This is a genomic window from Serratia sp. 506_PEND, from assembly GCF_001076875.1.
Taxonomy (GTDB): domain Bacteria; phylum Pseudomonadota; class Gammaproteobacteria; order Enterobacterales; family Enterobacteriaceae; genus Serratia; species Serratia marcescens.
This window is the reverse complement of record NZ_JVEL01000587.1, coordinates 1-55,515: the sequence shown is the minus strand read 5'-3', so window position 1 is coordinate 55,515 and position 55,515 is coordinate 1. Positions and strand designations below refer to the sequence as shown.

General features: G+C 61.2%; 60 protein-coding genes (1 of these 60 only partly in view). 8 read left to right on the top strand and 52 right to left on the bottom strand.

Annotated elements, in window-relative coordinates:
* From ADK28_RS26510 to ADK28_RS30710, 42 genes are all read right to left on the bottom strand, one after another.
* On the bottom strand, window positions 1–231 hold the 5' portion of the coding sequence (locus ADK28_RS26510) for a baseplate J/gp47 family protein (protein WP_048797119.1). The gene continues 852 nt to the left of window position 1, outside the view; 231 of the gene's 1,083 nt are visible here — the first part of the coding sequence; its start codon is at window positions 229–231; its stop codon lies beyond the left edge, outside the window.
* Entirely contained in the window at window positions 232–669 is a 438-nt protein-coding gene (locus ADK28_RS26505) for a phage GP46 family protein (RefSeq protein ID WP_048797118.1), read from the bottom strand.
* Window positions 662–1,297 carry a phage baseplate assembly protein V gene (locus tag ADK28_RS26500; RefSeq protein ID WP_239686283.1) on the bottom strand — a complete coding sequence of 212 codons (636 nt, stop codon included), beginning with the start codon at window positions 1,295–1,297 and terminating at the stop codon, window positions 662–664. The genes ADK28_RS26505 and ADK28_RS26500 overlap by 8 nt, the downstream gene beginning before the upstream one ends.
* Window positions 1,284–2,417, bottom strand: a complete 1,134-nt coding sequence (locus ADK28_RS26495) for a phage baseplate assembly protein (protein WP_048797117.1) — start codon at window positions 2,415–2,417, stop codon at window positions 1,284–1,286. The genes ADK28_RS26500 and ADK28_RS26495 overlap by 14 nt, the downstream gene beginning before the upstream one ends.
* On the bottom strand, window positions 2,401–3,834 hold the full coding sequence (locus tag ADK28_RS26490) for a DNA circularization protein (protein ID WP_048797116.1): 1,434 nt from the start codon (window positions 3,832–3,834) through the stop codon (window positions 2,401–2,403). Before ADK28_RS26490 ends, ADK28_RS26495 begins: the two co-directional genes overlap by 17 nt.
* A gap of 11 nt (window positions 3,835–3,845) precedes the next feature.
* Window positions 3,846–5,996 (bottom strand): tape measure protein, encoded by a 2,151-nt coding sequence (locus ADK28_RS26485; protein WP_048797115.1) that lies wholly within the window; start codon window positions 5,994–5,996, stop codon window positions 3,846–3,848.
* A 132-nt stretch (window positions 5,997–6,128) separates the two neighbouring features.
* Window positions 6,129–6,617: a hypothetical protein gene (locus tag ADK28_RS26480; protein WP_048797114.1), complete on the bottom strand. Its 489-nt coding sequence runs from the start codon at window positions 6,615–6,617 to the stop codon at window positions 6,129–6,131.
* A gap of 15 nt (window positions 6,618–6,632) precedes the next feature.
* Window positions 6,633–6,989, bottom strand: coding sequence for a phage tail tube protein (locus ADK28_RS26475; protein ID WP_048797113.1), 357 nt, complete (start codon window positions 6,987–6,989; stop codon window positions 6,633–6,635).
* 9 nt (window positions 6,990–6,998) lie between these two features.
* Complete coding sequence (locus ADK28_RS26470) at window positions 6,999–8,477, bottom strand: phage tail sheath subtilisin-like domain-containing protein (RefSeq protein WP_048797112.1); 1,479 nt, start codon at window positions 8,475–8,477, stop codon at window positions 6,999–7,001.
* Window positions 8,474–8,704 (bottom strand): DUF2635 domain-containing protein, encoded by a 231-nt coding sequence (locus ADK28_RS26465; RefSeq protein ID WP_048797111.1) that lies wholly within the window; start codon window positions 8,702–8,704, stop codon window positions 8,474–8,476. Before ADK28_RS26465 ends, ADK28_RS26470 begins: the two co-directional genes overlap by 4 nt.
* 84 nt (window positions 8,705–8,788) lie before the next feature.
* Window positions 8,789–9,334, bottom strand: a complete 546-nt coding sequence (locus ADK28_RS26460) for a phage protein Gp37 (protein ID WP_048797110.1) — start codon at window positions 9,332–9,334, stop codon at window positions 8,789–8,791.
* Window positions 9,334–9,756, bottom strand: coding sequence for a gp436 family protein (locus ADK28_RS26455; RefSeq protein ID WP_048797109.1), 423 nt, complete (start codon window positions 9,754–9,756; stop codon window positions 9,334–9,336). The genes ADK28_RS26460 and ADK28_RS26455 overlap by 1 nt, the downstream gene beginning before the upstream one ends.
* Complete coding sequence (locus tag ADK28_RS26450) at window positions 9,753–10,232, bottom strand: HI1506-related protein (RefSeq protein ID WP_053091622.1); 480 nt, start codon at window positions 10,230–10,232, stop codon at window positions 9,753–9,755. Before ADK28_RS26450 ends, ADK28_RS26455 begins: the two co-directional genes overlap by 4 nt.
* 60 nt (window positions 10,233–10,292) lie before the next feature.
* Window positions 10,293–11,234: a Mu-like prophage major head subunit gpT family protein gene (locus ADK28_RS26445; protein ID WP_048797108.1), complete on the bottom strand. Its 942-nt coding sequence runs from the start codon at window positions 11,232–11,234 to the stop codon at window positions 10,293–10,295.
* Complete coding sequence (locus tag ADK28_RS26440) at window positions 11,234–12,370, bottom strand: phage protease (RefSeq protein WP_048797107.1); 1,137 nt, start codon at window positions 12,368–12,370, stop codon at window positions 11,234–11,236. Before ADK28_RS26440 ends, ADK28_RS26445 begins: the two co-directional genes overlap by 1 nt.
* 169 nt (window positions 12,371–12,539) lie before the next feature.
* Window positions 12,540–13,031, bottom strand: coding sequence for a phage virion morphogenesis protein (locus ADK28_RS26435; protein ID WP_048797106.1), 492 nt, complete (start codon window positions 13,029–13,031; stop codon window positions 12,540–12,542).
* A gap of 9 nt (window positions 13,032–13,040) precedes the next feature.
* The gene (locus tag ADK28_RS26430; protein ID WP_048797105.1) at window positions 13,041–14,363 is read right to left on the bottom strand and encodes a phage head morphogenesis protein; all 1,323 of its coding nucleotides are present in this window, start codon (window positions 14,361–14,363) and stop codon (window positions 13,041–13,043) included.
* Entirely contained in the window at window positions 14,347–15,921 is a 1,575-nt protein-coding gene (locus ADK28_RS26425) for a DUF935 domain-containing protein (RefSeq protein WP_048797104.1), read from the bottom strand. The genes ADK28_RS26430 and ADK28_RS26425 overlap by 17 nt, the downstream gene beginning before the upstream one ends.
* Window positions 15,921–17,582, bottom strand: a complete 1,662-nt coding sequence (locus ADK28_RS26420) for a terminase large subunit domain-containing protein (protein ID WP_048797103.1) — start codon at window positions 17,580–17,582, stop codon at window positions 15,921–15,923. The genes ADK28_RS26425 and ADK28_RS26420 overlap by 1 nt, the downstream gene beginning before the upstream one ends.
* Entirely contained in the window at window positions 17,582–18,163 is a 582-nt protein-coding gene (locus tag ADK28_RS26415; RefSeq protein ID WP_048797102.1) for a phage protein Gp27 family protein, read from the bottom strand. The genes ADK28_RS26420 and ADK28_RS26415 overlap by 1 nt, the downstream gene beginning before the upstream one ends.
* 9 nt (window positions 18,164–18,172) lie before the next feature.
* Entirely contained in the window at window positions 18,173–18,460 is a 288-nt protein-coding gene (locus tag ADK28_RS26410; protein WP_152929751.1) for an ArsR family transcriptional regulator, read from the bottom strand.
* Window positions 18,460–18,768: a DUF2730 family protein gene (locus ADK28_RS26405; protein WP_048797100.1), complete on the bottom strand. Its 309-nt coding sequence runs from the start codon at window positions 18,766–18,768 to the stop codon at window positions 18,460–18,462. Before ADK28_RS26405 ends, ADK28_RS26410 begins: the two co-directional genes overlap by 1 nt.
* The gene (locus ADK28_RS26400; RefSeq protein ID WP_048797099.1) at window positions 18,759–18,974 is read right to left on the bottom strand and encodes a TraR/DksA C4-type zinc finger protein; all 216 of its coding nucleotides are present in this window, start codon (window positions 18,972–18,974) and stop codon (window positions 18,759–18,761) included. Before ADK28_RS26400 ends, ADK28_RS26405 begins: the two co-directional genes overlap by 10 nt.
* Window positions 18,975–18,981: 7 nt before the next feature.
* Window positions 18,982–19,218, bottom strand: a complete 237-nt coding sequence (gene lysC, locus ADK28_RS26395; RefSeq protein ID WP_422663528.1) for an Rz1-like lysis system protein LysC — start codon at window positions 19,216–19,218, stop codon at window positions 18,982–18,984.
* Entirely contained in the window at window positions 19,187–19,567 is a 381-nt protein-coding gene (locus ADK28_RS26390) for a hypothetical protein (RefSeq protein WP_048797097.1), read from the bottom strand. The genes lysC and ADK28_RS26390 overlap by 32 nt, the downstream gene beginning before the upstream one ends.
* Window positions 19,568–19,631: 64 nt before the next feature.
* Complete coding sequence (locus ADK28_RS26385) at window positions 19,632–20,132, bottom strand: lysozyme (protein ID WP_048797134.1); 501 nt, start codon at window positions 20,130–20,132, stop codon at window positions 19,632–19,634.
* Between the two features lie 126 nt (window positions 20,133–20,258).
* The gene (locus ADK28_RS26380; RefSeq protein WP_048797096.1) at window positions 20,259–20,690 is read right to left on the bottom strand and encodes a Mor transcription activator family protein; all 432 of its coding nucleotides are present in this window, start codon (window positions 20,688–20,690) and stop codon (window positions 20,259–20,261) included.
* Between the two features lie 70 nt (window positions 20,691–20,760).
* Window positions 20,761–21,282, bottom strand: a complete 522-nt coding sequence (locus ADK28_RS26375; protein WP_048797095.1) for a gp16 family protein — start codon at window positions 21,280–21,282, stop codon at window positions 20,761–20,763.
* A 107-nt stretch (window positions 21,283–21,389) separates the two neighbouring features.
* Window positions 21,390–21,725 carry a hypothetical protein gene (locus tag ADK28_RS26370; protein WP_048797094.1) on the bottom strand — a complete coding sequence of 112 codons (336 nt, stop codon included), beginning with the start codon at window positions 21,723–21,725 and terminating at the stop codon, window positions 21,390–21,392.
* Window positions 21,722–21,922 (bottom strand): hypothetical protein, encoded by a 201-nt coding sequence (locus ADK28_RS26365; RefSeq protein WP_048797133.1) that lies wholly within the window; start codon window positions 21,920–21,922, stop codon window positions 21,722–21,724. The genes ADK28_RS26370 and ADK28_RS26365 overlap by 4 nt, the downstream gene beginning before the upstream one ends.
* The gene (locus ADK28_RS26360; protein ID WP_048797093.1) at window positions 21,922–22,248 is read right to left on the bottom strand and encodes a hypothetical protein; all 327 of its coding nucleotides are present in this window, start codon (window positions 22,246–22,248) and stop codon (window positions 21,922–21,924) included. The genes ADK28_RS26365 and ADK28_RS26360 overlap by 1 nt, the downstream gene beginning before the upstream one ends.
* Entirely contained in the window at window positions 22,245–22,760 is a 516-nt protein-coding gene (locus ADK28_RS26355; protein WP_048797092.1) for a hypothetical protein, read from the bottom strand. Before ADK28_RS26355 ends, ADK28_RS26360 begins: the two co-directional genes overlap by 4 nt.
* Window positions 22,760–23,182, bottom strand: coding sequence for a hypothetical protein (locus ADK28_RS26350; protein WP_053091623.1), 423 nt, complete (start codon window positions 23,180–23,182; stop codon window positions 22,760–22,762). The genes ADK28_RS26355 and ADK28_RS26350 overlap by 1 nt, the downstream gene beginning before the upstream one ends.
* On the bottom strand, window positions 23,179–23,334 hold the full coding sequence (locus ADK28_RS32310) for a hypothetical protein (RefSeq protein ID WP_161802735.1): 156 nt from the start codon (window positions 23,332–23,334) through the stop codon (window positions 23,179–23,181). Before ADK28_RS32310 ends, ADK28_RS26350 begins: the two co-directional genes overlap by 4 nt.
* Before the next feature lie 4 nt (window positions 23,335–23,338).
* Window positions 23,339–23,875: a hypothetical protein gene (locus ADK28_RS33180; RefSeq protein ID WP_065426241.1), complete on the bottom strand. Its 537-nt coding sequence runs from the start codon at window positions 23,873–23,875 to the stop codon at window positions 23,339–23,341.
* Window positions 23,876–23,957: 82 nt separating this feature from the next.
* The gene (locus ADK28_RS26340) at window positions 23,958–24,479 is read right to left on the bottom strand and encodes a host-nuclease inhibitor Gam family protein (protein ID WP_048797091.1); all 522 of its coding nucleotides are present in this window, start codon (window positions 24,477–24,479) and stop codon (window positions 23,958–23,960) included.
* A 9-nt stretch (window positions 24,480–24,488) separates the two neighbouring features.
* Window positions 24,489–24,770 (bottom strand): hypothetical protein, encoded by a 282-nt coding sequence (locus ADK28_RS26335; protein ID WP_048797090.1) that lies wholly within the window; start codon window positions 24,768–24,770, stop codon window positions 24,489–24,491.
* A 177-nt stretch (window positions 24,771–24,947) separates the two neighbouring features.
* Complete coding sequence (locus ADK28_RS26330; RefSeq protein ID WP_048797089.1) at window positions 24,948–25,190, bottom strand: hypothetical protein; 243 nt, start codon at window positions 25,188–25,190, stop codon at window positions 24,948–24,950.
* Window positions 25,187–25,399, bottom strand: a complete 213-nt coding sequence (locus tag ADK28_RS26325) for a hypothetical protein (protein WP_048797088.1) — start codon at window positions 25,397–25,399, stop codon at window positions 25,187–25,189. The genes ADK28_RS26330 and ADK28_RS26325 overlap by 4 nt, the downstream gene beginning before the upstream one ends.
* Window positions 25,400–25,401: 2 nt before the next feature.
* Window positions 25,402–26,346 (bottom strand): AAA family ATPase, encoded by a 945-nt coding sequence (locus ADK28_RS26320; RefSeq protein ID WP_048797087.1) that lies wholly within the window; start codon window positions 26,344–26,346, stop codon window positions 25,402–25,404.
* Window positions 26,347–26,408: 62 nt separating this feature from the next.
* Window positions 26,409–28,391 carry a transposase domain-containing protein gene (locus ADK28_RS26315; protein ID WP_048797086.1) on the bottom strand — a complete coding sequence of 661 codons (1,983 nt, stop codon included), beginning with the start codon at window positions 28,389–28,391 and terminating at the stop codon, window positions 26,409–26,411.
* Window positions 28,392–28,404: 13 nt separating this feature from the next.
* Window positions 28,405–28,620, bottom strand: a complete 216-nt coding sequence (locus tag ADK28_RS30710) for a helix-turn-helix domain-containing protein (RefSeq protein WP_075202155.1) — start codon at window positions 28,618–28,620, stop codon at window positions 28,405–28,407.
* Window positions 28,621–28,793: 173 nt separating this feature from the next.
* On the opposite strand from ADK28_RS30710, the gene ADK28_RS29340 reads away from it, so the two are divergent.
* Window positions 28,794–29,324 carry a DNA-binding protein gene (locus tag ADK28_RS29340; RefSeq protein WP_161802734.1) on the top strand — a complete coding sequence of 177 codons (531 nt, stop codon included), beginning with the start codon at window positions 28,794–28,796 and terminating at the stop codon, window positions 29,322–29,324.
* Between the two features lie 288 nt (window positions 29,325–29,612).
* Here the strand turns inward: ADK28_RS29340 and ADK28_RS32590 are convergent, their stop codons facing one another.
* The gene (locus ADK28_RS32590; protein ID WP_193392149.1) at window positions 29,613–29,753 is read right to left on the bottom strand and encodes a hypothetical protein; all 141 of its coding nucleotides are present in this window, start codon (window positions 29,751–29,753) and stop codon (window positions 29,613–29,615) included.
* Between the two features lie 270 nt (window positions 29,754–30,023).
* Window positions 30,024–30,794, bottom strand: coding sequence for a pimeloyl-ACP methyl ester esterase BioH (gene bioH, locus ADK28_RS26305; RefSeq protein WP_048797085.1), 771 nt, complete (start codon window positions 30,792–30,794; stop codon window positions 30,024–30,026).
* Window positions 30,795–30,834: 40 nt separating this feature from the next.
* On the opposite strand from bioH, the gene gntX reads away from it, so the two are divergent.
* Window positions 30,835–31,518 (top strand): DNA utilization protein GntX, encoded by a 684-nt coding sequence (gntX, locus tag ADK28_RS26300; RefSeq protein WP_048797084.1) that lies wholly within the window; start codon window positions 30,835–30,837, stop codon window positions 31,516–31,518.
* Window positions 31,519–31,576: 58 nt separating this feature from the next.
* Window positions 31,577–32,152, top strand: a complete 576-nt coding sequence (gene nfuA / locus ADK28_RS26295) for a Fe-S biogenesis protein NfuA (RefSeq protein WP_004930777.1) — start codon at window positions 31,577–31,579, stop codon at window positions 32,150–32,152.
* A 184-nt stretch (window positions 32,153–32,336) separates the two neighbouring features.
* On the opposite strand, the gene malQ is transcribed toward nfuA, so the two are convergent.
* Entirely contained in the window at window positions 32,337–34,427 is a 2,091-nt protein-coding gene (malQ, locus tag ADK28_RS26290; RefSeq protein ID WP_048797083.1) for a 4-alpha-glucanotransferase, read from the bottom strand.
* Between the two features lie 9 nt (window positions 34,428–34,436).
* Complete coding sequence (malP, locus tag ADK28_RS26285; RefSeq protein ID WP_033639203.1) at window positions 34,437–36,842, bottom strand: maltodextrin phosphorylase; 2,406 nt, start codon at window positions 36,840–36,842, stop codon at window positions 34,437–34,439.
* Window positions 36,843–37,302: 460 nt separating this feature from the next.
* Between malP and malT the strand changes: the two genes are divergently transcribed.
* From malT to glpD, 5 genes are all read left to right on the top strand, one after another.
* Window positions 37,303–40,017: an HTH-type transcriptional regulator MalT gene (gene malT / locus ADK28_RS26280; RefSeq protein WP_033639202.1), complete on the top strand. Its 2,715-nt coding sequence runs from the start codon at window positions 37,303–37,305 to the stop codon at window positions 40,015–40,017.
* An 82-nt stretch (window positions 40,018–40,099) separates the two neighbouring features.
* Window positions 40,100–40,426: a thiosulfate sulfurtransferase GlpE gene (gene glpE / locus ADK28_RS26275; RefSeq protein WP_004930790.1), complete on the top strand. Its 327-nt coding sequence runs from the start codon at window positions 40,100–40,102 to the stop codon at window positions 40,424–40,426.
* 171 nt (window positions 40,427–40,597) lie between these two features.
* Window positions 40,598–41,434 (top strand): rhomboid family intramembrane serine protease GlpG, encoded by an 837-nt coding sequence (gene glpG, locus ADK28_RS26270; RefSeq protein WP_016930391.1) that lies wholly within the window; start codon window positions 40,598–40,600, stop codon window positions 41,432–41,434.
* A gap of 50 nt (window positions 41,435–41,484) precedes the next feature.
* Window positions 41,485–42,243, top strand: coding sequence for a DeoR/GlpR family transcriptional regulator (locus ADK28_RS26265; RefSeq protein ID WP_004930797.1), 759 nt, complete (start codon window positions 41,485–41,487; stop codon window positions 42,241–42,243).
* Between the two features lie 247 nt (window positions 42,244–42,490).
* Window positions 42,491–43,999: a glycerol-3-phosphate dehydrogenase gene (gene glpD, locus ADK28_RS26260; RefSeq protein WP_004930801.1), complete on the top strand. Its 1,509-nt coding sequence runs from the start codon at window positions 42,491–42,493 to the stop codon at window positions 43,997–43,999.
* 59 nt (window positions 44,000–44,058) lie between these two features.
* On the opposite strand, the gene glgP is transcribed toward glpD, so the two are convergent.
* The 6 genes from glgP to asd all read right to left on the bottom strand — a co-directional run bounded on the left by glgP (window position 44,059) and on the right by asd (window position 55,218).
* Complete coding sequence (gene glgP / locus ADK28_RS26255) at window positions 44,059–46,506, bottom strand: glycogen phosphorylase (RefSeq protein WP_004930804.1); 2,448 nt, start codon at window positions 46,504–46,506, stop codon at window positions 44,059–44,061.
* 141 nt (window positions 46,507–46,647) lie between these two features.
* A complete protein-coding gene (gene glgA / locus ADK28_RS26250) occupies window positions 46,648–48,078 on the bottom strand; it encodes a glycogen synthase GlgA (RefSeq protein WP_004930807.1) in 1,431 nt (476 codons plus the stop codon).
* Between the two features lie 134 nt (window positions 48,079–48,212).
* Entirely contained in the window at window positions 48,213–49,490 is a 1,278-nt protein-coding gene (gene glgC / locus ADK28_RS26245) for a glucose-1-phosphate adenylyltransferase (RefSeq protein WP_016930394.1), read from the bottom strand.
* Between the two features lie 15 nt (window positions 49,491–49,505).
* Window positions 49,506–51,488 (bottom strand): glycogen debranching protein GlgX, encoded by a 1,983-nt coding sequence (glgX, locus tag ADK28_RS26240; RefSeq protein WP_048797082.1) that lies wholly within the window; start codon window positions 51,486–51,488, stop codon window positions 49,506–49,508.
* Window positions 51,485–53,671, bottom strand: a complete 2,187-nt coding sequence (glgB, locus tag ADK28_RS26235; protein WP_033639198.1) for a 1,4-alpha-glucan branching enzyme — start codon at window positions 53,669–53,671, stop codon at window positions 51,485–51,487. The genes glgX and glgB overlap by 4 nt, the downstream gene beginning before the upstream one ends.
* Window positions 53,672–54,114: 443 nt before the next feature.
* Window positions 54,115–55,218, bottom strand: a complete 1,104-nt coding sequence (gene asd, locus ADK28_RS26230) for an aspartate-semialdehyde dehydrogenase (protein WP_016930397.1) — start codon at window positions 55,216–55,218, stop codon at window positions 54,115–54,117.
* Window positions 55,219–55,515: the final 297 nt, after the last annotated feature.

Sequence of the window (55,515 nt, the reverse complement as noted above, 5' to 3'; positions counted from 1 at the left end):
ATAGAACGCGCACCACTTGAGCAATTCACCCTCGTCGGCATCGGACGGGATGATTTGCCGACTGATCCAGCTCAGGTGTTCATGTTCCTGCGCCGACAAGCCCGCCTGAGCATAAGCCAGTGCGTGCAATGTGGTTTCGTCCTGCCCCGGCAGTGAACCCGGCAGCTGCTGGGCAATATCCTGCTCAGTCTGGCTAATCAGTTGCGGCAGGGTAGAAGGTTGATACGGCATTTAAACCCCTTGTAATGACGCTTCAAAAGCCTGTGGCACCACGCTGCCATCGGGCAGCGTCAGACGAATGGCGAGCAGCAGCGCGCCTCTGGTCGGCTGGGTGGCCTCACAACGGATAGCGGAGACCAAACCGGCGCTTTTCATCCAGGCCAGCGCTTCCTCGGCGTAGGCCTGGGCGCGCGTCAGCACGCTGTCCAGCGTTTTCTCGCGCGAGAGCAACCACAGCCGGGAGCCGATGGGGCGCGTGCGAAAGCTGTCTCCCCACCATCCGCGCTGGTCGCCGGTGCCATCAGGGAGTACGTCGGACGGCGCAGCGCGCCGATCGGTAAACAGCGAGATGATCACGGCCGTTTCAATGCTGTCGTCGGTCAGCAAATCCGGCCCGTTCAGCACCAGATTGCCGCCGCCGTGCTGCCAGACAATCGCGATATCAGCCATTTTGCGGCCCTCCGGTATTGTTACCCGGGCCGTTCTCGTGGTGAGTGTGGCCGCTGTAATGCACGCCGTTGATCACCGCTTCCGGCGCACTGAAGGTGCCTTTTGAGGTGCTGGTACCGTTGACCGTCTGGCCGCCCTCGACCAACGTATCGCCCTTCACAATGAGGTTTTTCTGCACCTCGACGTCCTCGGTACATATCACTTTCGGGGTGTCGATCAGCACATGGTCATCGGCGTAAATTTCAAGGGTTTTGCAGGTCAAAATGGCGCGACCGTCTTTGGTCAGGCGCAGGCGGTGCCCCTCAAAGTGGTAAACCCCACTATCACCGGCGACCAGTGCCGTCGGACGATAGCGCCGGTCTTCGATAATCAGGGCCGTGGCCTGGTCACGCTGCCCCGCCAGACAGGCAAACACCACCTCTGCCCCTGGCAGCGGCACGCTGATTTGTCCGTACTGCTGCGGGCGCTCCACATCGTCAAACACTTCACTGTCCAGGCCGGTCAGCTGGATATTCTGCGCCTGGTAACTGTCATTGACGCCGGACACCACACCGCGACTGAACAGCAGGCGGATCCCCCGCATCACCGGTGCCAGCAGGCGCTGCATCACGTCTTCATTTTGGATCATTGAAGGTAATCCCCTGTTTTTTCATCTGCGCGTGGATAAAGCCATCCACGCCACCGTCTTCACCACTGCCGTTACCGTTCTTGTCAGGCTCGGCCGGGACAACAAATCCGTCGCGCGGGGCCAGCACCAGGTTGGTCACCGCACCGTCCTTTTTGCTCAGGGTGAACTCCACCTGACACACCAGCAGATCTTCCGCGTTCACATTGATACGCGGGGCCACCACGCGGGTGAGCAGGTTGGTGTCCCACAGCAGGCCGTTAGCCCGAAACCAGCCGCGTACTGTCGCGCTGAACCGCTCGGAGCGGGCGATAGCGCGTCGCTCCTCCCGAATGGCACGCTGACGGGCGGAGTTGGCATCAATCTTGTGATCGGCCAGAATGATCTTTGGCCGGTAACGGGTGACGCCGGTATCGTCCGCTTCGCCTTTGGGAGCGGCCAGCAGGGCGGCGGTCTTGGCATTGCTGTTGTGACCGCCCCCGCCCGAATGCCCCTTGATCAGGTACTGGCTGTAGCGATTGCGCCAGTCGTCGGTGTAGTCCGCCGACAACAGGTTGTCGCCCAGGGTGAGCGTATCGGTGCGGCTGCTGCTGGCCTGGGTAAACACCAGGTCACCCACCGCATTGCTGGTCACCAGCACCCCGCGATGGCGCGCCGCCTTGGTCAATGCATCACTGACGGTTTCCGACAGCTCCAGCGTATAGGTGGCGAACGGTTTGGCGGCAGTATCGTCATCAACCTGCCAGCGCACGGCAATGCCGAACGGCTGGCACAGTTCGTCGGCGATTTGCGCCAGCGTCCGACCGCGCCACTGACCGCCCTTATGGATGGCCGAGCAGTCCACCAGATCGCCGGTCTTGTCTCGTCCGGACAGCGTGACCTGCACGGCCGTCGCGGTGATCTTGTGCTTTACCGTGTCGAGGTAGCCGGTGATCACCCGCTGACCGTCGATGCTCAGCGCCAGCGGCAGCCCGGCGCGCAAGCTATCCGGCACCGGCTGCCCCGGCAGCATCATCTCCAGTTCAAAGCTGCCGGCCAGGTGCTCCAGAGAACGGCGCACGCTGACCGACACCCAACCGCTGAAAATGGCGTTATTGATATACAGCTCAACCTGGCTGGTCATCGATCACCTCCACGGTGTCACCGCCAGGCACAAACAGCGGGTCAGTGATGGCGTTACGGCGCACAAATCGCTGCCATGCCAGGCTGCTACCCGTGGCGCGATACAGGGTCACCAGCGCCGGCTCAGTGGTGCGAACGGACACGCGCGCAAGACCCGGCAGAGCCACGCCGCGCGTGGTTAAATCGTCAACCAGCGCAAGACGCAGGTCGCGCACCTGCATGGACGCCGGGAAATACCCGGCAGTGGACAGCGCAAACACCTGGCTGTCGAGTTCCGCCGCTAAATCGTCGGCCACGCTCGTCACGTCGTCCGCGCTTTCCATCAGGGGCACGCCGGCATTGAGCAGCAGCGCATCGGGGGCGGCCGCATTGGCGGCACTCAGTGCGGTACTGCCCGCCACGCTCGGCTGGGCGCGCTGCGCCAGGCTCACGCGCGCCACCGCTGCTGTCAGCAGTTGCGAGGCCATTTGCGTGCGGGTGACAACCACCGCAGTGGCGACGGTGTCCTGCAACAACCGGATATTGCTTTGGGTGGTGGCGGTCAGGCCCGTCATATCGCGCTGGGCATTCTGCTGTTGCAACGTATCGCGCAGGTCTTCCATCGTGGCATAGACCAGGCCGGCGCTTTGTGCGGCGATCGCCTGGTTCTGTTGCGCCTCCACGCTGTTCAGCTGGGAAGACGGTGTCGGCGACGGTGCATTTTTTTTCAGCAGCGACAAGGAGGGGGTTTGTGGCAGGGCCACCATGCCGGCAAACAGTCCCGCCATCTGCTGCGCCATGCGCCCCGGCTGGGTGATAAGGGAGCCAATATTGCCCTTGAGCTCGGCCAGCGTGCCGGCAAACACGGAGATGTCCTGCATGATCCCCAGATCGTCGATGGCATCTTCAATGGCATCAATCTGATCGCTCACGGCCTGCATCATGGCTTCGGCATCATGCAAGGCATCGCGCACCACGGCCCACTTTTGGCTCAGGGTGTCAAACACACCGCCCAGTGCGCCGTTGCCCGCGCGAGCCAGCAAGCCCGCCGTGTCCTTCTTCTCGGCGGGCGCGGTATCGTCAGCCTGCGGCACCACGGTCAGGGTAAACTCCACCGCGCGCTGTTCGGCCACGTCATAACGGCTTTCAAACTGGGCAATCAACACGTTCAACGTGCCGTAATCCGGGTGCACCAGTTCGCCCGCGCCCGGTTGACGCAGTGCATCACGCAGGGTCTGACGCTGCTTCTGGCAATCATTGCCCATCACCAGCACAGTGAAGGTAAACTCCGGCAGCTGCGGCCCCACATCGTCCGCACCGCCGCTTTCCCGCAGCGGGTACTCCCGCTTGACCACGTTACGACCGCCACGCTCGTGCTGCTCCTTAAACACCAGGAACGGCACCCCGCGAAAGCTGCCCTTGCCGTCAGGCTGTTTCATGTGTGTACCTCTTAATAGGGAACATAGTTGCTGCCGTTAAACACGTTAAGGTCAAGACCGAAGGGGTCGGAATCGTTGATATCGACGCTGCGCACCCCGAACCCGTCGGGCACGGTCAGCTCAATCTGCGCCGTGGATTTTTGCGCCTGCGGGGTGGCCTTCTTGTCATCGTCCGTGGTCCATTTGTGGTAAACGTCGCCCAGCCAGCCGCCGAGCGAGCCACCGAGATAACTGCCCAGCGTGGAGCCTATGGCCGTGCCCAGCGGGCCGGCGAGAGACCCCAATGCGCCGCCCAACGCGGTGCCCGCCACCGCGCCGATAGCATCGCCCTTGTCGTGTGCCGTGGCCTGACCGTCGAGCAATACCGGGGCTGCGGTGACCGCCGACAGCAGCGGGCCACCCAGCCGACCGAACAGCCGGCCGGCCATTCCGCCCGCCTTGCCCAGCCAGCCGAATTTGCTGCCCATTGCCGACAAACCGCGCCCCAGCGCGCCGCCCTGACCAAAGACGCGCGCGGCCATGCCCGCGCCGGGAATTTTCCCCAGCCCCCGCTTGGTCGCCCCCCAGAGTCGGCCGAACAGGCCGGGTTTGGCGGCGCTCTCGGCCAGTTCCTCGCCGGCGCTGACAAGCCCACCTAGCCGGCTCTTGGGGGTGCGACCACGACCGGGGCCGCGCTTTTTACGGCGCTTGCCGCCGCGACCGCCATCGCCGCCGTCGATAAATGGCTCACCGCCGCCGGCACCGGCAAAGCCGCCCGCCGGCCAGTTGGTGACGAACACCGGCTGTACAGCCGCCGGGTTAACGCCGGACAGGAAGTTGTAGAACCGCTGCGAACGCGAAAGCGGCGCGCCTGGCTCGCCTGGTGTCTTGCGCCGGAATGGCGAGGTCACCGCACGTCCAGCTCCCCAGGCGTAGCGGAACGGGGTAGCGGCCAGGCGAAAGGCCCCCTTGCCAACAGCCGCGCTTACCTGGATCGCCTTCTGTGCCAGGTAGACGTACAGCAGGTATTTGGCGGCGGTTTTCGCCCCCTCGGCAAATTCGTCCATCGCCTTACCGTACCCGGCATCACGCAGCTGTTTTAGCGTGTCCTGCACTTTTTTGAGCGCATCCAGGAAAGTCGTCACGCCTTGCTGCGCCTGAGTGAAGGCCCACAAGATGCCGTTACCCACGTCGGTGGCCAGACCGTCCAGCTGCCCGCTGGCCTGCGCCTGGGCAATGGTGTCCAGCACGCCGCCCAGTTGCTTTTCCATCAGCTTGAACGGCCCGGCATCCATCACCTTGAGGGCGAACTGATCCCAGTCCGCCTTCATGCGCGAAGTCATGCCGCTCCAGGTACTCATCGCCCGTTTGGCCGCCCCTTGTCCCTGTTCGGTCAGAGTCTGGTACAGCAGGCGGATGGCGTCCGGCCCGAGCTTGCCTTTCTCGCCCAACTTGCGCAGCTGTGCCACCGGCACCTTTAGCTTGCCGGCCAGCACCTGATAGGCGTTGATGCCGTAGGTGGAGAGGATGTTGGCATCCTGCCCCTGTAACTTGCCGCGTGCGAACATCTCGCGCAGCTGCAATGACGCACCTTCGATTTGCTGATGGTTCCAGCCGTGACGGCCGGCCTGATCTTCCAGCATCTGGATATAGGCCCGCGACTGGGCGTCGCTCATGCCGTAGCCTCGGGTCACGGCGTACTCTTCCAGGATCTGGTTCAGGCTCCAGGGGGCTTCCTGGGTATTTTTCTGCGCCCACTTCATTGTCTGGTCGGTGGCCGCCGCGTTGCCGTGGTTCAGCGAGGTGATGCGTACCCGGTAGCCTTCCATCTTGGCGGCCGGATCGAGAAACATGTGCTTGAAGCCGTAGGCCGCCGCGCCGCCGGTCAGCAGGCCGTACAGGCCGGATATTTTGCCCACCGCCTCACCGGCGGAGTGTTTCAGCCGGTCCAGATCGCCGGAGACCTGACGGAGCCCGCCCCGCAACGACGACAGCGCCTGGCGGGATTGCCCCCCCATCCGGACAAAACTGTTGCCGACCCCGCGCGCCGCGCCGCTCACGCCACCCAGCGCGGTTTTGCTGCTGCGGCCAAACGCGCCCATATCGCGCGACCATTCACGCGACTTGGCCGAGACATTGCCCAGCAAATCCACAATCAGCGAGGTTTTCAGGTTCTTTGGCATTATGAGGCGTTCCGCTTAATGATCTTTTCCGCTTGCTTGCAGTGCCGGTAAAGCTGTGACACGGGGAGGTTTAAGGCCCATTCCGGCCCGGATTTCGCCACCATCCCCAATATCATCGCCGCTTCTTCTAATTCATTCCGACACTGCGCCCAGTCGCCCCTTGTCACCGGCAAGCTTGCCCGCCAGCGCCGAATCCCGCAGGTTGACCGCCACCATCAGGCGCGAGAAGTCCCGCTCCGTCAGCTGGTTGACCTGGTTCATCGACAGCGGCCCCGGAATACAGCCCACGGTGGCAATCTGGCGGCGCAGCAGCGCAACCCCACGCCGGGAGGGCGACGGGATCAGTTGCGGGCCATTCGGCGTTTCCACATAGCGCTCGGCTTCTGCCTCGGCCTCAATGGAGTCTTTGGCCGTGAGCTCGCGGAAGGTGACGCGGTACTGCATCTCGCAATCGCCCTCCATGCCATACGGCAGGCCGTCCAGCAGCTGCACAAAGCCCTGTGAAAGCTGCTCGGCCAGCCCCTGCGTGCGCGGATCATCGCCATCCAGCGCGGCCCGAATCGCCTGCACAATCTCAGTGTCGTCGGCGGGGACCGCCGGTGTTTTTTTCTTGGTCGCCATCACGGATATCCTCTTTTATGCAACGCGTTTACTGGCGGCGGCGGCAAACTTGGCCGAGATCTCGCCGCTGTCGGTCAGCGAACCCGGCTCACTGCTCCAGGCCCCCATCATCATGTGGATCTCGCCCACGTCGGTGACCACCTCAACGGTGACGTTGGTCCAGTTGTTCACATCGGACACGGACACGCTGCCGCCACCGGGGAACTTGCACTCAAGCGTGGCCTCCTTGGGTTTTTGCTTGTAGCCGTAAATACGCGCTCCCTTGACTACTTCACGCTCAAACCCGGCCGGGCTGAAGGTGGCCCCCTCAAGGGTCTCGTATTCCTGGCCGTTCACCCGAATGGTGGCAACGCCCTGGTATTGCTTGCTCATGCTTTACCCCTACAAAATGAACCGCAGCTGGGCGGCAAAGATACGGAACTGGTTCACCAGGTCAGGGGTGGCCAGCACATCGAGGCGGTTGCGGTCATCTGCGTTGCGCTCCACAATCAGGTTGTCCTTGAAGGTCTCCAGGTTCTCGACCAGCCCCTTGTCCACCCATTCCTGACCCAGCGCCAGCAGTTGGGTGCGCATGATCTCCGGCGTGACAATCGGCTGCCCCGGGGCGACCGGCGTACCATCGTCCGCCAGCTTGTAGCGCGGGAAACGCTGGGTGATAAAGGTGCGCAGCGAATAACGCAGGTACGACAGCGTGTAGACCGTTTCGATATCGAGGTAACTCGGGTCGGGGTCGCCGTACGCGTTGGTGCGGTACATCGTGACCTGACGCTCCACCTGCGGCACATCCCCGCTGGCCACGTTCACGGTGGCAATGCCGTCATACAGCAGATTATTGCGCTCCTCGCGCGTCAGCCGGTCCGCCAGTGCGGGAGCCATACGCCGTGGCAGCGCCAGGGTTTGCAGAGGACGCGCCGGATCAATAGCCAGCGACGGGGCGCAGGTGGCGCACAGCGAGGTCGCCCAGAGGTAATCCGCTTCCGGCGCACGGGAAATGGCGCTACAGGTGGACAGAAAATCATTGCGCGACAGCCCGAACGCGGTGATGTCTCCCAGCGTCCCGGTGTGCGCCATCCAGACCACGCCGTCCGACATCTTGACGGGTCCCCAGCGCTTGAGCAGCTCATCGCCCAGCACCTTGAGGTTGGTCGCATCGCGGTACGGCATCACCACATAGTTGTATTGCCGCTCGCCCATATTGGCGACCGAGTCGGTGATATCCGGGTTATCCGCCCGACTGTCCGGCAGCGCAAACGCCACCGCCAGGCCAGGCGGCGTGGTTTCGCCGTCGTAGTAGTTCAGTCGCAAATCAGGCACGGAGCCGGCACCGGTAAAGCGTGCCGTCAGCGTCACCACGCCCGCCGCAGCAGCGGCCGTGACCGGCAAATCTGCCCGGGCATTGATGGCGGCGGCCAGCGCGGTCGCCAGGTCGGCCACCGTCTGGCTGGCGGTCACGGCGACCGGGACGCGCACGCCGCCAATGTACAGGCGCAATACGCCGTTGTCGGACGGGGTGCCGGTCAGCGTGATTGTCCCGGCCGCCGCTGCACCGGTGCCGGCTCCCTGAGCAATGGCGTACAGCTCGGTGTCCGGGTTGATGGCAATAAACTCGGCGAGCATCAGAGCAATCATCGAGCCACGCCCCCACAGGTCACTGCCCTGACTGGCGCGGGAAATCCGCACCGGGGTATTGAGCGAACCCGTCCCCTGTACCTTGCCGTCACCATCCACCACCGCCTGGCCGAACACCAGCACTGCCTGGTGCGGCTGCGGCGTGCCCACGACCGCCATTGAGTTGTTAAACTCAATGTAGGTCAGCGGGATACGGTTATCATTACCGATGGAATCAAAGCTGATTGTCATGCTTCATCCTCTGTGTTGCCCCGGAGTGCCTCAGAGGCCGGCAGCGGTTGCGGGGCTTTGGTTTTTTTCTGGGGTGTCGGCGTTGCCAGCAGCACATCGGCAGCCATCAGGCGACGCGCCCAGAACGGGGTGCGGGGCTTGCTCTCACCGTCCGCACTCAATAGTTGTTTGGTCACCGGGTCACGCACGGCGCGCCCCGGTGCCGGTTTGATAAAGATCTCGGTCATAAGAACAGGGCTCCAATCAGCAAAAACCAGGGCCAGGCGGTATTGCCGGCCACCGCCAGGCCGCCGGCGATCAACAGCAGTAATTTACCCATCGAGGTTCTCCGTGGCTGACGGCAGGTCAATATGCGCCTCAAAAGGCGGTGTACCGTCCGGCTCGCCAAAGGTTTGATAGTGGCGCAAAAAATCATCCAGGGTGTTCAGGTCCGTCAGCGGGGCAAACTGCTCCTCACAGGAGAAGTAGACGCCGTACATCGCAACCCCGGATGCGCCCTGCGCATCGGTATAGAGGTTCTGCGCCTGAAGGTAACGCATCGGGGTGGGCGTGCCGGGGGAAAACCCCTCCAGCCCGCCGATCAGCAGGCCGACCATCTGATAAATCCCCATCCGGTCGGACTCGTGGCCGTTCAGTACCTGGCCGCAGACGTAACACACCCAGCGGCTGTCCATGCGGCTGCGGGTACGGCCGCGCTCACCGCCCAGCCAGGCGACATAGACAGCCGGCGCGGTGATAAGCAGCGACTGGAGAGCCTTGTCACTCCAGTCCCCCGGGTGGGTGTCCACGCGGCGTACCCGGTTGCCAAACAGCGTGGTGATACGGGCCAGCAGGGCGTTTTCAGTCTCGGCAATCATCAGACAAACCCCTTTTGGTTGCGGCCAAACACCGCTTTCTCCGCATACACCACCGGCAGGTCGCCACTTTCCGGCACCCGATCATCGCTGTCGGTGCCGATGGCAATCTCGCCGCGCTTCACGTCCGCCAGCCAGCGCAAAGCGTCCTTGTAACGTTGCACCACCTGATCCGTGGCGCGCTCGTCGTTGAGGTAGTAGTACGCAATCGTGCAACACTGCTGCATCAGCACACGCGGCACCACCGACAGCGGCAGCAGGTAACGGCCAGACAGGTAGCTGTCAATCAGCGCGCTGGCATCCATCAACGCCTGATCCAGCTTGCGCTCGTCCGGTAAAAAGCCCTCTGGCGTCTTCACCTCAATCAGCGTGTCGACTTTGTCGCCGTAGCGCTCGCGCAGGTCAGCGGCGGTGGCGTAATTCATGGCTGCGCCCCGGCCAGTGCGGCGTCAATCCGCGCCTTGGTGACGGCCGTGCCCAGGGCCTCGCTGACGGCGGCGACCTTCGGCGCGCCCCCCTGGGTAAAGGCCTCTGGCGGCAGTGCGGCAATGACGACCAGAATGTCGGCGTCGCTCACATCACCGCCCAGATCAGCACCGGGTGCTTGCTGCTGTTGCCCCGATCCCATTTCGTCAGGTGCTGACGCTGGCGGGTGAACCGGCACCACAATGAGGCATGGGTCCGCCTGTAACCGGGCCAGCACGTCCGGCGCGACACGCTCCAGTACCTGGCGACCGCGCGTGAAACGGATCCCGGCGCGCATGTAGGTCTCGCGCGGGCAAGTGATCGCCACCGTGACGCCAGCCAGCGTCCCGCCCGGCGCAGTGACTGCGCCATCCTGCGCCACAGGGGCATCAGCGCCTTCATGGCCTGACACAAGGTGTTCAGTGGTGTCTGACATAACACTTCAAGCTCCTTTCAACGGGGATGAAAGGCGGGTTGAACCCGCCTTGAAACCGGATTACATCCAGCTGGCAACCACCAGTTCCACCTTGCCTTTCAGTTCGTTGGTGGTGGTGCCTTCTTCGCTGGCGGTCAGCTCGCGCTCCAGCAGCTTGGTCGCTACATCTTCCAGCGCCGGCGGCACTACCAGCACCGACGGGCGCAGCCCCAGCGGACGGCCGCCATCGGCTTTGCGGTCGGTAATCGCCTTCCAGGCTTGCCAGAAGAAATCGCCGGTCAGCGGGGATTTCATCATCTGTGCCATCTGCCAGAAGCCGAAACCGACGTTGCTGCGCAGGGACGCCCCGAACACAATCTGGTTGTCGGTGAACGTCACCCCAACCTGCGGGTCGGCCTGCATCACCAGCTCGGGCTTGCGGCGATCCTGATAAATGACCGGTTTGATCACGCGGGTGCAGTCCATCAGATACCAGGCCGGGCCGGTGTAATCGGCGGCCGGGTCGCCCACCTGGGCGGTGAACAGGTTGGATACCGGCGTCATCGCGCCGGTGCCGTCGACCTTCTCGTACACCGGGTGTTCGGCATCAAAGAAGTTCTGGCCGTCGTAGCAGGCGGTCTTGTCGCCCTGCGCCAGTGCGGCAAACACCAGCTCGTCCGGGAAGCAGGCTGCCGCACGGCCCATCTCCTGGAAGATCGGGGAATAAACGCCCAGGATGTCGTCCTCGAAGTCGTCGCGCGAAATCGCGACCGAGTCTTCCCAGGTTTTGTTGCTGATGCTGTAGCCATGAACCGCCATCTGCTGCATGACGCGGGGACCTACCCACTCGCGAAAGTGCGGGAACTGCCCCAGCCAGCCAAAGGTGTTGGAGCGGGACGTGGACGGCACGGTCATCGCAATCCGCTGATACTGTGACGGGGCCATGCCCAGCCCGTTCTGAAAGTCACTGCGGTAGCCCGTAAACAGAGCCTGGATCATCTGCGGGGTGGTCGGTGTCGACATTATTTAAACTCCTCTTTGGCTTTGCGGAACTCGTCTTCGCTCTTGCCAAGCAGCTTCGCAGCGAGCAGGTCTTCCGCCGACAATGCGGTGGTCTCGGTGGTGGCCGGTTTCGTGATGGTGCTGGTCTGCAACGTGGTCAGCGCCGTAATGGGTGGGCGCGCCTCAAGCTGCGCCGATAGCGCCGCCACGCCAATCTGGCCGCCGAGTTGTTCCAGGTAGGTGCGCTCGGATTTCAGCACGCGCCCGTCCTGTTCAGCCTTGTCCAGCACCTGCTCCAGCGTACTGGTGCCGAGTCTGGCGCTCAGGGCGGCATACTCGGTGCGCAACGCGTTGTAGGTGTCGGCCGGGACGTACTGTGTCAGGTCTACCGCACCGCCGGTCGGTGCGGCCTGTCGGGCGGTGGTCAGCTCGCTGGACAAGGTGGCGACCTGGGTTTTCAGGTCGTCGTGGGCATCGGCCTGGGTCTGCAGCGTGGTCAGGGCGGACAGTGCCGCCGTGCCGATGGCGTCGGTAAACTCGCCATCGTCAGGCACGGTCAGCCCCAGCGCCGCCAGCAGTCGGCGTAAGTGCTCATTCATGGGGGATTGCTCCAGGTTGTCGGTGGAAACAACGATCAGATCGCCAGCACTGAGCGTGGCAACAGGGTTCATCCCCGTGATGGCGGGATCGTTAGTGAGAGACGCGATGCGAATGGCGGCCGGCTCGCCGGTGTCCAGGTAATACTCCAGACGGGCGGAGAGGTAGGCGTATTCGCGATTGTCGATGTGTGCCTGCGCCGCAGGCGTCCATTCGGGCTTGATAAAGATGCCTTGCCCCTCGCGCCACGCCACGTTCTCCGGCTTGACCCAACCGGCCGCCAGCGCTTTCACGCCGGCCTGCTGGGCAATTTCGGAGTGGTGGTCGTAGTCAATCAGCAAGGGCTGCTTGAGTGCGGCCAGATTGGCCTTGATGCGCTGGCAGGCTGCCTGGTTAATCAACCAGCCGGCCGCCGGTTTCTCCGGTCGGCCATCGCGCGCCTTGACGCGCCCGGCGGGCAGCAGCTGACACCACCCGTCATCCGACTGGGCCAGCGTGGCTGACAGCGCCGCCGTGGCGGTGTGGCGCAATGAATGTTGAGGGGGCGTGTGTGTTTTCATGCCGACAGTGTGCCGGATGAGGGAAAGCGTGTGGGTTTACGGTAAGTTAGTCATTTTTCAGGGGGGGGAGAAAAAGGTTGGCGGGCGACAGCCAGCATAACCCTTTTCAAAACCCTTTCAAATCGCGCTGAGCGTTTTCAAAAAAATTTCCGGGTAGCGATGCCGCCCTTTAGCCGTTCGTCTCGTCTATGGCCTTCTCATAGCGTTTTTTGATGTAGTCGAGAATTTCCCGCTCAGCCACCTTGTCCAGTCCCATATACGGCCGAGCCGGAATGGCTGCCGGCCCCGGCCGCATCCCCGGCGTGCCGCCCCACTGGTGAATGGCGGCATACGGCTCGTTCGAGCCAATCAGCGCCCAGGTCGGGCCGTAGTCGGTGGTCATCGCCCGCGCCAGGTTACCATTGAGCGTCAGTATCTTGATGGGGCTGTAACCGTGCTTTTCACGCCAGGCAATATACGGGTCGCTCAGCGCCCGCCAGGGCTGACCGGTCTCCGGGTCGGTCTGGGTTTCAAACGCCCGCTCTGACGACGACAGCAGGCAGCCGGCCGCCACGCGGGTAATGTCTTTGCGGCCGGCGTCGCCGTCCAGCGCCTGAAGGTTGAGGAACGCGCGCTGGAGCCGGCGCACATCCACCACCACGGCAAGATCAATCTCGGGCATATTGCCTCCTTATTCCAGGCTCCCCACCAGCACCGTCAGCTGTCCGCGCTGTACGGCCGACCGGAGGGCCTCAATATCGGTTACACGACGCGCGCGCGTGACCACATCCAATTGATCAGACGCTACCGATGTACCGTAAGGGGCCTCCACAATCAACTGTGCCAGCCCATCCGGCGCATCAGCAAGATACAACAGATGATGTTGCTGCGTATCCCACAGCACCGCCCGTGGGTGGGTCAGCAAGGCCGGCAGACGTTGCACATCCGCCAGCAATAAGGTGTCGTCATCCGCACTATTCGCTTCATTGAACAGCGTTTTTTCACTGACGGCCAGCAACCGCGCCGGCGGCTGGCCGGTGCGCGCCTCGACGGCACTGGCGATCTCCTCAGACATAAAGCCCAGGGTGCGAAGCGCATCTCCCGCCACGCGGGACGTCATCACCCGCCTGGCCCACACGGCAAAGGCTAACTGGCGCTCCGGGCTGTTGTTCAGCTCCTGCACCACCATTTCGCGCAGGGCAGGATCCTGCACCTCAACCAGCTTGCGGATCAGCGACTGATCGACACCAAAGGCGGCCGAGCCGGGATTGTATGACCAGCCCACATCCGGCGTCATCGTGCGCGCGCCGTCGCTGTAGGTCGTGGACGGCGTCTCGAAGACTTCGCCGGTGGATTTATCGACGCCGGCTTCTGCCTGCCGGGTGGTCAGGTGGTCTGCCCCCTGGGAGACGCTGAGCCCCAAATCGTCCAGGCGTGCCTGCGACAACGCCCGCACCCGACAGCGGCAGTTCCAGCCATTTGGCGGGTAGTGGGTTTTCCAGAAGGGATCGTCATAACGGAACACCAGCCCGTTCAGCGCGGCATGACTGGGGCGGGTGCGACCGTCCATCACCGCCACGTACTGCCAGAACGGCAACACGTCGGCGCTGTTCATCATCTGGGCATAGCGCCCGGCGTTATAGGCAACGCGGGTATTGACGTTGTAAATCAGCGCCAGACGGCGCGGGCTGCCCAGCTGCACCGGCTCGGCGTTGCCGGCACTGTCGACCACAATCTGCTTCCCCCACCACCCGAGCTTTTGCAGGCGAGGCGTGAGGGTGGCGATAAATTCCTTCTGCGTGACGCCATTAGCCAGGGCGTTATCCACCTCAGCCTTGAGCGTCGTCAGCACATCCAGGCGGGTGGCCTTGGCGACGGTAAACGTTCGGGCATGAACATCAGCCAACTGCTCAAACCAGTTCCAGGTAACGGCTTCCCCCTTGGCGCGAAAATACGCCACCGCCTCTTTCGGGGCCAGCCGGGCCGCGTAACCCAAATCAATGCTGGAGGTCATCAAGCATCCCTTTCATTTCGCTGGCAAACATCGCATCGGTCAGCAGGGTCATCAGCGCCTTGTCATCCATCTGTTGATAGAGCGCCGGCAAGTCCTGCATCGCCGCCGCCAGTCCGCGCGTCTTGATGGCGGCGATCACCGGGGCCAGAATGGGGTCGATACTGGCCTGCAAGGTGGCCGCCGGCACCGAATCGCCCAAATCGTCCAGCTCATCGCGTGGCCCGGTGGTCACAGGGGCGGACAGCTGGGCGGCCAGCGCGGCGGTGTGGGGGGATGCGGGCCGCTCCGTGGGCGGCAAGGTCATCACCGGGTTTGCCACACTAAACAGCGGTTCGTCACCCACTGGCTCGGGTATGCCGGTTTCTTGTCGCACCCAGCTTTGCGGAACGGGCATCCCGCTGGCCAGCTGGATCACCGCCGCCGTGATGCGCGTAATGTCACCTGGCGCTTTGGTCTGGAACACCAGACGTGGCAACCGGTTGATATCAATGGCGTGGGTGGTGTTGAGGGCATACAGCGGATACACCACATCCCGGTTAAGGGTGTTGGTCAGTTGGCGCAGATCGGCATTGCGTATCTCCAGGCGGATATCGTTATGCACCTCACCCAGCGAGCGCGCGCCTTTGTCGCCGGCCTCCGAGGTCAGCGTTCCGCCGAGGATGGCCTTGGAGATAGCCCGCTCGCCCCAGTTGATCATCGCCAGGAACGGATCGGATTGTCCGCTGGCCGCCGCCTCAAACTCCAGCGTCATGCCGGTGGGGATGATACCGCCGGTGCGCCGGCCAATCTCCATCACCGCCCGCATCAGCGCTGCTTTCTGCTCTTTGGTGGCCCCGGCGGGGTATTTGCCGACCTTCATCGGCAGGCCGTACACCTCCAGAAACTCAGCCAGGTCGCGCACCGAATAGTTCTTGAAGATAAACGGCCAAATCAGCGTGCGTACCAGCCCCTGGGTGCCGGCGTAGCCGGTGCGCGACCGCGCCTGATGCACAATCCAGCCGAACGGCTGGAAGGGCTGCCCGGCGTAACTGTTATCCCGTAACCGCAGCTCGCTGAAATCCTGCGGGTTCAGGCAAAAGTGCGCCGCATCGCGCCAGTGCACCGCCTTGATGATATGCGCACGTCCCACCATGCCCCACTCGATCTCCTGGCAGGAATAGCCTTTCAGGATGGCGTCGGTGGCATCAAACAGCATAGCGTCGAACCAGTCCGCCGCGTGCAGGTACTCATCCAGCATTGTGGCGTCTTTCTTCTCCTGCACGCTGGCGTTCGGCGGCGGCTCAATGCTCCAGCTTACGCTCTGGATGGCCAGCCGGCGCTTGCCGAGTTCGGCGAACAGGTGGGTGTCCTTTTCCTCGATGTCGGCGGCAAGGTCGCTTTGTGCCATCAAATCGCCGTGCTCGGCCGCCCGCAGGCACTGTGCTGCCCGATTCGGGGTGATGCCCGAGGCCGGGTGCTCAATCAGACGATTGGCCAGCTGTGGGATATCGTCCTGCGCCGTCTGCATCTCCGGATCAAAATCAAACGGCTTGCCATTCAGGTCAACAATCTGGCCCATCACCAACACCCCCGGTCAACATCAGGATAATCATCGCGGTCGTCCTCACCGATCGCCTCAAGCGTACGGCCACGCCCCGGCAGCGCCTGGCAGGCGTCATCGTCCAGCACAAAACCCTCCATCCAGGACGCTCGGTTGGCCATGCAGAGCGCGACCGCAAAATCGCCGTGACGCCGCGCGCCGACAGCGGTGGCATTGGCGTCTTTGGTGCGCCCCTTGTCGATTTGCGGGATGCCGTTGACCACCTTGATATGCCGCAGGTCGTCCAGGGTGGTCTGGTGGCGCGCCAGCGTCAGGTTGCCGTCCTCAAACTCGGCCTTGAGCTTCGGCATCCACTCGGCATACCACTTGGGCGAGAGCATCACGCAATCGACCATCTCCGGCCCAAACGCCAGCAGCGCCGCCTCCGCCAGATAACCGCCGTTGCCGGTGGCATCGAAGGCCGCGCCGATAAAGCGCGGCAGTCGCTGCAGGATGTAGAGCATCACCTGTTTTTGCTGGTCATAGGTCAGGTTGCGCAGCTCCACGCGCACGGCCTCGCGCTTGCGCAGGTCGGCCGGGATGGCCAGCACGGTGAAGCAGCTCAGGTCACCGCGTCGGGCAAAGTCCTCGCCGAAGGCGTGGCGACAATCCGGATCTAACGCGGCCAGCACCGGGCCGAGGTGTTCGTCGCACCAGGTGGCGATCGCCGCTTCACGCTGCCAGGCGGATTGGGTGATAAAGGTCTCGTCGGCCTCATAGGTCAGGATGGGAATGTCGCGAGCTGCCGTCATGGCGGCCTCAATCAGCGCACGCGGAATGTACGCGCCGCCGGATTTTTTCGGTACACAGCCGTATTCTTCCTCCGCATCCTCCTTGCTCGGGGCATTTTTATACAGATCGTCACGCCATTTTTTCTCGGCCTCCGGCGACCACGCCTTGCCGGTCACGGCACAGATGCGCTGATACAGGCCGTCAGCAATGGCGTCATCCAGGGTAATGCGGTGTACGCTGTAATCCTTGCGCCCCTCGCGCGCCTCCTGAATGTACTGATTAAACAGGTTATCTACGCCGTTGTGGGTAGAGATAATGCGCACGCGCGCGCCCCACATGGTGAGCGCCATCGCCGCCTTGAGCAGTTCGTCCAGCGACTCATGGAACGCCGCTTCATCAATCACGACATCGCCTTGCAGGCCGCGCAGGTTGGAAGGCCGGGAACTCAGCGCCTGGATTTTGAAACCGCTGTTGGGAAAGCGGATCATGTAGGTGAGGATCTCCTCCTTCTTCTCGCTGTCCCAGAAGGTCTGTTCGTACACGTCCGCCTGCGCCAGCTGGTTGAATGCTTTGGAGAACAGCGCGCAGGCCGCGATGTATTCCAGCGCCATCTCCTGCTTGGAGCCGACATAGAATACGTTGCGGCCGCCCCGGTTTTTGGGTTTGGCGGCGGTGATCACGTTACGCCCAGCCTCGGCCCAGGTGAGGCCGGTGCGGCGGGACTTCTCAGCGATGCACACGTCGCTGTCGTCGGCAAACCAGCGGGCCTGATAGGGCAAAAATACCGGCGCATCCGCCGGCAGCGTCAGGGCATCCGGCACATCGACGCCCAGCTCGGCCTTGGCGGCGGTGAGGTCAATCTTGCGTGGTGGGGTCAATTTGACCAGGGCGGGCTTAGGGGTGTTCATCAGGCTTTCCCTATCAAAATACTACGGATACGGCTTTCCAGCTGTTCGCTCATACCATCCACGCCGCGCAATTCTTCCGTTACCGCACTGGCGGCCTCCTCGGCAAAGGCGGCGCGAATTTCCTTCTCGCGCTTGAGGCTGCGCTCGGCGGCGCTTTCCAGGCGCTGAATGGCTAGCATGGCATTCTTGATAAAGTCGATATCGATGTCGTTATCGTCTTCCACCGACGAGGCCGCCGCCCGGATCTTCTTGAACAGCATGGAGCGGGCCAGCTCCAGAATGAGCGCAGACGTTTCGCCGGTGGGCTTGTCGCCAAGCTCGGCCACCATCGCTTTGGTCTGTTCGCGCAGCTCACGCAGATCACGGGCGATCGCTTCGTTCTCGGCGGCCAAGCGGCTGATACCGGCGGCGGAGAGTTTCGCCTCATCCGGCAGGCCGGCGTCGGCAATCAGTCGGTTGATCTCGTCGCGGATCTGCACCTGGGTGAGCCGCTTCTCCCGCAGCATGTCGAGCAGCGGCTTGCGGATGGCATCGGGCAACATGTCCGCTTTTTTCACGCGTCCGCGCGTCGGTTTGTCCATGACGCCCCCTTAGCGTGCACGCGGCTTTTTGACGCCCGGCACGGTGGCACGCCCTTCGGCGACGTCCTGACCGCGCCCGGTCAATTCGGCGATGTAATAGCCGTTGGTGAGGGTGTGCAGCTTGATAAGCTGCTGTTCGGTAAGCCAGAACAGGTGTACGCGCACCCGATCGCGGGAGACTTTGTGTCCGTAAGCATCCAGACAATCCTGCAGAACGGATTCGCCCAGGTTGCCGTTGTAGTCAGCCAGGGACCGCAAGAGCACTAGGCGCTGGTCTTCGGTCAGGATATCGTCAATCATGTGTTACTCCGTTTTACCGCCTGTTCCAGCAGCAGTTCGTTTTGATGGGAGACAGATTTCAGGGTGGCGTTCGTCGCCTTCAGCTCGCCGCGTAAGGTGGTGATCTCAATCTGGAGAACGTGCACCTCATCTTGCGTTGGCAGGTCGCTAATGCGCGACTCCACCTTTTCCACGCGCTCATGCAGACGCTCAAACGCCTCGCGCGGCACAAAGGTCTTGCGCATCAGCGCCATAAAAATCGCGCCGGCGGTGCTGACCGCCGACAAGACCGGCACGACATAATCTTCAACCACGTTCAGCCACATCGCGCCTCCCGAATGTGTTGGCAATCCACACAACAGGCCGCATTCAGCACGGCGGCCAGACGTGCAGCGGAAATGGTGACGCCACAGTCTTCGCACTCACGCACCCCGGTAATGGGGAGCAGGCGGTGGGTGCGCTGTTGATGCGCCGCCAGACTGCGCGCCAAAAAATACGCCTCCTGTTCGGCGGCGTTGTCCATCGTATCCATAGGTTCCTCAGGCTCCCGGCCGAACAGGCGGGGCAGCAGCCGTTCCGGCCAGAGTAGAAAATTCATGTTGTTGTTCCTGCTGCGCCCGGCGCAGATTGGCTTTGTCCAGGTTGCAGTTTTTGATAACGGCCAGCAGTTGCAGCGTGTAATCGACCGACGCGCCGAAGGTGAACGGGGCCGGCACCGGCGGCACAGGGCAGTCGGCCAGCCATTCAGCGGGCAGCGGCGGCGGTACTACCGGCACGTATTTCATCGGCCGCAGCGCGCACCCGGTCAGCCACGGCAGCAGGCACAACCACATGAGCGGCCGGCACCGCAGCCAGATCGGCGCGGCTGGCCGCCCGTTCGGCTTCGCTGCGCCGGGTGTTACGTTGCTTGTCATCAATGGCCGCCTTGCTTAACGTGTCAAAAAAACGCAGGGTGCGCTGCTGGTTGTCGAGCGCCAGCCGGGCCGCATCACGCGCCTGTCTCAGCTGAGCCGCCTCGTGCTTAAGGCCCTCCACCTGCTGGTGCATCCCCCAAATGCCGGCGCACAACACCCCGATAAGGCACAGGGTCGCCACCGGCGGCAGTTCACGTCTCAGATAAGCCATAGCACACCCCGCAACACGATAACGCCCCCCAGCGCCGCCAACATCGCCGGTCGCCACAGGCGGTTTACGGCGTCGGCAAATCGTTCAGACATAACCATTCGTCCGCTTCGCGCCGGGAGACCAGGCCCGCCCATTTTTTGCCGCCGGCATATTCCCAGCGCTCAAGTTCATGGCAGGCCCCGGTGATATCGCCGGCATTGAGTTTTTTCAGCAACGTGGAGTGCGCGAAGTTTCCCGCGCCGACGTTGTAGATGAAAGACGCCAGCGCCACGCGCTGCCCACGCGTCAACGGTACGGTGACGGTGCGGTCCAGCGTGGCAAACGCCGGCTGTAAATCCTGCTGGAGCAACGCCTGACACTGCGCCTCGGTCTGGGTCGTGCCCAGGCGCACATCAGGGCCGGTATGGCCGTAGCACTCGGTGGGCACGCCGGCGACGTCGGTATAGGCGTGACCGGGATCACCTTCAAAGTAGCCGGTGTAACCGGCCGTCATGGCACCCACGCCGGCACCCGCCAGTGTCAGGGCAATCAGACGTTTACGTAAGGCAGAAGGAAGTGTCGGCATACCGCTGTCCACAAAATGAAATCAATGGGTAACAGGGTACGGGGTCGTCAGTGTGTCGGGGGATTACGGTCGGTTAGTGTTTGCAGCAACCCGTCCTCTTGAGGTCAGCCGGTTACTGTGAGCAGATTAATGCGGGGTAAACATGTCGGGCTGGATGCGGCGGGTGTGCAGCTGGCGCTGCTCTTTGATCACCGCGTAAATCTGGGTCTGCGCCATGCGGTAGGTACGGCGCAGGGCTTCGATATCTTCGCCGTTATACCAGCGCGTGTAAATCTCATCATTACGCAGTGCGGCAAACAGCGTCTCGCCCATCGGAATATAATACGAGCGCCCACCCATGTAAGCCGCCTGCGCGGCGGCGACTTTGCGGGCCAACGCGCGAGCGCGTTCGGCGGGCAGGTTTTCGCGCTGCAAGGCCAGGTCAATCACCTCAACCAGCACGGCCAGCATCTGCGGCCACTGGTTTTTCAACACCTCGTCCGGCATGTCCTCCATGCGGTCAATCAGCGCATTCAGACGGGGATCATCCTCAAACAAACCTATCTGGTTCTCAGTCATACACACCTCACTCGGGAGACCGTATCGATAATCAGGAGACAACCCATCCCGCTGACGCGGGATGGGGGTTCTATCTGGCCGGAACGCGCTGACGGGCGTACCAGTCACACACGTTACTGTAACTCATTTTCACCGTTGGCGGCAGACCGCCCGCCGCCAGCATTTCGCGCCGGTGCCAGCGCTTGAGGCTCTCCAGCACCACGACGGCCAGTTCCGGGCTGCGGTCAAGCCACAGATAGCTGCGCACGCCCAGGCCGCCGTTATGCGGGGCAGTCTGGCGCGCCACCCAGCCGTTGAGCGACGCGTCGCTGTCGCTGCGGATAAAACCCTGCCGGTGCAGGGTGCGCCAGATGGCACGGAGTTTGGCCGGCACCGACGCCGGTTTTAACCCGCGCTGACGCGGCGCTGAATGCCGTTTAAAGCCCTTTTTACGGAAGGCGGTCAGCACCGCATCCAGCTCGGCCAGCGACATATCGCGGCAACTGGTTTTGCCGGGTACGGTGGCCGACAGCGCCTCGCGGTAGGTGTCGTCGTCAAGCTGTAGCGTTTTACGTGCCACATGGATTAACTTAATCAGGGATGCGCGATCCATATCGTGACTCCACAAGAAAGGCGGTGCAGCAACACCGCCTGTTTTATGACTTAAACAAAGGCAATAGCAAATGTCAGACGAAACCAAGCCGTTAAACCACGGCGATATCACGGTCTTTGGCAACCCGGCCGCCGAAACATCCCCCTCATCAGTACCATATAACCGCCATTAATCGGGGCGATCTCGGTGTTCGGGCCGTAAATAAACACGTTGTAACCGCCGTCAAGTTCGATCCGGGTAGAGAAAAGCGGCCCACCGTCTTTCTCATGCTTTTCAACGGCATCAATCAGATCGTTGGCCAGGCAACGAACAGGGTGCAGGCGGTCGCACTGGCAGAGCACGCGATAAATCAGCCACTTTCCGGCCGTTACGCCCCCTATCACCTGCAACAGTATGGGGAGCGCATACGGCAGGATTTCCCGCAGGACATCGGGTGTCGTCATTTTTTACCCCCTTCATACGGTTGTTTTTCCCGATACACCTCACCACACATCAACACAGCGGTGGGCCGACGCGCCTGCAACCGTACCAGCATCTGCTGGCACGCCTGGCGCGAGGAATACAGCCTCTCGCTGACAGGCAGCGCCTCACAGGCATCGTGCCCGCAGGCGCTAACCAGCAGCGCAAACCCGGCCAGTATCACCATGTTATAGCCTCCCCAGCATCGTCCACCATCGGCCGCTCAGGGATCCAACACCAGTGAGTGACGGTATCGTCGTTCTCGATGCAGGCCCCGGTCTCCTCATCCACAAACAAGCCCTCATAGCCGATCATGCCAACCCGGGTTTCCCCGTTGCGGGTGTAAAGCAACACCGCCTCATGGTCCGGCGGCACGCATTCAGCCAGCGCGTGCCAACCCAGGCGACAATCGGTGCGGCGCACGTCAACCACAATACCTGTGCCGAACAAGCATCCCACAGAGACCTCAAGAGGACGCTCCGAACGAATAAACAATGACGTGATCATGCTGACGCCTCCGCTTGCCTTTTGGCGGCCAGGTATTCGCTGGACAATATTTCGGTCAGGCGATCGTTGGGTTTCATGCCGCAGCGGATGTAGACGATATCCCCCACACGAAACCACTCCAGCCCGCCGAAGAAGACCACCGAGAAATCCAGCCCGGTGGCCGCGTACAACTCGTCGTAACTGGCGGCGGTTTTGGGGCGTTTCGCCTCCCACAGCGCCCGCAAGGCCTTAAGCTCAGCGCTTAACCCTTTCGGGGGCTTTGCACGTGGTCGGCAGCTGTACCCGGTATCTTGGGTTTGCCTGGTCCATAGCGCTGCACCGAAAGGGATATCATCGCCATCAAAATGCAAACCGTGAAAGCGGCGGCCGCTGGTGTCACTTTTGAAGACCGCCCGACAATGGCCGCCGATGGCCACTTCCAGCTCGCGCGCTTCGGCGCTCAACCGCTTATTGACGGCAATATAGCGATCCCAGGCCGCGAGAACGGCAGAGTGTTCTGTTTTGTAGTACATCAACCCCCCTCCGTTGCGCTGACTGGGCGGCGATCAAAAGGCAGATAACGCACCACGGCACCGGAAATGTTCGCCGCCGTCTGGGCGCAAATACAGCGCCCCAGGCGAATATCCAGATAGGCCAGCACATAATCGGGGTAGCCATTGTCCCGCTGGAAAACGGGCTGCAGCTCCGCCACAACATAAACGCTCTCGCAGCCCGTCGGCCCCGTGGCGAGCGCAGCCACCCACGAAGGAATGTGGCTCCCCTCAACCCACGGATAAGACGGCTGGAAAGGGAGTGCGGAGGGTTCGCCCGCACCGGATAAGGGGCCTTCCGCTTCGAGCAGCGCAGCGAGCGTTGACATGCGCATCATGCCGGTCGCCATGTATTCCGCCTGCAATGCCAGCAGCAGGTCTGATGTAGTATTAAGGTCTTTCATGGCAACACCTTTAGCAGTGAGTAAATAAACAGCGCGCCCAGCAGCAGCCCGGCACCGGCGACACAGGCAAACCAGAACACCTGCGCGGACTGGCCGGCCTTTTCCTTCACATCGCGCCAGGCCCGGCGCATGGCGGTCGATTTCTTGTACATGATCTCAGGCTCCCCGATAGCGTGCGGCGGTATGTTCGAGCCAGTAGGTATCTGGCTTGCCGCATTTGGCTTCCATACGCTGTGCTTCGCGGATCAAGTGCTGGGCGGCGATGGCCAGCCGGGCGCGACACTGGCGCAGTTGTTGCGCGGCAACGCGATAGCGTGGGCTGCCGCCATCCTCAAAATTTGCCCGGGCGAAGGTGAACGCGTCCTCGGCGTCGTCCAGTAGCGCCGTAATGTCCGGCAGGTCGCTTATTGCCAGTGGTTCGGCAGGTTTGCCCAGGCGCAACATCAGGCGCTTGAGTTTTATTGCCTTCCAGCGGTCGATGGCCTCTCCCCAGCCATCCCGACGCATTTGCGCCAGCATGATCTCCACGTCAGCCATTTCCTGCGCGGTGCGATCGGCATTGGCCCCCTGAAAATGGTGACGAATAATAGCCGCCGCTAATTCCGAACACTCTTCGGCGGTTTTCAATAATTGTTTGTCGCTGCCAAAACGTGCCAGCGCGGCGTCATATATTTCATTTTCATTCGGTTGCATATTCTTGATTTCCTGAATTTGGCGCGCACGAACCCATGACGCACGCGCCGGATTAAAAATAAGGGTGACGAATTAAAACGGATTAAATATTGGCGTCTTGCTCAAACGGCTCGACAGCAAAACTCTCTACGCCGGTTTTGATACTGATGCCGGCAATGCCTTTGACCGCCGCCGGGTCGGCCAGGACGGCGTCCTTGTTGACTTCCTCCTTCACGCGGATAAAGCGCTCCAGCCCCATCTTGTGCAGCATCTCCAGCACATCCTCCACGTTGCGCACGCTGCATGAAGCTGGATTAAAACGCCATGACACGCTGCCGGTGGTCAGGTTGGCGGTTTTTGCCTTGCCGCCCTTGGTCAGCTCGTCCTTATTGGCTTCACACCACGCTTGAATGCCTTTAAACAGGGTGGCAACCTCTTTTTTCAGCGTTTCGATTTGCGGCATGTATTTCTCGGTAATAGCGCCGATTTCATCGTTCATCCGGGTTTCCAGACGCTCGGCCTCGCGTTTGGCGTCGCCCAGTTTACGAATATGGAGGCTGGCTTCTTCTTTGGATTGCGGGGCATTGGCCGCCACATTTTTTAATTTACGGGTTTTTGCTGCCATGTGATTTCCTTAATGGTGATATTTGCGTTCAATACGGGACTCAATAATTTCAGCCCCTTGCGTTTTTGCTCGTCGTGAAAACTCATTGCCCACCGCCTTAATAACGGCCGCCGAATGCCGGTGTAAAATATGGGCGTAAACATGCTGCGGCCCCGGTTGCTCATCATCCAGCCCTGTCGTTGAAATGGAGACGCCAACAGCGTGGGTATGCATTTCTCCGTCCTGAACCGGAGACGAATGCTGCCCGACCACTTCAAAGGTAAAAATGACCTGTACCTGTCTATTCTTCATTGAGTTACTCCCATTCGTTCATTCCAGACGGTATCCATTGCCTGCGCACCGCAGGTTTGACAGCTCACACGCTGCCCATGCGTTTCTGGCTCATCAGGCCCGTGGAAAAAGGTCATTTCCATGAACCCAAGTTGCGTATCGCCGCAGAAAGGACAGGGCTTAAAATTCGACATATCGTCAGTTGACGCCATCATTCCCCCAATACACCACGCAGTCGTTGACACAGGCGGTGTGCACGGTGCGGCGAACGCCGCCGGCACACACGGTGATTTCAGTAACCGCGACACCGCTCGGCAGCACCGCCGGCTGGCTGGTGCGGATGGTGTAGCGGTGGCGGTAGCGCCGGGTGCGCTCAATCACGGCACCAACCGGCTCAAACACGCGTCTTGCGGCATTTACCGCATCAAACAAGTTTTTCATTTTCCTGTTTTCCTCATGCGTTCCAGAATGATTTTTAATTCACGCCGGGCTTGAATGTCATTTTCACCGACGCAATACACTCGCGATGAACCGTCGATAAACGACACGACCAAATCGCCTTTTAATTCCAGGGTGTCAATTGCTTTAACGGTATCAAAATTAATTAAATGGTCTTGCTCGTAAATATCCGTGATAAATAAGGTCGCCATATTTACCCCTTTAACGATAATGTTTCCGCGTTACCGTAAACCTCCTTGAATGCCGCTTTAATGTGTTGCTCGGTTAATGCCGACTGGCCGTTACCGTTTGCCATCAACCATGCCTGATTCAGGGTATGAGACAGCACCCGCAGCGCCCCCGGCTTGGCGGCAATGGCATGGATAAGCGTCATCTCGCCCGTACCGGCAATCCCCCATGCCGTCGCAATGGCGTTGATATCGGCATTCTTGGGTTTGGGGATACGCTTGGAGCGAGCGATACGGCTGTGCAAGCGCGCCAAATCATCCGCCCCCGAGGCGGTGCGGGTAGCCTTGGACAGCCCGTTGGGGTTGCCAATCAGCACCATACCCACCCCGGTTGCATCCTGAATGGCGCGCAACTGCTCCAGCCCCTCAACGCCCAGATGGTCGGCCTCGTCCACAATCAGCAGCCCCCGGGTGCCGGTCAGCCGGCGGCGCATCAGACGAGCCAGCGCGCCCTTGCTGGCCGGCGCGTCGGGGATATCCAGCGCCTCCGCCATCTCCAGCAGGCATTCGGTCACGCTGGAGTGCGCCGGGCACAGCGTCATCATCCAGGTGTTAGGGTTCTCCGCCTTGTAACGCCTGGCTGCCTCGGTTTTCCCCACGCCCGGCGCCCCCACAATAATGTTGATACACCCGGACAAACGCACGAAGGTGAAAATGGCCCACATCTCGTCAACCGTCGGCGTTCTGACGAATTGCGGGCGTTCCGGCAACTGCTGTTGCTGCTGATAATTCTCCAGCCAGACGCGTAATGCCGACGCCAGCTTCTGATTATCACCGGCATATTCACCTTTTAAAAAGGCGGAGATGGCCGACCCGGATTTACCGATTTCATTGGCAATTTGGGTCTGAGTCACGGTCTTGCTTTTAATTAACCCGGACAGGGTGTTGATTACGTCGTTAATATCGGTCATTATTTATCTCCATTCGGTTTACTTCGTTGTGAATAACCTGAGCTGCAACTCGGGTTATTTTTTTATACCAGCGGGTCACTGTACTGCTCAGCAAGTTTTGCCACCCCACGCTGAAATGCCTGTTCTGCCTCATCATCAACAACTTCCACGTCTTCAATGGCGACCGCATTACCCACCGGGCGGTACAGGCTGACCACGCGCGATTCAGGCGGTGCCGGTTCGGCGATACGCGGCATCAGTTCGGAGATTTCCAACGCATCCTGCTTGACGGTGGCTTTAATCAGCGCTTTCGTCGCCTTACGTACCTGTTTTTTCGCCAGCGCATGTTCGCGCGCCGCCTGGGTGTCGCCGAAGCCGACCGGGTTGATACAGGACGCGGCACAGATAAAGCGGCCGTCCAGCGTGTAGCAATAGACGTCGCCGTGCAGGTGCTGCGGGTCGAAGCGGACCACCACCTTGCGCGGGGAAATCCCCATCAGCGCGGCGTTGTGGTAACGGTTTTCCTGCCGCAGCAGTGAACCGCCGGCCTTGATGGTGAACTCGCCGTTGTGCTTGACCGTCACCGCCTCGGCCGGCAGCAGGAACATGCGCAGCTGCTCCTCAGTCGGCTTGCGCACGATAGTGTTCGGGAAATCGCGCTCAAACACCTGGTCAAACGAGTCCTTACCCTGGCACATTTCGGTATTACGTCCGACGCGGGCGTTGAACATCGCCACGCCTTCGGCCACGGTTTGCAGGAACAGGGCGACATCGGCTGCTTTCGAGCCGTAGTTCTCCGGTTTGGCCAGCGGATTCGGGCCGGTATAGCTCCCCGCCAGTGCCGGGTGCTTGTCGATATACTCCTCCATACCGCCAACACCGAAGGCACGTTCGACAGGCTTGGCCTGTCCCCAGCCCTTGCCGGCCACAATCGAGGTCCAGTGAATGGTTCCGAGCAGCGTAAATAGCCCCTTCGGGTCATCCTCGCGCACCTTGAAGCGGTAGCGGGTCTTGGTGCCGCCGGTCAGCCATTTGTTGGCCGCCGCGCGGGTGTTGTCGATGGTGATGTGGAAATCCTCCGGAATGCCATATTTTTTAATGACATCCATAAACGACAGGCGGATGGAGTCCATGTTCTCGGTCAGGTCAGTGCGCCAGCCGATGATGCGGCGGGTCTTCACGTCTTGCCAGAACCAGGTTTTCGGGCGGACAATATCGCCGTTGAACCACTTTACGAATACGTTGTGCTGGTAGCCGTCGCCGTTGATCCATTGCAGGGTGTTCAGGTGCGCCACCGTGCGTTTTTGTGCCGGCACCAGACGCATCAGGGCGTGCTCACCTTCGCGGCAGGCCACCACCATCGCCGGATCCAGCTTGTTGATGCGACGCAGCGCCGTGCGATAGGTGGGGATATTCCAGCCATGCGCCTGTGCCGTTAACTTCATGCGCTCATAGCACTTGAAGAGCGCCGGCGCTTCCACCCGCAGGTAATCCGCCAGCAGAAAATCCCAGGCCGCTTCGTCGTACTCGGCCTTTTTCACGTCGCTCTGCTTGCCCGCCCGCTTATCCAGCATCACCGGTGCCCAGTCCTTGCGATCGTGAACCTGTGCGCTGTAATACCGGTCCCGCAGGGTGGTGGCATTAATGCCCAGCTGGTTGGCAACGGATTTGAAAGCGGTTTGCACACTGATATTGGCGTCAATCAGCTCGGCCGCCATCACGACGGCGCGCAGCCAGGTCTGAGCGCGCTGACGCTGCGCGTCGGTTGCCCGTTCCCAGCGCTGCCACAGTTGCAGGCGATCGTGTTCGGCGGCAGTTGGCAGCTGCGGTCTGGCGATTTCAATCGTGCCGACGCTAGTTTCCACCTGACCGCGTGAAAGCAATAAAGCCGCTCGAGCCTCTACTGGTAAGCTACCCACATGATATTCAATGGCTTTACCTCCCTTGATTCCCTGCCTAGCTCGTGATATCCACCCTTCATTCTTGGCCCTAAGCACTACTCCCGGTGCCGTTTGAGGAATACCGGGCAAACCTTTACATTCTTTTGGCGACAACCATAAATCCATGACTTCCTCACCATTAATAACGACTTGGCCAGATTTCTTGAGGAGTTAACCCCAGGGCTTTTGCAATGATTAACTCGCCTTTAGGCCATTTTCTATCCAATGCATTTGCTAGGGTTGTCGATTTGTATCCCGACCTTCTAGATAACTGACTCAACGACATTTTTTTCATTTTCAATGCTGCAATGACCTGCGCCCTATGCCAGTCACCTTGAGTTTTCAGTAGTGTCATTTTCCAAAAACCACTCTTTACGATAAAATTGAAAGTTGGTTGATTAAGTAAATCACTTATCTTAGTTAACCAGCTATTCAGTATGTTATTTACTGAAAACAATTCTGTAAAGTAACTTTTTAGTAATTGGCGCCAATTTGCCATTAAACTGATGATATAAAAGGGTAATTAAATTGAAAACCAACTCAACAGAAAGTAGCATTTATGAAAAAGATAGTTTGTGGTTGTCGGCGGAGGAATTGAAAGGGGTGGGGACGCTTCCAACAAGTGTGGCTGGGGTGCATCTTCGGGCAAGAAACCAGTCATGGGATAAGCGCAAAAAAGAAGGCGTAAAAGGGGGCAAGGCTGTTGAGTACAATGTACATACAATCCCCGAACCTGACCTTACAGAGGTTTTGCGACACCTTGGAGTCCCTCATGATCATGATACCAAGGCCAATCACTTCGTAGGGATGCCCGGCGATCTTGGGAAAACGTATTGGAATACCATCTTTGCTTTCATGACTGCGGAGCAGCAGCGTAGGGCATTGGAAATATTCAACACGGGGGGGCTAAAAGCTCTTATGCCACTGGTGCTAGAAACATCAGAATCAACTACCCAAGAGAGTGTGCTCAGAAGTGATTCACCTGGACGAGACAATGCGGCGGAGTCTACTCGAGAACAAGAAGAACAAACTCCGCTAAAGCACAAGGATGCAGGCTGACACTTGATGCTTGGCCTGCTATGTTTGGTTTATTTTGAAAACGGTAGGCATTGCTTGAAAAGGGTTTTAAGAAACTCGAAGGTACTATAGTACAAAATTTATAATTCGCATCTTAAGTGTCAAATCCTCCAGAGTCGTTGGTTTTTTCGTAAGTTTTAGCTTTTATGGGTAACCTCACTTCTTACCGAACTACCCTTCAATAACTATCTATAAATACTAGGGTAATTTCACCAACTACCGGCAGATTTCACCTTCTTTCACTACTTTCTTGGTTTCGTAAGTTCATTGTCACATCTCAACGGTGCCGATCTTCTCGTATTTACCCGGATTCTTATCCAGATCTTCCTTGGTCAGCAGGGTTGCCGCCATGGAGCCGAAAGACACCGAACCCAGCACTGCCGCTGCAATAATCATCTTCAATGATTTCATGACACTAACCTCTCAATGGATAATTTATCTGTTATGAAAGCCGTCCAGGATCCATGCGTAGTACCGCAGGCTGCCGCGACATCCTCAGGCCTCGTTGCTTTCCCTGACGAGGCCTGTTTCCCAGAGACGAAACGCCAAAATGAAAATCGCCGCACGCGGTCTTTTCATTTTGCAGCCAACGCATTGACTCACTAAGTATTGAACAGCTTTGTCTTTTATCCACCCGGCGGCGTTTTTTTTCGCGCTCTATCGTGCGTTTTCCCGCTGCATTCAATGTGCTGCAATAAACGCTTCGATCATCGTCACAAATTCATCGGGATGAGAGATAAACGGCGCATGGGCGGCTTTGGCCACGATCTGCGACGTGGAGTTCGGCCAGGCGGCGTCGAGCAGCTCGGCGACCTTGCGCGGCACCAGCCCGTCCAGATAGCCGTAGATCCGCAGCAGCGGCAGATTCAACTCCGCCAGCGGCGCGCGCAGATCGGCGGTGCGCAGGATCTCCAGCCCGCCGTTCAGTACCTCGACGCTCGGCGTCGGTTGGTTGAGCACCACCGCTTTCAGCTGGCGCGCATCCTGACGCGCGCTCTCGGTGCCCAGCGTCTGCAGCGCCAGAAAACGCTCGACGGTACGCTGGAAATCCAGGCTTAGCTGGTGCTGGAAACCGCTCAGCACGTCCGGACGGATCCCCGGCCACGCATTGCGGGCGGCAAAGCACGGCGAAGAGGCCACGGTGATGAGCCCGCTGACCCGCTGCGGCTGCATCAGCGCCGCCTGGCTGGCCACCAGTCCGCCGAGCGACCAGCCGAGCCACCAGGCCTGCGGCGGGGCGGCCGCCAGCACGATTTCCGTCATCTGCTCCAGCGACAGGGCGCCGAACCCCTGGCTGCGGCCGTACCCCGGCAGATCGACCAGGTGCAGGCGAAAATGCGGCGTCAGCCGCGCCTGAATGCAACGCCACACTTCGGCGTTCAATCCCCAGCCGTGCAGCAGCACAAGATCGCGTTCGCCTTCGCCTATTGTTTGCCAGTACAGCGCTGTCATTGGTTATTGTCCTTTCATGCTTACCCGTCTCGGAGACGCTATGCTATCAATCCGCAGCCGCTGTTGGCTATGCCGACAACCGTTGAGTCTGATGCGTCATGGCATCTGCAGTTGCTGCCTGCGCCATCTGCCGGCTCACCCGCCGTGTTGCCCGCGCTGCGGATTGCCCGCCGGGAAGGCGCGAACGCCCTGCGGCCGCTGCCTGCAACGGCCGCCGCCCTGGCAACGGCTGGTGTTCGTCGGCGACTACGCTGCGCCCCTCAGCCAACTGGTAAAAAGGTTCAAGTTCCACCGCGCGCCCGAGCTGGCGCCGACGCTGGCGCGCCTGATGCTGTTGCGGTGGCAGCAGGCGCGCAGAGAGCAGTATCTGAACAGACCCGACCTGATTTTAGCGGTACCCTTGCATGCATCACGCTGCTGGCGCCGTGGCTATAACCAGAGCGATCTGCTGGCGCGGCCGCTGGCGCGCTGGCTGGGCTGCGCCTATCAGCCCGCCGCCTTGCGCCGGGTGCGCAAAACCGCCCTGCAACAGCGGCTGAGCGCCTCTGCCCGCAGACGCAATCTGCAGCGCGCGTTCGCCTGTACCGTGCCGGTCGCCGGCCGGCATATCGCCTTGGTGGATGACGTGGTGACCACCGGCAGCACCGTCGCGGCGATCGCGACGCTGCTGCGGCGGCAAGGCGCCGCCTCGGTGCAGATATGGTGCGTTTGCCGCACGTTGTAGTGCCACGGCAATGGGCGTATTATAACCGACTATAGAAGTCAACTATTGAGCTAATGCTATGATCCGTATAACAGATGCTGCACAGGAACACTTTGCCAAACTGCTGGCAAATCAAGAAGAAGGCACCCAAATCCGCGTATTCGTGATCAACCCGGGCACGCCGACGGCCGAATGCGGTGTCTCTTATTGCCCGCCGGACGCGGTAGAAGCGACGGATACCGAACTGAAGTTCGACAAACTGTCCGCCTATGTCGATGAGCTGAGCGCGCCGTATCTGGAAGACGCCGAAATCGACTTCGTGACCGACCAGCTGGGTTCTCAGCTGACGCTGAAGGCGCCGAACGCCAAGATGCGCAAGGTCGATGACGACGCGCCGCTGATGGAGCGCGTGGAGTACGTGCTGCAGTCGCAGATCAACCCACAGCTGGCGGGCCACGGCGGCCGCGTAACGCTGATGGAGATCACCGACGACAACATGGCTATTCTGCAGTTCGGCGGCGGTTGCAACGGCTGTTCGATGGTCGACGTCACGCTGAAAGAAGGCATCGAGAAAGAGCTGCTGCAGAAATTCCCGGAGCTGAAGGGCGTGCGTGACCTGACCGAGCACCAGCGCGGCGAGCACTCCTACTACTGATACCCTTCTTACTTGAAGTTGCAGCGTTGTTGGCCGCATGCGCGCACCCCAGTCACTTACTTAAGTAAGCTCCTGGGGATTTACGCACTTGCCGCCTAGCTGCAACTCCAATTAATTCGGGTATCCGTCATTTGGATGGGACTAAAGTTCTCGTCCTTTGACCTAATACAACGACACCTCATCGTCACCCCACCGACACCTTGCGTCGGCGCTTGTCCAAATCCTTCAGCAGCCGGTTTATCCGCGGGTCGGCGAACATCTCCTCCAGCGTCCGGGTCAGCTTGCGCCGCCAGTTAGGGTACTGATCGCTGGTGCCGGGAATGTTGACCGGATCCGCCATATCCAGCCAGTCTTCCGGCTGCAGGCCGAGCAAGGCGCTGGCGCTGTCGGCGACATAACGCTGCAGGCCGCGGTTGAGCAGCGGGCTCATACCGAGCAGCGCCGCCTTCTTGCCCACCTTCTGCGGCACGCAGCCATAGCGATGCAATCCGTCCAGCAATCCCTGCTTGGCGCGTTCCCGATCGGCGAACAGCGCCCGCAGGATTTCCGCGTCCGGGTAAAGACCCAGCCGGTTGCCGAGCGTCAGGTCGTCGCTTTGCCAGTAGCCGCGCAGCGTCGGCAGATCGTGGGTGGTGATGGTCGCCATCGCCTGCACCGGATAGGCCTGCGGCGCGCGGAAATGGTGTTCGCCGTCGCTTTCGAAATAGAGCACTTTGTAGGAATAGACGCCGCTGTCGCGCAGCTTGCCGACGATTTCCACCGGCACCGTGCCGAGATCCTCACCGATCACCATGCAGCGGTGGCGCTGGCTTTCCAGCGCCAGCACCGCCAGCAGATCGTCCACCGGGTATTTGACGTAGGCGCCGCGATCGGCGGTTTCGCCATACGGGATCCACCACAGCCGCAACAGCGCCATGACGTGATCGATGCGCAGCGCGCCGCAGCTGGTCATGTTGGCGCGCAAAAGATCGATGAACGGCTGATACCCGCGCGCCGCCATCACGTGCGGATCCATCGGCGGCAGGCCCCAGTTTTGCCCCAGCGGCCCCAGAATATCCGGCGGCGCCCCGACCGACGCTTTCAGGCAGTACAGCTCACGGTCACACCAGGTTTCCGCCCCGCCTTCCGCCACCCCGACCGCCAGATCGCGATACAGGCCAATCGGCATCCGCTGCTGTTGACTCTGGTCAAAACACTGCGCGAACTGCGTGCCCGCCAGCCATTGCAGCCACAGGTAGAAGCGAACCGCGTCCTGATGTTCAGCGCAGAACTGCCGCACCGCTTCGCTCTGCCCCTGCCGATAACGTTCGGGCCAGGCCGGCCAGCCCCACTGGCTGGCGTCTTTGGCCGCCAGATGGGCGTGCAGCGCATCAAACGCCGCCTGCTGATACAGGCTGTCGCCGCCCTCAGCCACAAACAGCTCGAACGCCTGACGCTGCGCGTCGTTCGGCTGGCGCGCCTGAAACAGCGGGAACGCCAGCTTCAGCGCCGCCAGCTTCAGCTGCATCACGGCGGTGTAATCCACCCACTCCGCGGCGCGCGCCCTGGCCAGCTGCTTCTGCGTCGCCGGCTTCTGCCACCAGCGCTGCGCCGCGTCGCTGCGCTGGAAATCCTCCACCGCGTTGACGTCGATATACGCCAGATTCAGCCAGCGGCGCGACGAGGGGCTGTAGGGGCTGGCGCTCTCCGGGTTGGCCGGATACAGCGCATGGATCGGATTGAGGCCGACGAAGGCGCCGCCGCGTTCCCCCACCTGCTCCACCATCAGGCGCAGATCGCCGAAATCGCCGATGCCCCAGTTGCGATCGGAACGCAGCGTATACAGCTGAACGCAGGCGCCCCACAGTTTTTTGCCGGTCAGCAAGGCGTCCGGCTCGAAGCAGCGCCTCGGCGCGACGATCACGCGGCATGACCACTGCCGCACGCCCTGGCTCAGCGTCAATTGATGGTAGCCCGCCGGCAGATCGCCGGGCAACGTCAGGGTCTTGCGCGCGCCGACGCGCCCCTGCAGGCATTCGCCGTCTTCACGCTGCAGCGCCCACAGGTACTCGCCTTCACCCGCCGGGGTCAACGCCAGCGGCGCGCCCTGATAGAACACCTTGACCGCCGGTAACGGCGACGCCGCGTCGTCCTGCGCGGCATCGGCCCGATTCATGGCCGCCAACAGCTTGCGCTTGGTCTCCGGTTCAATCGCCTGCCGCTTGCCGTGGGCATTGATGAAATCGGCAGCGATCCCCGCCTGCGCTGCCGCCTGATCGATACGCTTGCGATCCATTCGCTCTCCTTAACGTTTGGCTTGCCAGATGCGCTGCTGATAATCGCGGATCGAGCGATCCGAGCTGAACATGCCGACGCGCGCGGTGTTAAGGATAGCCCGCCGCGTCCACTCGTCCCGATCGCGATACAGTTCATCGACCCGGCGCTGCGCCTGGCAGTACGAGGCAAAGTCCGCCAGCACCAAGTAGGGATCGCCGCCTTCCAGCAGGCTGTGCAGCATCATGTCGAACGCGTGCTTGTCGCCGTGGCTGAAGGCGCCGCTCGCCAGCTCGTCCAGAATCGCCTTCAGGTGCTTGTCTTTCTTGCGGTAGCTGAGCGGATCGTAACCCTTCGCCACTATCGCCTTCACCTGCTCCACGGTATTGCCGAAGATAAAGATATTGTCTTCGCCCACCTGCTCGGCGATTTCGACGTTGGCGCCATCCAGCGTGCCGACCGTCAGCGCGCCGTTCAACGCCAGCTTCATGTTGCCGGTGCCGGAGGCCTCTTTGCCGGCGGTGGAGATCTGTTCGGAGATATCCGCCGCCGGGATCATCAGTTCGGCCACCGAGACGCGGTAGTCAGGGATGAACGCCACTTTCAGGCGATCTTTCACCAACGGATCGTTGTTGATCTTCTCGGCCGCCTGATTGATGGCGTAGATGATGTTCTTCGCCAGGTAGTAGCCCGGCGCCGCCTTGGCGCCGAACAGGAAGACGCGCGGCACGATGTCCAGGTTGGGGTTGTCGCGCAGCTGGCGATACAGCGACAGGATGTGCAGCAGGTTCAGGTGCTGGCGTTTGTACTCGTGCAGGCGTTTGATCTGCACGTCGAAGATCGCGTCCGGGTCGAGCTTCAACCCCATCACGCCGTGCACGTAATGGGCCAGCGCCACCTTGTTGTCGCGTTTGATCTGCTGATAACGCTGGCGGAACGCCGCGTCGTCGGCGAATTTTTCCAGCCCGCGCAGCGCGTCGAGATCGCTCGCCCACTCCACCTTCAGCGTCTCGTCGATCAGGCCCGACAGCGCCGGGTTGCACTGTTTCAGCCAGCGGCGCGGCGTGATGCCGTTGGTGACGTTATGGAATTTGTTCGGCCACAGCTGGTGATATTCCGGGAACAGATCTTTCACCACCAGATCCGAGTGCAGCTGCGCTACGCCGTTGACTGCAAAGCCGCTGACCACGCACAGGTTGGCCATGCGCACCTGCTTGTTGTGGTGCACCGCCAGTTTGGCCCACACCGCCTCGTCGCCCGGCCAATGCTTATCCACCAATTTTTTAAACCTGGCGTTGATTTGTTTGATGATGGAGAAATGGCGCGGCAGCAGGCTGCGCACCAATTTTTCATCCCAGCATTCCAGCGCTTCCGGCATCAGGGTGTGGTTGGTATAGGCGAAGGTGTTGCTGGTGATCGCCCAGGCCGCCTCCCACTCCAACTGGTGTTCGTCCAGCAGAATGCGCAGCATTTCCGGAATGGCGATGGTCGGGTGGGTGTCGTTCAGCTGGATCACTTCGTACTTCGGCAGCTCTTCAATCTTGCGGCCGGCCTGATGGTGCTTGCGCAAAATGTCCGCCACCGAGCAGGCGCACTGGAAATACTGCTGCATCAGGCGCAGGCGCTTGCCGGCCTGATGGTTATCGTTCGGGTAGAGCACCTTGGTCAGCTTGTCGGCTTCTACGCCCTGCTTCTCCGCCTGCAGGAATTTGCCGTCGTTGAAATCGCTCAGGTTGAACGGATGCTGATGGGTCGCCTGCCACAGGCGCAGCGGCTGCGCCACGCCGTTGCGATACCCCAGCACCGGCAGATCCCAGGCTTCGCCGCGCAGGGTGAAGGCGGGGCGCCACAGTTCGCGGCCGTCGGCCTGCTTTTCCAGCTTGCCGCCGATGCCCACGTCCACCGCCAGCGCGGCGTTGTGGCGGAACCACGGGTAGCTCTCGCGCTGCCAGTTATCCGGCGCCTCTTGCTGTTGCCCTTCGCGGAACGACTGGCGGAACAGCCCGTACTGGTAATTCAGCCCATAGCCGGTGGCCGGTTGTTCCACCGTCGCCATCGAGTCGAGGAAACAGGCCGCCAGCCGCCCCAACCCGCCGTTGCCCAGCGCCGGATCGGTTTCCTGCTCCAGCAGATCCGCCAGCTTGACGTTCTGCTCGGCCAGCGCCTGCTCGACGGTGTCGTACCAGCCCAGGTTGATCAGGTTGTTCGCCGTCAGCCGGCCGATCAGAAACTCCATCGAGATGTAGTTCACGTGGCGCAGCGGTTTGGCGCTTTTGCGCGGCGCCGGCTGCGCGGCCAACTGCTCGGCCAGCGCCGCACTGACGGCTTCCCACCATTGATGTTGCGTCATCTGCTGTGCGGAACTGAGGCCGAACCGTTGCCACTGACGGGCGAGCGCCGCCAGAAAAGCATCCTTCTTGAGCGTAGGCTGTGACATAAGGAAAACTCTCTATCCAGTAAGTGGGTCAAATTGCCGCTATCGTGCCGGTGAGAAAGCCTGACGGCATCATCCCGCCTGGGGATTAGCTGGGGAGGAGGATTGGGGCGTAGCTGGAATTGTGATCTCAGGCACTGTTTGACTCCCTTGCAACGATGCAAAAAAGCCCGCCAACGCGTGCGGCGAGCACTGAGAACGTTAACCATGACGTTAGCACAAGTATTCGCGCTGCTGAAGTTTTGTCCATGGCCGGAAATGCGATCCGCCGCCGCATCGCCGCGCGCCGGCGCCAAACGTAAAAAAGTGTGATCGATAGCAACTTAACTCCAAGCCGATGCGGAAGCTTGTTGCAATACGTTTAGGGTTGGCAGAAGTTAGGGGGAGCTATTAATTACGAACCATAAAATAATTAGCGCCACTCCAATCCCGGCGGGAACCGCGATTTATACCCTGGAATACTATGCTGATCCCATCAAAACTGAGCCGCCCGGTACGGCTGCAAAATACCGTGATCCGCGATCGCCTGCTGGCCAAACTGGCCAGCGCGGGCAACTATCGTCTGACACTGGTCAATTGCCCGGCGGGATACGGGAAAACCACGCTGATCGCTCAATGGGCGGCCGGCAAGGCCGATCTGGGCTGGTATTCCCTGGATGAGAGCGACAACCAGCCGGAGCGCTTCGCCAGCTACCTGATCGCCGCGCTGCAGCAGGCCAGCGGCGGCCGCTGCGTCAAGAGCGAGGCGCTGAGCCAGAAACACCAGTACGCCAGCCTGTCGGCGCTGTTTGCCCAGCTGTTTATCGAGCTGGCCGACTGGCATCAACCGCTGTACCTGGTGATCGACGACTATCACCTGATCACCAACGACGCCATTCACGAAGCCATGCGCTTTTTCCTGCGCCATCAGCCGGAAAACCTGACGCTGATCCTGCTCTCGCGCACCTTGCCGCCGCTCGGCATCGCCAACCTGCGGGTGCGCGATCAGCTGTTGGAAATGGGCACGCAACAGTTGGCGTTCACCCACCAGGAGGCCAAACAGTTCTTCGATTGCCGTCTGGCGGCGCCAATGGAACAGCAGGACAGCAGCCGCCTGTGCGACGAAGTCGAAGGCTGGGCCACCGCGCTGCAGCTGATCGCGCTGTCGGCCCGCCAATCCGCCTCCTCAGCTCAGCTGTCGGCCAAACGGCTGGCGGGGCTGAACGCCAGTCACCTGTCCGACTATCTGGTGGACGAAGTGCTGGACCACGTCGATGCCGATGCGCGCGCTTTCCTGCTGCGCTGTTCGGTGCTGCGCTCGATGAACGACGCGCTGATCGTGCGGCTGACCGGCGAAGACAACGGCCAGCAACGGCTGGAGGAACTGGAACGCCAGGGGCTGTTTATCCACCGCATGGACGACACCGGCGAATGGTTCAACTTCCATCCGCTGTTCGCCTCTTTCCTGCGCCAGCGTTGCCAGTGGGAACTGGCGCTGGAGCTGCCGGGGCTGCACCGCGCCGCCGCCGAGGGCTGGCTGGCGCTGGGGTATCCGGCGGAGGCCATTCACCACGCGTTGGCGGCCAGCGACGTCAGCATGCTGCGCGATATCCTGCTGCAACACGCCTGGTCGCTGTTCCACCACAGCGAACTGGCCTTGCTGGAGGAGTGCCTCAACGCGCTGCCCTATGAACGCCTGATCCAAAACCCCAAGCTGGCGCTGCTGCAGGCCTGGCTGGCGCAGAGCCAGCACCGCTACAGTGAGGTCAACACCCTGCTGGAGCGCGCCGAGCGCACCATGCGCGAGCAGAAAATCGAGATAGACCAAACGCTGCACGCCGAGTTCGACGCCTTGCGCGCCCAGGTGGCGATCAACGCCGGCAAACCGGAAGAAGCCGAGCGGCTGGCGACCGAAGCGTTGAAATTCCTGCCGCTGTCCAGCTACTACAGCCGCATCGTCGCCACCTCGGTGACCGGCGAAGTGCACCACTGCAAGGGCGAACTGGCGCGCGCGCTGCCGATGATGCAGCAGACCGAGCAGATGGCGCGTCGTCATCAGGCCAACCATTACGCGCTCTGGGCGCTGCTGCAGCAGAGCGAAATCCTTATCGCCCAAGGCTTCCTGCAGGCCGCTTACGAAACCCAGGATAAGGCGTTCGAACTGATCCGCGAGCAGCACCTGGAACAGCTGCCGATGCACGAATTTCTGCTGCGCATCCGCGCCCAGATCCTGTGGTCGTGGTCGCGGTTGGACGAGGCGGAAGACGCGGCGCGCGCCGGGCTGAAAATTCTGGCCAACTACCAACCGCAGCAGCAGCTGCAGTGCATCGCCATGCTGGCCAAATGCTCGCTGGCGCGCGGCGATCTGGACAACGCCAATACCCATCTGCAGCGCTGCGAAACCCTGCTGCACGGCGCCCACTATCATCGCGACTGGCTGACCAACACCGACAAGTCGCGGGTGATCCACTGGCAGATGACCGGCGACACCGCCGCCGCCGCCCAGTGGCTGCGCCACACCGAAAAACCCGGCATGGCGGACAACCACTTCACGCAGGGCCAATGGCGCAACATCGCGCGGGTGCAAATCCTGCTCGGCCAGTATGAAGAGGCCGGCGTGGTGCTGGATGAACTGAACGAAAACGCTCGTCGCCTGCGGCTGGTGAGCGATCTCAACCGCAACCTGCTGCTCAGCAACCAGCTCTACTGGCTGCTGGAGCGCAAGGGCGAAGCGCAGCAGGCGCTGATCGAAGCGCTGTCGCTGGCTAACCGCACCGGCTTCATCAGCCACTTTGTCATCGAAGGCGAAGCGATGGCGCAACAGCTGCGTCAGCTGATCCAGCTCAACACGCTGCCGGAGCTGGAGCAGCATCGCGCCCAGCGTATCCTGCGCGACATCAACCAGCATCATCGGCACAAGTTCGCGCATTTCGACGAGAACTTCGTCGATAAGCTGCTGACCCACCCGCAGGTGCCGGAACTGATCCGCACCAGCCCGCTCACCCAACGCGAATGGCAGGTGCTGGGGCTGATCTATTCCGGTTACAGCAACGACCAGATCGCCGGCGAGCTGGACGTGGCGGCCACCACCATCAAGACGCACATCCGCAACCTGTATCAGAAACTGGGCGTGGCCCATCGCCAGGAGGCGGTGCAGCAGGCGCAGCAACTGCTGAAGATGATGGGCTACGGCGCGTAAAAACCCTGATATCCCTCTGGTCTTAAACGCCGCAGAGTTGGTTACAATAGCGGCGTCCCCCTATTACGAGGCAGTCAGCAGTATGGAACAGTTCGAAGCGATCAACGTTGAGCAGGCGTACACCCGCTGGAAAGAGGGCAGCGCCGCCCTGGTCGACATCCGCGATCCGCAAAGTTTTGAAGCCGGGCATACGCCGGGCGCCTTTCACCTCACCAACGCCACCCTGTCGGCCTTTATGCAGCAAAACGACTTCGAGCGGCCGGTGATGGTGATGTGCTACCACGGCAACAGCAGCCGCAGCGCGGCGCAGTACCTGCTGCACCAGGGGTTCGACGCGGTCTACAGCATCGACGGCGGTTTCGAGGCCTGGGCCCGCCAGTATCCGCAAGACGTGGAAACCTCTGCCTGATCCCCGCCGCCCGCCGCGCGTCGGCGGGCTTCCCCTTCGTTTTTATGCGCGTTTTCGCGGGTTTTTCGCAGATCCGTTTGCCAGCGCTCAGGATTTCGACGTTATAATCGGCCGTCAGGGTCGCCGGCGAGCAAGCCGCGGCCAAAATCATTCACTTACGACGGAAGAGCAATGGTTAGAGTAATCGCCATATCCAACCCGCGCCTGGCGCTGGCCTTTGTCGACTATATGGCGACCCAGGGCATCCGGCTTGAGCTGCGCAACAGCGGCGAGGCGGCGGAAATCTGGCTGGCCGACGACGGTCACCTCGAGCAGGTGCAACACGAGCTGCAGCAGTTTCTGGCCGATCCGCTCAACCGCCGTTATCAGGCCGCCAGTTGGCAGACCGGCCATACCGACGCCGGCCTGCATTATCAGAGCGAATCCTACCTGCACACCCTGCGCAGCAAGGCCGGTCCGCTGACGCTCGGCGTGATGGTGCTGTGCATCGCGGTCTATATTCTGATGCAGGCGCTGGGCGACGATACCGTGATGTACTGGCTCTCCTGGCCGCAGGACAGCAGCCAATACACCCAGCTGTGGCGCTGGATCAGCCATGCGTTCCTGCATTTCTCCCTGCTGCATATCCTGTTTAACCTGATGTGGTGGTGGTATCTCGGCGGCCAGATGGAAAAACGCCTCGGCGCCGGCAAGCTGTTCGTGCTGGCGGTGGTGTCGGCCTTCTTCAGCGGCTGGGCGCAATCGCTGTTCAGCGGCGCGCTGTTTGGCGGGCTGTCGGGCGTGGTCTATGCGCTGATGGGCTATGTGTGGCTGTCGGGCGAACGGGCGCCGGAGCGCGGCCTGATGCTGCCGCGCGGCCTGATGGTGTTCTCGGTGTTGTGGCTGGTGGCCGGATATTTCGATATTTTAGGAATGTCGATCGCCAACGCGGCACACGTAGCCGGTTTAGTGTTAGGGTTATTGATGGCATTTTGGGATACGCGTCATCGCGCACACAACGAACAATAACAGCCGGGAGCTATGTCCAGCGGGCATAGCGGGCGTTTTAGGGGATTATCGTGAAGCAAACACAGCGTCATGACGCAATTATCGAGCTGGTGCGCCTGCAGGGTTACGTCAGCACGGAAGAGCTGGTCGAACATTTTGACGTCAGCCCGCAAACGATTCGCCGCGATTTGAATGACCTGGCCGACCAGAACAAGATCCAGCGTCACCACGGCGGCGCGGCGCTGCCTTCCAGCTCGGTCAACGCTGCCTATAACGATCGCAAGGTGATGTGGTCGGAAGAGAAGGCCCGCATCGCGCAGCGCGTCGCCAGCCAGATCCCGGACGGCGCCACGCTGTTCATCGATATCGGCACCACGCCGGAAGCGGTGGCCCATGCACTGATGAACCACAAGAACCTGCGCGTGGTCACCAACAACCTTAACGTCGCCACCCTGTTGACCGCCAAGGAAGACTTCCGCCTGATCCTGGCCGGCGGCGAAGTGCGCACACGCGACGGCGGCATCATGGGCGAGGCCACCCTGGACTTCATCTCCCAATTCCGTCTCGATTACGGCATTCTCGGCATCAGCGGCATCGATATGGACGGCTCGCTGCTCGAATTCGACTATCACGAAGTGCGCACCAAACGCGCGATTATCGAAAATTCCCGCTGCGTGATGCTGGTCACCGACCATTCCAAATTCGGCCGCAACGCCATGGTCAACCTGGGCAACATGAACCTGATCGACTACCTGTTTACCGACCAACTGCCGCCGCCGAGCGTGATGAAAATCATCGAACAGTACGACGTGCAGCTGGAGTTGTGCTGATTCGGCCTTAACCTGCGGGGCGCGCCGCCGCCCCGTTTCATACCTTCAGGCTCCCCTCATCGACAGCCGTTTGCGCGCCCGCGCCATATCCATACTGCTTGTGTGACTATCATCACCAAACTGTTACCTCTATCACGCCTAAATGTTTTTGTTTGGTTAACTCTTGGCTTGCCTGTTGGTTTTTGATTACAATCATGAGCGAAAACGAACATGAAAGAGCTATTTCGAACATCTGGAGGAAGATGACGTGGAAACCAAAGACTTGATCGTTATCGGTGGCGGCATCAACGGTGCCGGCATCGCGGCGGATGCTGCCGGGCGCGGGCTGTCGGTACTGCTACTGGAAGCGCAAGACTTGGCCTGTGCTACGTCTTCCGCCAGTTCCAAACTGATCCACGGTGGCCTGCGCTACCTGGAACACTACGAATTCCGTCTGGTGAGCGAAGCGCTGGCCGAACGTGAAGTGCTGCTGAAGCTGGCGCCGCACATCGCGTTCCCGATGCGTTTCCGCCTGCCGCACCAGCCGCACCTGCGTCCGGCCTGGATGATCCGTATCGGCCTGTTCCTGTACGATCACCTGGGCAAACGCACCAGCCTGCCGGGCAGTAAGGGTTTGCGCTTTGGACCAGAGTCGGTGCTGAAGCCTGAATTGAAGCGCGGTTTCGAATATTCCGACTGCTGGGTCGACGATGCTCGCCTGGTGGTGCTGAACGCGCAGGAAGTGGAAAAACGCGGCGGCGAAGTGCGCACCCGCACCAAAGTGACCCGCGCATGGCGTGAAAACGGCCTGTGGATGGTGGAAGCGGTCGATATCGACAGCGGCAAAACCTTCACCTGGCGCGCCAAAGGCCTGGTGAACGCCACCGGCCCGTGGGTGAAAAACTTCTTCGACGACGGCCTGAAGCTCAAATCACCTTACGGCATCCGCCTGATCAAAGGCAGCCACATCGTGGTGCCGCGCGTGCACGATCAGCCGCAGTCTTACATTCTGCAGAACGAAGACCACCGCATCGTGTTCGTGATCCCGTGGAATGACGAGTTCTCCATCATCGGCACCACCGACGTGGAGTACAAAGGCGATCCGAAAGACGTGAAAATCGACGAGAACGAAATCGCTTATCTGCTGAAAGTGTACAACGATCACTTCAAGAAGCAGCTGGGCCGCGACGACATCGTCTGGACTTACTCCGGCGTGCGTCCGCTGTGCGACGACGAATCCGATTCACCGCAGGCGATCACCCGCGATTACACGCTGGACGTGCACGATGAGCAGGGCAAAGCGCCGCTGCTGTCGGTCTTCGGCGGCAAGCTGACCACCTACCGCAAGCTGGCCGAACATGCGATGGAAAAACTGGCCCACTACTACCCAGGCTGCGGCCCGGCGTGGACCAAAAACGCCACGCTGCCGGGCGGTGACATCGACGGCGATCGCGATGGCTACGCGGCCAAACTGCGCCGTGCGCACGGCTGGCTGCCGGAAGCCCTGGCGCGCCGCTATGCCCGCACCTACGGCAGCCAGAGCGAGCTGATCTTGGCCGGCGCCAACGGCCTCGCCGATCTGGGCGAAGATTTCGGCCACGGTCTGTATGAAGCCGAGCTGCGTTACCTGACCGAGAAAGAGTGGGTCGTAGAGCTGGACGACGCCATCTGGCGCCGCACCAAGCTGGGCATGTGGCTGGACGAGGCGCAGCAGGCGCGAGTGAAAGCCTGGCTGGCGGAACACGCGAAAACGAAAGCGCTGTCTCTGGCTTCCTGAGCTGCAGCGTAACGACAAAGGGCCGGTTATCCGGCCCTTTGCTTTTTTCCTCTCCCGCTTTACAGCTTCACCGGCTTAATGTGCCAAATTTCATCCGCATATTCCTGAATGGTGCGATCGGATGAGAAGTAGCCCATATTGGCGATATTCAGCACCGCGCGCCGCGTCCACTCGTCCTGATTGAGATACACCTCGTCCACCTTGTCCTGCGTGTCCACATAGCTGCGGTAATCCGCCAACAGCTGATAGTGATCGCCGAGGTTGACCAGCGAGTCGAACAAATTGCCATAGCGTTTCGGCTCTTCCGGGCTGAACACCCCGGTGGCGATCTGCGTCAGCGCCTGATGCAGCTCCGGGTCTTGCTCATAGTACTGGCGCGGGTTGTAACCGTTGCGGCGCAGTTCCTCAACCTGCTCGGCGGTATTGCCGAAAATAAAGATATTCTCCTCCCCCACGTGCTCGCGCATCTCGACGTTGGCGCCGTCCAGCGTGCCGATGGTCAGCGCGCCGTTCAGCGCGAACTTCATGTTGCTGGTGCCCGAGGCCTCGGTGCCCGCCAGCGAGATCTGTTCCGACAGATCCGCCGCCGGGATAATGATCTGCGCCAGGCTGACGCCGTAGTTCGGAATGAACACCACCTTCAGTTGGGTATGCACGCGCGGATCGTTGTTGATCACTTTGGCCACGTCGTTGATCAGACGGATGATCTGCTTGGCGGCATAGTAGGCAGAGGCCGCCTTGCCGGCGAAGATCACCACCCGCGGCACGCGCTCGATGTCAGGGTCAGCCAGCAAACGGTTATACAGCGTGATGACATGCAGCACGTTGAGCAGTTGCCGTTTGTACTCGTGGATACGCTTGATTTGCACATCGAACAACGCATCCGGGTTGACCACCACGTTGAGCGTTTTGGCGATATACAGCGCCAACCGCTCCTTGTTCTGCCGTTTGGCGCGCTGCACCGCCTGCAGGAAGCTCGGGTAATCGACGTTGGCTTTGATCTCGCTCAGTTGGCTGAGATCGGTGCGCCAGGTTTGGCCGATGCAGTCGTCCAGCACCGCCGCCAGCGGCGGGTTGGCCAGCGCCAGCCAACGGCGCGGCGTCACCCCGTTGGTTTTGTTGCAGAAACGAGTCGGGAACAGCCGGGCGAAGTCGGCGAACAGCGACTGCACCATCAGTTCGGAATGCAGGGCGGAAACGCCGTTGACCTTGTGGCTGGCCACCACCGCCAGCCACGCCATGCGCACCCGGCGGCCGTTGGTTTCGTCGATGATCGAGACCCGCGCCAGCAGGTCGTTGTCGTCCGGCGCCACTTCCTGCACCATCTTGAGGAAGTGATCGTTGATTTCGAAAATCAGCTGCAGATGGCGCGGCAAGATGCGGCCTATCATGTCCAGCGGCCAGGTCTCCAGGGCCTCGCTCATCAGCGTGTGGTTGGTGTAAGAGAACACCTGCTCCACCACTTCCCAGGCATCGAGCCACTTGAATTTGTGCTCGTCGATCAGCCGGTGCATCAGCTCGGGGATCGACAATACCGGGTGGGTGTCGTTGAGGTGAATGGCGATCTTGTCCGCCAGGTTGTCGAAGGTTTTGTGCATCAGCCAATGGCGGTTAAGAATATCCTGCACCGTGGCCGACACCAGGAAATACTCCTGCCGCAGCCGCAGCTCGCGTCCGGAGGAGGTCGAATCGTCCGGATAGAGCACCCGCGACACGTTCTCCGAGTGGTTTTTGTCTTCCACCGCCGCGAAGTAATCGCCCTGGTTGAACTTGCCGAGGTTGATCTCATTACTGGCCTGCGCGCCCCACAACCGCAGCGTGTTGGTGGCGTCGGTGTCAAAACCGGGGATCACCTGATCGTAGGCGATGGCCACGACCTCTTCGGTCTCCAGCCAGCGCGCCTTGGCCCCCTCCTGCTGCACGCGGCCGCCGAAGCGCACCTTGTAGCGGGTGTTATGGCGCGGAAACTCCCATGGATTGCCGTACTCCAGCCAGTAGTCCGGCGACTCCATCTGTTGGCCGTTGACGATGTTCTGCTTGAACATGCCGTATTCATAGCGAATGCCGTAGCCGCGCCCCGGCAGCGCCAGCGTCGCCAGCGAGTCGAGGAAACAGGCCGCCAGCCGGCCCAGGCCGCCGTTACCGAGCCCGGGGTCGTTTTCTTCCTCCAGCAGCTCCGCCAGGTTCAGCCCCATCTCGTTCAGCGCGTTGTCGATGTCCTGATAGATGCCCATCGACAGCAGCGCGTTTGACAGGGTGCGGCCGATCAGGAACTCCATCGACAGGTAATACACCTGCCGCACGTCTTGAGACAGCTGGGCGCGGTTGGAACGCAGCCAGCGCTCCACCATGCGATCGCGCACCGCGAACAGCACGGCGTTCAGCCAATCGTGCCGGTTGGCAATCGCCGGATCCTTGCCAACGATAAACATCAGCTTATAGGCGATGGAGTGTTTCAGCGCTTCCACACTGACCGTAGGTGAGGTGTAACTAAACGGTGAAGTCATGGCTTTTTAATCCCTTGTGGGGAGCCCCGCCATTCGCCGCGGAATAGCGGGCTCCGCTGAACATGGACGCGGCACGCCGCGCCCCGACAATCTACCCTTACGGCTGCCCGCCGCGCGTCAACCCGAGACGCGAAACGCGGGCTACAAGCGTTGATAAAGCGATAAATACTCTTTCGCCGCCACCGGCCAGCCGAAGTCCACGCTCATGGCGTGGCGCTGAACGTGGCGCCAGTGTTTCGGCCGGCTCCACAGCACCATGGCGCGGCGGATGGCGTTGCCCAGCGCGACGGCGTCGCAATCGTCGAACACGAATCCGCTGGCGGTGCCGTCGGCCAGGTTCTCCAGCGCGCAGTCCACCACCGTGTCCGCCAGCCCGCCGGTGCGGCGCACCAGCGGCAGCGTGCCGTACTTCAGACCGTAGAGCTGCGTCAGACCGCAGGGCTCGAAGCGGCTCGGCACCAGAATAACGTCGGCGCCGCCGATGATGCGGTGGGAGAAGGATTCGTGATAACCGATCTGCACGCCGACCTGTTCAGGGTAGTCGGCGGCGGCGGCCAGAAACGCCTGTTGCAGCACCGCATCGCCGGCGCCCAGCAGCGCCAGCTGCCCGCCTTGCGCCAGCAGTTCAGGCAATGCCTGCAGCACCAGATCCAGGCCTTTTTGGCTGGTCAATCGGCTCACCACCGCGAACACCGGCAGCGATTCGTCCACCTTCAGCCCCATGGCCTTTTGCAGATGCAGCTTGTTTTTGACCTTGCTTTTCAGATCGTCGGCGTCATAGCGGGCGCTCAGCCGCGGGTCGTGGGCCGGATCCCAAATCTTGTCGTCCACCCCGTTGAGGATGCCGCTCAGCCTGCCCTGCCGCTGCCGCTCCTGCAGCAGCCCCTCCATGCCGTAGCCGAACTCCGGCCGGGTGATCTCGCGCGCATAGGTCGGGCTGACGGCGGTCACGTGGTCGGCATAAAACAGCCCGGCCTTGAGGAACGACATCTGGCCGTAGAACTCCAGGCCATAGACGTTGTAAAACGACGCCGGCAGCCACAGTTCGGTCACGTGATGGGCGGAAAACAGCCCTTGATAGGCCAGGTTATGCACCGTGAACACCGAACGCGCCGGGTGGCCGTTGGCGGCCAGATAGGCGCAGCTAAGACCGGCGTGCCAGTCGTGGGCATGCACCAACTGCGGCCGCCAGTAGCGATCCAGCCCCTTGGCCAGCTCGCAGGCCATCCAGCCCAGCAGCGCAAAGCGGCGGTGGTTGTCGGGGTAGGCGTACATGGACTGATCGTGGTACGGGCTGCCCGGCCGGTCATACAGCCAGGGCGCATCGATGAGATAGATGCCCACGCCATGGTAGGTGCCGTAACGCAGGCCAACCCGGCCGGCGAACGAGTCGATTTCCGCCACCAGCACGGTGTCGGGTATGCCGTTGCGTACGTCAGGGAAAGCGGGCAATAGCACCCGAACATCGGCGCCTTCGGCGATTTGCGCCGCCGGCAGCGCGCCAACCACGTCTGCGAGTCCGCCCGTTTTCAGCAGGGGGAACATTTCAGAACATACGTGTAAGACCTGCATTATCACTCCTGAAAGTCGGCCGAAGGCCTCTGGATAAGAAATAAAGCAGGCTTGCCGCTGTTATGTGTGCCGCGTTGCGCAAGCCATCGAACCGTTCATCGGGCGGCAGGCTATCGTTCTGCCCCCACGTTAACTCACAATTTTGACAACATTTCGCGCGTCACCAGCACGATGCCGCCTTCCGAGCGATAGAAACGCTTGCTGTCCTCATCGGCGTTTTCCCCGATCACCATGCCCTCCGGAATATGGCAGGCGCGGTCGATGATGCAGCGCCGCAGGCGGCAGGAACGGCCGACGTTCACGTCCGGCAACAATACGGTAGAGTCGATGGTGCAGAACGAGTTCACTCGCACGCGCGGGAACAGCACCGAATGCACCACCACCGACCCGGACACGATGCAACCGCCGGACACCAGCGAGTTCATGGTCATGCCATGGCTACCGGAGCGATCCTGCACGAACTTGGCCGGCGGCAGCGGTTCCATGTGGGTGCGGATCGGCCAGGCGCGGTCGTACATGTCCAGCTCCGGTGTCACCGACGCCAGATCGAGATTGGCGCGCCAATAGGCGTCCAACGTGCCCACATCGCGCCAGTACGGCGGCAGATCGGGATTGGACGTCACGCAGGACAAGGTAAACGGATGCGCCCACGCCGCCTGCTGCGCGGTGATTTTCGGGATCAGATCCTTGCCGAAATCGTGGCTGGAGCCGGGGGTCGACATATCCTCTTGCAGCAGCTGGAACAGGTAGGCGGCATTAAAAATATAGATGCCCATGCTGGCCAGCGACATATCCGGGTTGCCCGGCATCGCCGGCGGATCGGCGGGCTTTTCCAGAAACTCGATGATGCGGTCGCTTTCATCCACCTTCATCACGCCGAATTCGCCGGCTTCGCTGCGCGGCACCGGCAGGCAGGCCACGGTGCACTGAGCGCCCTTCTCGACGTGATCGATCAGCATGCGTGAATAATCCATCTTGTAGATGTGATCGCCCGCCAGGATCACCACGTATTCAGCCTCGTAGCGGCGGATGATATCCAGGTTCTGGTACACCGCGTCGGCGGTGCCCTTGTACCAATGCTCGGTGCTGAGGCGCTGCTGGGCCGGCAGCAGATCGACGAACTCGTTCATTTCCTCGTTGAGGAATGACCAGCCGCGTTGAATGTGCTGCACCAGCGTGTGCGACTGGTATTGGGTGATCACGCCGATGCGGCGGATGCCGGAGTTCAGGCAGTTCGACAAGGCGAAATCGATGATGCGGAATTTGCCGCCAAAGTGGACGGCGGGCTTGGCGCGGGTGGAGGTCAAATCTTTCAAACGTGAGCCGCGGCCGCCGGCCAGGATCAGCGCTACGGATTTAATCGGCAACTGGCGCGCCAACATCAGGGGGTCTTTATTTTCAAACCTAACCATAGCGGACTCCTTTTATTATTTCCGTACCAGTACGCAAAGCGAGCGCGCGGCCTGGTGCCAGGCGGGCAATACCGCCCGTGAGTCTTCCTGAGTGAACGGGGCGACAACCTGCCAATCGCCTTCCGGCAATCTCATCTCCGTCGTTTGCGGCGTGGCGTTGACCAGCAGCAGCCAGCGCTGCGACAGCAGGATCTGCATGAGCCGCTCGCCCCGCTCCCACTGCTGCGCGTCGAGCGGCTGGCCTTGCGCGTTCAGCCACTGCACGCTGCCGTCGTCCTGCTGCCACCAGCGGTCCTGCTGCAGCGCGGGGATCTGGCGGCGCAGCGCGATCAGCGCCGCGACGTAATCGGTCAGCGCATCGTCCGCCGTGGCCCAGTCGAGCCAGGTGGTGGCGTTGTCCTGACAATAGGCATTGTTGTTCCCCTGCTGGCTGTGTCCCTGTTCATCGCCGGCCAGCAGCATCGGCGTGCCCTGGGACAGCAACAGCGTGGCGAGCATCGCCCGCTGGCTGGCCCTGCGGCGTTGCACAATGGCGTCGTCGGCGACCAGGCCTTCGACGCCGTGGTTGTTGCTGAAATTGCGATCGCTGCCGTCGCGGTTGCCCTCGCCGTTCGGCTGATTGTGTTTCTCGTTGAAGCTGACCACGTCCTGTAGGGTAAACCCGTCATGGGCGGTCAGCATGTTGACGGTGGCGTAAGGCGCCCGCCCGCGCTGGTTGTACAGATCGCTCGAGGCGGCAAAACGCCGGGCGAACTGGCCGAGCGACACGCCGCTCTGCAGCCAGAAACGGCGCATGTCGTCGCGGTAATGGTCGTTCCATTCGGCGAAGCGGCCGGGGAACGCCCCCACCTGATAACCGCCGGGGCCAATGTCCCAGGGTTCGGCGATCAGCTTGCAGCGCGACAGCAGATCGTCCGCCAGCATCGCCTGGAACAGCGGCGCATCGCGATCGAACCCCGGCGTGCGGCCGAGCACGCTGCCCAGATCGAAACGGAAGCCGTCGACGTGGCACTCCCGCACCCAAAAACGCAGGCAATCCATCACCCAGGCCACGCCCTGCGGCTGATCCAACCGCAGCGTGTTGCCGCAGCCGGTATCGTTGACATAGTCCCCTTCGGGCGTCAGCCAGTAGTAGCTCAGGTTATCGATGCCGCTCAGCGACAGCATCGGCCCGTCCCTGTCCAGCTCGGCGCTGTGGTTAAACACCACATCGAGGATCACTTCGATGCCGGCTTGGTGCAGCGCCTTGACCGCATCGCGGAATTCGTTGAGCGGCGTGGCATCGGTGCTCAGGCTGGCGTAGCGGTTGTCCGGCGCATAAGGCGCCAGCACGTTATAGCCCCAATAGTTGATCAGCCCCAGCCGCTGCAGGCGCGGTTCGGAGGTATGTTGCTGCACCGGCAGCAGTTCCAGCGCGGTGATGCCGAGGCGTTTGAAGTGGGCGATCATCGCCGGGTGCCCCAATGCGGCGAAGCTGCCGCGCAGCGCCGGCGGTATCTGCGGGTGCAGCAGCGTCAGGCCGCGCACGTGGGCTTCGTAAATCACCGTCTGCCCCCAGGGCGTGGCGGGCGGGCGATCGTCCTGCCAGTCGTACCGTTCGTCCACCACCACGCATTTCGGCATCAGCTCCGCGCTGTCGTGCGGGTCCGGCTGCTCGTAACCGCCGTGCAGGTGCGGGTGGTCCGCCACCGGCCCTTCCACCGCGCGCGCGGCCGGATCGAGCGCCAGTTTGTTGGGGTTGAAGCGCTGCCCGTTCGCCGGATCAAACGGGCCATAGACCCGGTAACCGTAACGTTGTCCCGGCTTGCCGCCCGGCAAATAGCCATGCCAGATATCGCCGCTGCGCGCCGGCAGCGGCAGGCGCACTTCGCGCTGCTGGCCGTCGAACAGGCACAACTCCACCCGCTCGGCGTGCGCCGAGTACAGGGTAAAGTTGATGCCTTCGCCGTCGTACTGCGCGCCCAGCGGCGCGGCGAGGCCGGCTGTCAGCTCCGTCATGGCGCCTCCCGCAGCAGATAAATGGTCGCCAGCGGCGGCAACGTTACGCAGATGGAGAAGTCGCGGCCGTGGCTGCCGACCGCTTCGGAAGAAACCCGCCCCTGATTGCCGGCGTTGCTGCCGTGATAGTGGTGCGAATCGGTATTGAGGATCTCGCGGTAGTCACCGGCGCGCGAGAGGCCGATGCGGTAGCGGTAGCGCGGCACCGGGGTAAAGTTGCTGATGGCGATCAACTCATTGCCCTGCGAATCGTAGCGCGCGAAGGCGAACACCGAGTTGTCGTGATCGTCGACCACCAGCCATTCGAAGCCGTCCGGGCGGTAGTCGCGCTCGTACAGCGGCGCCTGCTGGCGGTAGCAGTGGTTCAGATCGCGCACCAGCCGCTGCACGCCGTTATGCCAGTTATCCAGCCCTTCCAGTAAATGCCAGTCAAGGCTGGTATCGAAATTCCACTCGCGCCCTTGCGCGAACTCGCAGCCCATAAACAGCAGCTTTTTGCCCGGATGCGCCCACATAAAGCCGTAATAGGCGCGCAGGTTGGCGAACTTTTGCCAGGCATCGCCCGGCATACGGTCAAGGATCGATTTTTTGCCGTGCACCACTTCATCGTGCGAGATAGGCAACACGAAGTTCTCGGTATAGGCGTACAGCATGCCGAAGGTCATCTGGTTGTGGTGATACTTGCGGTGCACCGGATCGCACTTCATGTAATTGAGCGTGTCGTGCATCCAGCCGAGGTTCCATTTGTAGTGGAACCCCAGGCCGTTGGCGTCCGGCGGCAGGGTGACGCCGGGATAGTCGGTGGACTCCTCCGCCAGCGTCACCGCGCCCGGCTGCGCCTGGCCGATAGTCTGGTTGGTATAACGCAGGAAGGCGATGGCCTCCAGGTTCTCGTTGCCGCCATAGTAATTCGGCACCCACTCGCCGTCGGCGCGGCTGTAATCGCGATAGATCATCGACGCCACCGCATCGACCCGCAGCGCGTCGATGCCGAAACGCTCCAGCCAATACAGCGCGTTGCCCGCCAGGTAGTTGCGCACCTCGTGGCGACCGTAGTTGTAGATCAGCGTATTCCAGTCCTGATGGTAGCCCTCGCGCGGATCGGCGTACTCGTACAGCGCAGTGCCGTCGAAATTCGCCAGGCCGTAGGCGTCGCTCGGGAAGTGCCCCGGCACCCAGTCGAGGATCACGTTGATGCCCGCCTCATGCGCCGCCGCCACAAACGCCCTGAAGTCGGCCGGCGTGCCGAAGCGCCGGGTCGGCGCATACAGCCCCAGCGGCTGATAGCCCCAGCTGCCGTCGAACGGGTGCTCGTTGATCGGCAGCAGCTCGATATGGGTGAATCCCATGTCCTTCACATAGTCGATCAGCTGCACCGCCAGCTCGCCGTAGCTGAGCCAGAAGTGGTTGTCAGTGTGGCGGCGCCATGAGCCGAGATGCACCTCGTAGATGGCGATCGGCTGGTCAAAATCGTTGGCGCGGCGGCGCGCCGGCGTCGACGGCACCACCTCCGGCAGCGGCGCCACCAGCGAGGCGGTGTCCGGGCGCATCTGCGCCTCAAAGGCGTAAGGATCGGCTTTCAGCTGGGTATTGCCGTAGCAATCGACGATTTCATATTTGTACAGCTGGCCGGCCCGCACGCCGGGCAGGAACAGCTCCCAGATGCCGTTTTCACGCCGCAGACGCATCGGATGGCGGCGGCCGTCCCAGAAGTTGAACTCCCCCACCACCGAGACGCGCTGGGCGTTGGGCGCCCAGACCGCAAAACTGACGCCGTCGATGCCATCCAGCGTAACAAGGTGGGCGCCCAGCCGTTCATAGGGACGCAAATGCGTGCCCTCGGCCAATAGCCAACTGTCGATATCCTGCAGCAGCGGGCCAAACCGGTAGGGATCGTCGACAGTCTGTTGGTGATCGCGCCAGCTGACCTGCAGCTGATAGCGGAAAGGATTTTTTCGCCGCGGCACCACGGCGCTGAAGAAACCGCGCGGATCGTCGCAGTTCAGCTGCACCAGCCGCCGGCCGGTTTGCTGTTCTACCAGCCAGACTGCGCCGGCGTCCGGCAGCAGCGCGCGCACCTGCAGACCGTTATCGGTCGCATGCATGCCAAGCAGAGCAAAGGGGTCGGCGTAATGGCCGGAGATGATCTGATCAATCACGTCACGATCGGGAAGTACAGGCATAGTCTTCTTCCTTAGATTAACAGCATGATCTAAGCACGGCTTGTTGGTTATTCCTTGGCCGTTTTGGTCATCATGCAATGCATTCGGACTCTAAAGCGTGATTGCGGTCGGTTATTGACCAATCTTTACTCTGCCGACCTGAATTTCGCTCTTTATGCTTATTTTTTGAAATATTTCAGTCATGGTGAAAAAGTGTTCACCCATGCGTTAAGCATAGCCAATGTCTGTTAAAAACTGCTCGGCATTGGTGAGGAAAATTCTTCATTAAGAAAACTGCCAGCCTGGCGGCGTTTGCATGCAATGACTGACGAGGAGATAGGCGGGATCCCGCCCATTGAAACGAGGCTTGCGATGACGTTGCCCGACGCGGTGCGCGGCGAACAAAAAAGCGGAAAATAAGGCATTAGGGGGCTGAAAGCAGCCAGCCCCCTGGAAGTGCGGGTTTACAGCAGGATGCGCAGCATGCGGCGCAGCGGCTCGGCCGCGCCCCACAGCAGCTGGTCGCCCACGGTGAACGCCGATAGATACTCCGGCCCCATATTCAGCTTGCGCAGACGGCCGACCGGCGTATTCAGCGTGCCGGTCACCGCCGCCGGCGTCAGTTCGCGCATGGTCAGTTCGCGGTCGTTCGGGATCACGCGCACCCAGTCGTTGTGCGTCGCCAGCATCTGCTCGATTTCCGGCAGCGACACGTCTTTTTTCAGCTTCAGGGTGAACGCCTGGCTGTGGCAGCGCAGCGCGCCGACGCGCACGCACAGACCGTCGACCGGGATCACGCTGCCGGTATTCAGAATCTTGTTGGTTTCCGCCTGACCCTTCCACTCTTCACGGCTCTGGCCGTTGTCGAGCTGCTTGTCGATCCACGGGATCAGGCTGCCGGCCAGCGGGACGCCGAAGTTATCGGTCGGCAGTTTGCCGCTGCGCGTGGCTTCGGTCACCTTGCGCTCGATATCCAGGATGGCGGAAGCCGGATCCTGCAGCTCTTTCGCCACGTCGGCATGCAGCATGCCCATTTGGGTCAGCAGTTCGCGCATGTGGCGCGCGCCGCCGCCGGAGGCCGCCTGGTAGGTGGCGACCGACGCCCACTCCACCAGATCGTTGGCGAACAGGCCGCCGAGCGACATCAGCATCAGGCTGACGGTGCAGTTGCCGCCGACGAAGGTTTTGATGCCTTTGTCCAGGCCCTGCTGAATCACCGCGTGGTTGACCGGATCCAGGATGATGATGGCGTCGTCCTGCATGCGCAGCGACGAGGCCGCGTCGATCCAGTAACCCTGCCAACCGCTGGCGCGCAGCTTAGGATAAACTTCGTTGGTATAATCGCCGCCCTGACAGGTAATAATGATATCGAGCGCGCTCAGCGCGTCGATGTCATACGCATCCTGCAGCGTGCCCTGCTGGCCGCCGAAGGCCGGCGCGGCGGAACCGTGCTGCGAGGTGGAGAAAAAGACCGGGCGAATGGCGTCGAAATCGCGCTCTTCCGTCATGCGTTGCATGAGAACCGAGCCGACCATTCCGCGCCAACCGATGAAACCAACGTTTTTCATAATATCTGTGTCCCGCCCGGATAAGGGCTTATGTAGGTGATAACGAGTTGTGTGCAATATCTCCTCACCTTACAAAATGTCGGCGCGGGCGCAAAGTGAATTTATTCGATGGCTGAGGATTTCTCAGCAATCCTTCTTATATACCCGTCGTCTTTCAAACTGCAGCGTTGTTACCTGCACGTAGTTACGTGGCCCATCCGTGGGCCACGCCCCAAGGGGCCGCTGCGAGCAGCGTTCAAATCTGCTCCCGGCAGATTTGTCATACCCCAGTCACTTACTTGAGTAAGCTCCTGGGGA

Excerpts from the sequence above, each read along its gene's own strand:
- ADK28_RS26505 (WP_048797118.1), bottom strand. The coding sequence starts at position 669 with ATGGCTGATATCGCGATTGTCTGGCAGCACGGCGGCGGCAATCTGGTG.
- ADK28_RS26500 (WP_239686283.1), bottom strand. The coding sequence starts at position 1,297 with ATGATCCAAAATGAAGACGTGATGCAGCGCCTGCTGGCACCGGTGATG.
- ADK28_RS26495 (WP_048797117.1), bottom strand. The coding sequence starts at position 2,417 with ATGACCAGCCAGGTTGAGCTGTATATCAATAACGCCATTTTCAGCGGT.
- ADK28_RS26490 (WP_048797116.1), bottom strand. The coding sequence starts at position 3,834 with ATGAAACAGCCTGACGGCAAGGGCAGCTTTCGCGGGGTGCCGTTCCTG.
- ADK28_RS26485 (WP_048797115.1), bottom strand. The coding sequence starts at position 5,996 with ATGCCAAAGAACCTGAAAACCTCGCTGATTGTGGATTTGCTGGGCAAT.
- ADK28_RS26480 (WP_048797114.1), bottom strand. The coding sequence starts at position 6,617 with ATGGCGACCAAGAAAAAAACACCGGCGGTCCCCGCCGACGACACTGAG.
- ADK28_RS26475 (WP_048797113.1), bottom strand. The coding sequence starts at position 6,989 with ATGAGCAAGCAATACCAGGGCGTTGCCACCATTCGGGTGAACGGCCAG.
- ADK28_RS26470 (WP_048797112.1), bottom strand. The coding sequence starts at position 8,477 with ATGACAATCAGCTTTGATTCCATCGGTAATGATAACCGTATCCCGCTG.
- ADK28_RS26465 (WP_048797111.1), bottom strand. The coding sequence starts at position 8,704 with ATGACCGAGATCTTTATCAAACCGGCACCGGGGCGCGCCGTGCGTGAC.
- ADK28_RS26460 (WP_048797110.1), bottom strand. The coding sequence starts at position 9,334 with ATGATTGCCGAGACTGAAAACGCCCTGCTGGCCCGTATCACCACGCTG.
- ADK28_RS26455 (WP_048797109.1), bottom strand. The coding sequence starts at position 9,756 with ATGAATTACGCCACCGCCGCTGACCTGCGCGAGCGCTACGGCGACAAA.
- ADK28_RS26450 (WP_053091622.1), bottom strand. The coding sequence starts at position 10,232 with ATGTCAGACACCACTGAACACCTTGTGTCAGGCCATGAAGGCGCTGAT.
- ADK28_RS26445 (WP_048797108.1), bottom strand. The coding sequence starts at position 11,234 with ATGTCGACACCGACCACCCCGCAGATGATCCAGGCTCTGTTTACGGGC.
- ADK28_RS26440 (WP_048797107.1), bottom strand. The coding sequence starts at position 12,370 with ATGAAAACACACACGCCCCCTCAACATTCATTGCGCCACACCGCCACG.
- ADK28_RS26435 (WP_048797106.1), bottom strand. The coding sequence starts at position 13,031 with ATGCCCGAGATTGATCTTGCCGTGGTGGTGGATGTGCGCCGGCTCCAG.
- ADK28_RS26430 (WP_048797105.1), bottom strand. The coding sequence starts at position 14,363 with ATGACCTCCAGCATTGATTTGGGTTACGCGGCCCGGCTGGCCCCGAAA.
- ADK28_RS26425 (WP_048797104.1), bottom strand. The coding sequence starts at position 15,921 with ATGGGCCAGATTGTTGACCTGAATGGCAAGCCGTTTGATTTTGATCCG.
- ADK28_RS26420 (WP_048797103.1), bottom strand. The coding sequence starts at position 17,582 with ATGAACACCCCTAAGCCCGCCCTGGTCAAATTGACCCCACCACGCAAG.
- ADK28_RS26415 (WP_048797102.1), bottom strand. The coding sequence starts at position 18,163 with ATGGACAAACCGACGCGCGGACGCGTGAAAAAAGCGGACATGTTGCCC.
- ADK28_RS26405 (WP_048797100.1), bottom strand. The coding sequence starts at position 18,768 with ATGTGGCTGAACGTGGTTGAAGATTATGTCGTGCCGGTCTTGTCGGCG.
- ADK28_RS26400 (WP_048797099.1), bottom strand. The coding sequence starts at position 18,974 with ATGGATACGATGGACAACGCCGCCGAACAGGAGGCGTATTTTTTGGCG.
- ADK28_RS26390 (WP_048797097.1), bottom strand. The coding sequence starts at position 19,567 with ATGGCTTATCTGAGACGTGAACTGCCGCCGGTGGCGACCCTGTGCCTT.
- ADK28_RS26385 (WP_048797134.1), bottom strand. The coding sequence starts at position 20,132 with ATGCCGACACTTCCTTCTGCCTTACGTAAACGTCTGATTGCCCTGACA.
- ADK28_RS26380 (WP_048797096.1), bottom strand. The coding sequence starts at position 20,690 with ATGACTGAGAACCAGATAGGTTTGTTTGAGGATGATCCCCGTCTGAAT.
- ADK28_RS26375 (WP_048797095.1), bottom strand. The coding sequence starts at position 21,282 with ATGGATCGCGCATCCCTGATTAAGTTAATCCATGTGGCACGTAAAACG.
- ADK28_RS26370 (WP_048797094.1), bottom strand. The coding sequence starts at position 21,725 with ATGACGACACCCGATGTCCTGCGGGAAATCCTGCCGTATGCGCTCCCC.
- ADK28_RS26360 (WP_048797093.1), bottom strand. The coding sequence starts at position 22,248 with ATGATCACGTCATTGTTTATTCGTTCGGAGCGTCCTCTTGAGGTCTCT.
- ADK28_RS26355 (WP_048797092.1), bottom strand. The coding sequence starts at position 22,760 with ATGTACTACAAAACAGAACACTCTGCCGTTCTCGCGGCCTGGGATCGC.
- ADK28_RS26350 (WP_053091623.1), bottom strand. The coding sequence starts at position 23,182 with ATGAAAGACCTTAATACTACATCAGACCTGCTGCTGGCATTGCAGGCG.
- ADK28_RS32310 (WP_161802735.1), bottom strand. The coding sequence starts at position 23,334 with ATGTACAAGAAATCGACCGCCATGCGCCGGGCCTGGCGCGATGTGAAG.
- ADK28_RS33180 (WP_065426241.1), bottom strand. The coding sequence starts at position 23,875 with ATGCAACCGAATGAAAATGAAATATATGACGCCGCGCTGGCACGTTTT.
- ADK28_RS26340 (WP_048797091.1), bottom strand. The coding sequence starts at position 24,479 with ATGGCAGCAAAAACCCGTAAATTAAAAAATGTGGCGGCCAATGCCCCG.
- ADK28_RS26335 (WP_048797090.1), bottom strand. The coding sequence starts at position 24,770 with ATGAAGAATAGACAGGTACAGGTCATTTTTACCTTTGAAGTGGTCGGG.
- ADK28_RS26330 (WP_048797089.1), bottom strand. The coding sequence starts at position 25,190 with ATGAAAAACTTGTTTGATGCGGTAAATGCCGCAAGACGCGTGTTTGAG.
- ADK28_RS26325 (WP_048797088.1), bottom strand. The coding sequence starts at position 25,399 with ATGGCGACCTTATTTATCACGGATATTTACGAGCAAGACCATTTAATT.
- ADK28_RS26320 (WP_048797087.1), bottom strand. The coding sequence starts at position 26,346 with ATGACCGATATTAACGACGTAATCAACACCCTGTCCGGGTTAATTAAA.
- ADK28_RS26315 (WP_048797086.1), bottom strand. The coding sequence starts at position 28,391 with ATGGATTTATGGTTGTCGCCAAAAGAATGTAAAGGTTTGCCCGGTATT.
- ADK28_RS30710 (WP_075202155.1), bottom strand. The coding sequence starts at position 28,620 with ATGACACTACTGAAAACTCAAGGTGACTGGCATAGGGCGCAGGTCATT.
- ADK28_RS32590 (WP_193392149.1), bottom strand. The coding sequence starts at position 29,753 with ATGAAATCATTGAAGATGATTATTGCAGCGGCAGTGCTGGGTTCGGTG.
- bioH (WP_048797085.1), bottom strand. The coding sequence starts at position 30,794 with ATGACAGCGCTGTACTGGCAAACAATAGGCGAAGGCGAACGCGATCTT.
- gntX (WP_048797084.1), top strand. The coding sequence starts at position 30,835 with ATGCTATCAATCCGCAGCCGCTGTTGGCTATGCCGACAACCGTTGAGT.
- nfuA (WP_004930777.1), top strand. The coding sequence starts at position 31,577 with ATGATCCGTATAACAGATGCTGCACAGGAACACTTTGCCAAACTGCTG.
- malQ (WP_048797083.1), bottom strand. The coding sequence starts at position 34,427 with ATGGATCGCAAGCGTATCGATCAGGCGGCAGCGCAGGCGGGGATCGCT.
- malP (WP_033639203.1), bottom strand. The coding sequence starts at position 36,842 with ATGTCACAGCCTACGCTCAAGAAGGATGCTTTTCTGGCGGCGCTCGCC.
- malT (WP_033639202.1), top strand. The coding sequence starts at position 37,303 with ATGCTGATCCCATCAAAACTGAGCCGCCCGGTACGGCTGCAAAATACC.
- glpE (WP_004930790.1), top strand. The coding sequence starts at position 40,100 with ATGGAACAGTTCGAAGCGATCAACGTTGAGCAGGCGTACACCCGCTGG.
- glpG (WP_016930391.1), top strand. The coding sequence starts at position 40,598 with ATGGTTAGAGTAATCGCCATATCCAACCCGCGCCTGGCGCTGGCCTTT.
- glgP (WP_004930804.1), bottom strand. The coding sequence starts at position 46,506 with ATGACTTCACCGTTTAGTTACACCTCACCTACGGTCAGTGTGGAAGCG.
- glgA (WP_004930807.1), bottom strand. The coding sequence starts at position 48,078 with ATGCAGGTCTTACACGTATGTTCTGAAATGTTCCCCCTGCTGAAAACG.
- glgC (WP_016930394.1), bottom strand. The coding sequence starts at position 49,490 with ATGGTTAGGTTTGAAAATAAAGACCCCCTGATGTTGGCGCGCCAGTTG.
- glgX (WP_048797082.1), bottom strand. The coding sequence starts at position 51,488 with ATGACGGAGCTGACAGCCGGCCTCGCCGCGCCGCTGGGCGCGCAGTAC.
- glgB (WP_033639198.1), bottom strand. The coding sequence starts at position 53,671 with ATGCCTGTACTTCCCGATCGTGACGTGATTGATCAGATCATCTCCGGC.
- asd (WP_016930397.1), bottom strand. The coding sequence starts at position 55,218 with ATGAAAAACGTTGGTTTCATCGGTTGGCGCGGAATGGTCGGCTCGGTT.